The sequence below is a fragment of the Streptomyces sp. NPDC086080 genome (genome assembly GCF_044540255.1).
Taxonomy (GTDB): domain Bacteria; phylum Actinomycetota; class Actinomycetes; order Streptomycetales; family Streptomycetaceae; genus Streptomyces.
On the sequence record NZ_JBITRU010000031.1, the window covers coordinates 1 to 50583 of the forward strand.

Genomic DNA, 50583 nt, shown 5'->3' on the forward strand with positions numbered 1-50583 from the left:
CCGCGACCTCCACCGCCACAACGATGCCTTCGCCGCCTACGGCATCTGACCGACCGGCACGAAAGCGGACATCACGGCACTACGCCGGGGCCGTGGGAGTGCACAGGGATCCGAACACCTACACCATGGAGCGTGGTTTCGGGATCGGTATCCCGAGGCTCCTACGGAATATGTGAGATCAGCCGACCCTGATGACGCGCAGGCTGTCGTGGCGAAGGAAGGGCCAATGCTCGATTGGATCAGCGAACTTGTGGAACGTCGCATGCGCGAGTACGCGATGGACACCGACCCGGCAATGTCCCCCGCACCCAAGCTGCATCCTCCGGCCACAGGGGAGGAGATCCACGCGCTGGAGATTCATTCGGGGCACCAGCTCACTCCTGAGTACCGCGGTTTCCTGTTGCAGAGTGACGGCATGGAGAACTTCTGCTTCCACATGCCGATCCTCGGCTGCCGGGACTGGAGGGAGGCCACGGGTGAGTTCCGACGGGCTCAGGAATTCTGTGAACTGATCGAGGACATGGAAACGGCTGCCGACGTCGGACTACCGGACAGTGTCAGGTTGATGCCTGTCTCGGTCGATGTGGATGTCACGCAGGGCATCTTCATGATCGACACGAAAGGTGCCGTACCGGAACGCTTCTGGTGGGTGGGCAACGGCTCCAGCGATCTTTTCCATGAACTGTCCGACATCTTCAAGTACGCCATGAATCCGGGACTCTACGTGCAGGGGCAAGCGTGACACGATGCCTGGCCTCGGGCTCCTGACAGGATGAGATTCCCCCGCTGCGCGGGATGGCGCGGCGGGACCCGGGCCCGTGGATCCCGGCGCACCCGAGGCGTCACGCGCCGGCACCGCGTGTCCTGCGCGGGACGGCGGGGCAGGGAGGACCGGGCGGGAAAGGGTTCGGCCCGCCGGCGGGGAACCGTCGACGGGCCGTGGTCGTGGGTCAGGCCAGAGTGAGGAACAACTTCTCGAGTTGCTGCTCGGTCATGGGAGGTGCGCCTTCCTCCCGTTCGGAGAGGCACTGGCGCATTCCGCTGGCCACGATCTTGAAGCCGGCCCGGTCGAGGGCGCGGGAGACGGCGGCGAGCTGGGTGACGACGTCCTCGCAGTCACGGCCGGCCTCGATCATGGCGATGACGCCCGCGAGTTGGCCCTGCGCGCGGCGCAGCCGGTTGAGGACCGCGGTCGCCGCTTCTTCTTCTACCTTCACCGGGTTCCTCCTTCGTGCCGGCTCTTGCGAACAGGATACCCCTTGGGGTATAGGGCTCAGGTGTGGACGCGTGGTTCCCGGGAGCCTACCTGGGGTGCGATGAAGGGAGGCCGTGGCCTGCGTCGCCTCCGCACGGTGGCCCAGGTCACGGCCGCTGCCGCGGTCACTCCGGCGCCGATCCAGGTCAGAGGGCTGGCCCAGACGGTGCCCGGCAGTTGCTGGCTGAGGACGAAGACGCCCATGACGACGACGAACCAGCCGAACGCCTTGCGCAGGGTGTCCTGGGGGATGCGTCCGGCGAAGCGGCTGCCGATGAGGCTGCCGACGACGGCCGCGCCGGTCACCATCAGTGCGAGGTTCCAGTCGATCGTCACGCCGGCGAGGTGGCCGGCGAGTCCGGAGAACGACTTCATGGCGATGACCAGGAGTGAGGTTCCGACGGCGACGCTCATGGGCAGTCCGCCGAGCAGGGCGAGGGCGGGGACGACGAGGAATCCACCGCCGGAGCCGACCAGACCGGTGACCGCGCCGACGACGAGTCCCTCGGCGACGACGAGCTTGACGGGGAGCTCGGTGTGGGCGGGCTTGACCGGCTTCGGCTTGCGGGACTTGCGGAGCATGGCCGCGGCGGTGGCGAGCATCATGAGCGCGAAGGCGATGAGGAGGACGGTGCCGGGTACGTACTCGGCGAGGCGTCCGCCGCCGTAGGCGCCGACCATGCTGACCGCGCCGAAGATCAGACCGGTGCGCCACCGTACCCGTCCCGCACGGGCGTGCGGGACGAGCCCGACCAGGCTGGTGACGCCGACGACGAACAGCGAGGTGGCGATGGCCTCTTTGCTGTCCATTCCGGCCAGGTAGACCAGGATCGGCACGGTGAGGATGGATCCGCCGCCGCCCAGGATGCCCAGGCTGACACCGATCAGGACGGACGCCGCGAGGACGAGGGTGATCACGAGCGGTCCCGCAGGGAGGCGATGACGGTACGGATGTCGGTGCGCGGGCCGCGGTTGTAGGGCAGCTTGGCCAGCATCATGCCCATCGCGCAGGTGTTGCTGAGTGCGGCGAAGGTCAGCCCGGCGCCGACCGCGGTGCCGACCAGGTGCGCTCCGGGCACGAACACGCCCACGACGCCGGTGATGAGCACGATCGAACCGGCGATCAGACGGACCTGGCGCTCCAGCTCCCAGCGGGCCTCGCCCCGGTTGACGGGAGCCCCGGAGGCCTCCCAGGCCATCATGCCGCCGTCCAGGACCCGCAGGTTGGGCAGGCCGGCCTCGGCGAGGGCCTGTTCGGCCTGAGCGGCGCGGGCGCCGGAGCGACAGACAAGGACGACGTTCTCGTCGAGGTGGGTGAGGAGTTCGGTGCGGTGTTCGCGCAGGGTGTCCAGCGGAACGTTGTAGGAGCCGGGTATATGGGCGGTCCGGAACTCGCCCGGGGTCCGCACGTCGAGCACGCGCGGACCGCGGTCGTCCTTGATCAGGTGCTGGAGGGCGGCGGGGGTGAGGCCGGCGGTGCGGGAGGCGTCGGTCGTCATGAGAACTCCGTCGTGGTGAGGCGACCCCGCACGCACATGCGGGGGAGGTGTGGATATCGGGGCAGGGAGGGACCAGCGCGCCCGTGCGGGGCCCGTCGAGGCATCGAGGGCCCCGATGCGGACGCGCTGGCGGCCTTCGTCAGCCGGATCAGACCGTGGCGGGGGTGTTCGCCAGGGCCCAGGCGGTGTAGCCGCCGAGGATGTCGGAGACATCCGTGAAGCCGTGGTGGCGCAGCAGGCTCGCGGCGATCGAGGAGCGGTGGCCACCCGCGCAGTGCAGGACCAGGGGCCGGTCGCGGGGGATCTCGTCCAGGCGGCGCGGCAGCTCGCCGAGTGCGATGTGCAGCGCTCCGTCGATGAAGCCGTGCTCGCCGCGCTCGCCGCAGTTGCGGACGTCGACGATGACCGGCGGGTTGTCGCCCGCCAGGGCGTCACGGACCTGGGCGGCGGTCAGACGGCTGGCCGGGGTGACCTCGTCGGCCAGGGCGGTCAGGGCGTCACCGGGGGAGCGCAGGTATCCGGCCACGCGGTCGAAGCCGATCCGGGCCAGGCGGGTGACGATCTCCTCCTCGCGGTTCTCGGGCGCGATGACCAGGAGGTCGGCGTCGGTGGGCAGGACGGTGCCGGCCTGCTCGGCGAACCGGCCGTCGGCCGGGACGTTCACCGCGCCGCGCAGGTGTCCGGCGGCGAACTCCTGCGGGTCGCGGGCGTCCACGACCACCGCACCGGCCGCACGCAGGCTGCCGAAGTCCCCGACGTTCAGGGGCCGGATGGTGGCAGCCGGGTCGTACAGCGGGCGCTCGCTGCGGTTGAGGATCGCGTCGTAGACGAAGTAGCCGGGGGCGGCGGACTGGCCGGCGGTCACGATCGCCACGAAGTCCTCCTGCGTCATGGGCGCGCAGGCGTAGTTGGTCGTCCGCTGCTGGCCGATGGTGGACTGCTTCTCCGTCGAGAGGTTCTTGCCGCAGGCGGACCCGGCGCCGTGCGCGGGGAAGACCCGGACCTCGTCCGGCAGGCCCATCAGCTTGTTCTGGACGCTGTCGTAGAGCATGGCGCCGAGCTCGTCGGCGGTCACGCCGATGGAGGCGAGCAGGTCCGGGCGGCCGACGTCTCCGATGAAGAGGGCGTCGCCGGTGAGTACGCCGTACGGGACGGTGTCCTCGCCCCGCTCGTAGACCAGCACGCTGATCGACTCCGGGGTGTGACCGGGCGTCTCCATGATCTCCAGGGTCACGTCGCCGAGGCTGATGATCTCCCCGTCGGCCAGCTTGCGGATCGGGTACTCCGTCTCGGCACGGCGGCCGTAGCCGATCCAGGCGCCGGTGTGGGCGGCCATCTCCAGGTGGCCGGCGATGAAGTCCGCGTGGAAGTGCGTGTTGATCACGCCGACGATGGTGAAACCGCGGGCCTCGGCCTCGGCGACGTACTCGGATATGTCCCGACGGGGGTCCACGACCACGGCCTGACCGGTGGTCTCGTCGGCGATCATGTAGGACGCCTGGGAGAGGCAGTCGAGGTAGTACTGGCTGAAGAACATCGAAGAGCCTCCATAACGTGACTTGGATACCGGTGGGGGTATTCAAGAGGTCGAAAGATGCCCCTATGGGGCGGGCGGATGCGAGGGGAGGGTCAGGCCGACCCGGAGGTGGGCCCGGTCGCGACCGGGCGGCCGGCGCCGGCCCGGCCCCGGGTGTCGCCGGTGACGGAAAGGGCGTCCAGTCCGGCTTCGGTGAGCCGGTCCGCGGCCCGCCGGCGGAGTTTGCCGCGAGCGCGGATCACTTCCCGCCTCTTCGGCAGGTGCGGCGGCGCCGCGGCCGGTGGAGCGGGCCGTGCACCGGGCACGTGCCCGGCCCCGTACTCCTCCGGCTCCCGCCGTGTCGACCGCCGGGTGGCGATGCTGCGGGCGGCGGCGAAGAACTCAAGGCCCACTTCGCGAGCCATCGGTGAATCCACCTCCAGATACCCCCGTGGGTATTACGCCGTCGACGGTAAGAGGCGGGTGCGCCCCTTGTCAAATACCCCGAGGGGTATACGGCCGGAGGTGTCGTGCGGCGGCTCACCGGTAGGGCGGCATGCGGTGCCGGGGGAGGTCCGCGGTCGGCCTGTGATCCACGCGCCCCTCGCTCGGGTGCCGCCTGCCGCGAAGCCGGCGTCCATTCCCTGGGGGCGCGTCCGGCGGGTGGGGCCCGGTCGCGTGCCCGTCGGGACGGAGCGAGCGCGCTGGAATCCCCCGCCGGGTGCGTGATCCGCGCGGTACGCGCGTGCGGTCGGGCGCACCCGCCTCTCAATACCCCGGTGGGTATATTGGTGAGGAAGGTAGAGCGCCCTGAGCTCGGCTGTCAAATACCCCTACGGGTATATCCTCGGCCGGGTGCCGGTCGCGTCGGCGGCCTCGTGAAGCGCAGGACGTGCGGGAACCAAGGAGCCCTCGCCGCTGTTCCTATACCCGTAGGGGTATTGTCGATTCCTGGAGATGAGCATGGCCACAGTGGAACTGACCCGCGACACCTTCGACGCGACCATCCGGGACGGCGGCATCGTGCTGCTCGACTTCTGGGCTGAGTGGTGCGGCCCGTGCCGGATGTTCGGCCCGGTCTTCGAGCGGGTCTCCGAGCGTCACCCGGACATCGTGTTCGGCAAGGTGGACACGCAGGCCGAGGAGGAACTGGCGGCCGCGTTCGCGATCTCCTCGATCCCCACCCTGATGGCGGTGCGCGACGGCGTCGTCCTGCATGCCCGGGCGGGCGCTCTCCCCGAGGCGGCGCTGGAGGAGCTGATCACGAAGGTCCGTGAGACGGACATGGGCGAGGTGCGCCGGCAGCTCGCCGAGCGCACGCGGTGACCGGGGCGCCCGGGTGACCGGGGCTTCCCGCGCGGCCCGCGGATCGGCCGCCGCGCGACGCGGCCGCCATGGGATCCCCGCGCTTCCGCCCTGTGCGGCGAGGTCCAGCCCTTGATTTCAGCGCACCCTCGCGTGGCGTGGTCGACCGTCGTACGGATCCGCTCCCGGGCGTGATGTTCCGCCGGAGATCCGAGCGCCACGGTTTGAACGTCGCCGGGGCCCGCGCCTCGCCACGGCGCACCTCCGCCGCCCCCGCGGATACCGGGGCACTGCACACACGACACGCACTCACAGCACGCAGCGCACAACAGGCAACAGACAGGAGAACCACGACATGTTCCTCTTCCGCCGCGGCCCCGCCCGCATCACCGCCGCCGAAGCCCACCGCCGTGTCAGCGCGGGCGAGGCCGTACTCATAGACGTGCGGGAGAGGCCCGAGTGGGACGCGGGGCACGCCGGTGACGCCGTGCATCTCCCGCTCTCCCGGCTCACGCCGGACACACCACTGCCCCGGAAGGCGGCCGGCCGCCCGCTCATCACCATCTGCCGCTCCGGGAACCGCTCCCGCCGCGCCGCGAAGGTCCTCGCCGCACGGGGTGCCGATGTCGTCGATGTCAGGGGCGGCATGACGGCCTGGGCCGCCGCCGGGCTGCCCCAGCGCGGTCGGCACCGCACCACCGGACGAGGCAGGTGACCTCACCCCTGAAGCCCGTGGACGGACGCTGACGGGCCCCGGGCGCGAGCCCTTCTCGCAACGGCAGCCGCGCCCGGGCCCGGACGGAGCCCGGGCAGGCCGCGAGCAACCATCCGAACGCATCGATCAGAACCAGCGACGCGACGAGCGCCGCCGGGGAGGGGAGTCCGGGTGGGGTCAGTCATGCGAGAAGGTGATGTTCGGCAGGACGCGGCGCAGCCATGCCGGCGTGTACCAGGCGGCGTGTCCGGACAGGCGCAGCAGCACCGGGAGCAGGACGAGGCGGACCAGGGCGGCGTCCAGGAGGACGGCGACGCCGAGGACGATACCCATCTCCTTGGGCGGCAGCGGGCCGGACAGGGCGAAGGTGAAGAACACGGCGACCATGACGCCGGCCGCGGCGAAGATCACCCGGCCGGAGTGGGCGAGGGCGCCGGTCATGGCTTCCCTGGGGTCGCCGCTTCGTTCGTAGTGCTCCTTGGCGGAGGCCAGCAGGAAGACGGTGTAGTCCATGGCGATGGCGAAGATCATCGCGAAGAAGAACACCGGGGCCCAGCCGTCGAGGAACCCCTGCGAGGTGAAGCCGAGCAGGTCCGCGCCATGGCCGTCCTGGAAGATCAGGCGGGCCACGCCGAAGGCGGCGCCGGTGGACAACAGGCTGGCGACGGTGCCGAGGAGGGAGATCAGCGGGGCCTGCAGGGCGATGAGCAGCAGGACGAATCCGAGGGCCAGGACCACGCCGATGACCAGCGGGGTCTTGTCGCTGAGGAGGTGCTGCAGGTCGAGGTTCTCCACGGCCGCACCGCCGACGAAGGTGTCGTCGGGCAGTTCGGCGCGCAGCGCGTCCACGGTGGTGCCCAGGTCGGGATCGGAGGGGCCGACCGTGGGTACGGCCTGGATCATCGACCAGCCGGAGCCGTCGGCGGCCTGTTGGGCCGGCATCACCCCGGCGATGCCGTCGGTGGCCTTGACCTGTTCGGTGACGGTGGCGGCGCTGTCGGTCGCGGTGATGATCTGCAGGGTCCCGGGGGCGCCGTCGCCGAAGGCGTCCTGGACGACGGTGTAGCCGGCGCGGGCGCTGGCGTCGGAGGGGAGGACGGTGATCGAGGGCATGGCGGTCCGCAGCCCGATGACCGGCGCCGCCAGGGCCAGCAGGGCCACCAGTGCGAGCGCCCCGTACCTGAAGGGGTGCTTCCACAGGCGTTCGCCCCAGGCGGCGAAACGCGGGGAGCGGTGCTCACCGGAGTGCGCCCAGGGCAGGCCGAGAGCGTCGATCCGGTGGCCGAGCTTGCCGAGGACGGCCGGCAGCAGGGTGAGGGTGGCGGCCAGGATGAACGCGACGGCGAGCATGATGCCGCCGGCCATGGAGCGGAACGCCGGGGACGGCACGAGCATGACGGCGGAGAGGCTGACCAGGACCGTCGCACCGGAGAGCAGGACGGCCTTGCCGGCGGTGTCCATGGTCTCGGCGACCGCCTCGCGCATGCTCAGGGAGCGCCCGACGCGGGCGCCGCGGAAGCGGACCACGAGGAACAGGGCGTAGTCGATGCCGAGGGCGAGCGCGAACATCATCGCGAAGTTCATGGCCCAGATCGACACCGGGACCAGATGGCTGATCAGCACCAGGGACCCGGCCGACGCGGCCAGCCCGGCGAGGGTGAGGAGGAGCGGCAGTCCGGCGGCCACGAGGGAGCCGAAGGCGAGGACGAGGATGGCCAGGGTGACCGGCCAGGACAGCAGCTCCGACTTCAGCATCGCGTCGTGGTTGGCCTTGTTGAAGTCGCTCCACAGCACCGACGCGCCGGTCGCGTTCACCTCGATTCCGTCGCCCGACAGCTCATGAAGCGGTTCCTTGAGGTCGTCGGCGGCCCGCACCATCTCGTTCGGATCCGCGCCCGCCCCGGCCAGGACGATGGCGGTGCGGCCGTCCGCGCTGATCGTGGCGCCCGGCTGTGGCGGAATCACCGTGGAGATCCGTGAGTCCGCCGCCGCCAGGTCGCTCGCCCGGTCGATGACGACTCGGACGTCCGGGTCGGTGACGGGCTGGTCGGCGCTGATCACGATCTGCAGCGCGGAGGAGGCGTTGCCATCGAAGTGCTCCTCGGCGATCTCGCGGACCTTGACCGAGTCCGAGCCGTCGGCCTGCCATCCGGCCCCCGACAGGGCGCTGTTGACCTGCGGGGCGAAGGCGCCCAGCACACCGACGATCACCAGCCACCCGACCAGCACGGTCTTGAAGTGCCGTACCGACCAGACGCCGAGGCGCCCGAGCGGTCCCGGCCTCGCGGTACCGGCTGAAACGGAGGAGGTTCCGGGCGTGGTGGTCTTGCGGAGGAACTTCACAGTGGTGCTCCTGGGGGGACCCCGCCCTTCGCATGCAGCCAATGGGGGTATGCGTCGGGGTGGTGCGGGTGCGGGTGCGGGTGCGGGTACGGGTGCGAGTGCAGGTGAATGGGTGAGGGTGCGGCGGTTCACGCCCGGTACCGGCTTCCGGTGTCAGTTCCTCATCGTGGCCCGCGCATCGATCCCCGTCAGGACGCCGAAGCCCTGCCCGGCCGGCGCCTCGCGCACCCGCTCCACCGTTTCCGTGAACGAGGCGTCGAGCGTCACGGTGATCCCGAATTTCATGTCCGTACTCCAGGTCGAACGATCGTGAGCGAGCATCGAGGGCGTGAAGCCGGGCCCGCGGCAGTTGTTTCAACCTCGCACGTCCGGACCTGCCCCGCCACGTGGCAGCATCACGCGTCTCGGGTCGCAGTGCGTGCGGACCTGGATGCCCGCAGGTGTCGGGTCCATCTGCCGGGCGTCACTCGAGAAGAGACGGCCGTACGCTTGGTGGCGGATGCCCCGTGCTGCTCGCTGACGCCGCGGGCGGCGGGTCGACCAGGCCCCGAGGGCGGTGGAGGTGGTGGCCGACATCGGCCCCGGTGCCCGCTTGCCGCGAGCGCTTCGGGCTGCGTGGCCCCCGGGGGCGCCGGCCCACGCCCTGCGGCAGCGCGAGGCGCGCAGCCCGCCCCCCGCCGACGACTTCAGGGCCTCGGCGACCGCGCGATCACCGGCTCCGGGGCGGTCGCGCGCCGGCCAGCGCCGTGAGGAACCCCTCGGACAGGCGCGTGGCCGGGTTCCCGGCGGCCGGTGCGTGCGGCCCGGCCTGTTCACAGGCACGGACCACCGCCCGTACGTGGGAACCGGGGAAGGTGTCCGCGTAGGCCCCGGGGTCGTCGGCGGCGTACGCGAGCGCCAGCGCGTCGCTCAGGGCCAGCGCGTGCGCCTCGGCGAAGGCGCGCGCGTTGGCGGTGCAGCTCAGCTCGGCGTACTCGTGGCCGTAGGCGTCGGCCTCGGCCGGGGACCGGCCCTGGGACAGCGCATGGTCGCAGGCCCCCGCGTGGCCCTCCGCGTAGACGGCCGTCCGGTCGTACGCGGCGGCGTGGAGGTGGAGCAGGACCGGATGCAGCGCGGTCCGCCACATGTCCGGGGCGGCCGGACGCCCCGCGGCCGCCCCGGTATGCAGACGGGCGAGTGCGGAGAACGGCACCGCCTCCGCGCCGGGCACCGTCTCGGCGACGAGGGGCAGGACCGTGTGGCGGTGCCAGTCGTGGACCACCGACAGGCCGGAGCCCACGGACGGACCGGAGACGGTGTCCTCCTCGTACCGCTCCTTGAGCAGCGCGTAGAGACGAAGGGCCCAGCCGTCGCGGGCGTCGGCCGGCAACTCGTCGTGGAGGGCGGTCGCCACAGGCCACAGCCCTACGGGAGGTGCCGGGCCGGACCCGGACCCGGACCCGGACCCGGACCCGGACCCGGACCCGGACCCGGACCCGGACCCGGACCCGGACCCGGACCCGGACCCGGACCTGGGCTCGGCGTCCGGTGACCTCAGCGCGGTCAGGAACTCCGCCGCGCCGTCGGTCGTGGAAGTCATGCGGTACCGCCCTCCTGTCCCCAGGGGATCGTTGATGTGCGCGGAACGGATCAGCGGTGCAGGGGGTGCCCTCGACGGCGATGCGGCGGCCGAGCCGCGTGAGGGGGAAGTAGTCCCACACGGCGTGGTGCTGCACGCTGCGGTTGTCCCAGACCACCAGGGTGCGCGGCTGCCACCGCACGCGGCACTGCAGCAGCGGGGTGCGGGCCACGGTGCAGTCCCCCGCGTTCGTCAAGCATGAGGAGGTGATGCGGCAGGGCCTTTCCATGATCCTGAGCATCATCTACGCGCTGACCGAGGGCACCACTCCGCGATGGGGCGAGGTCCAGGTCGGCTCCAACGACGTGGACGAGCCCGCCGCGTCCGCGTATCTGGCGGAGCTCCGCACGCGGGACACCGCGGCGGCTGTCCTGACCGGCGTCAACCTCACCAGCGAGGTGGCCCGGCTGACGGGTCACGCCTTCCTGCCCGGCGCCGCCGCCCCGGAGGAGTCCGGGAACGACGGGCCGCGCGAGACCAAGCAGCTCGTCCTGGTGCGCGACGGTGAGGCCTGGGTGGCAGACGCCGACACCGTGCCGGTGGACCAGCTCTACCTCAAGTACTTCGAGAAGCACTTCGTCTCCTACGCGGACGGCGGCTTCGCCTGCGACGCGAAGGAACTGTTCGACTCCCTGCCCGAAGGGGTGTACGACGCGTTCGCCCGGGTGACGAGCGACAGCGAGGACATCGACCGGAGGTCCCCCTCGTCACCTTCAACGCGATCGACCGCCGAGGCGCCTCCGATGGCTTCGAGGTCGTCCTCAAGGGCGACAAGAAGCGCGTCCCGGTGATCAAGCGCAGCCTCGTGGACGGTGGTCCCGGCGGCTCCATCTTCTCGGTGAAGCGGTTCGTCATGAACGATCACCATCTGCGGGTGTACGGCGTCTTCTTCCTCCCCGGCCGTAACGCGGACACCAAGAACCACGCCAAGTACTACCTGACACTGCAGGGCCCGGACGGCGCTCACACCTTCGACCTGCAGCCCGTACAGCGGACCGAGAAGGTGCGCCCTCACGTGAGCCCGGGCGACTTCGGCTCGTACGGATACGGGTTCTTCACCTCACTGGAGCCGACGGGCGTCGACCTCTCCGAGGTCCCGGCGGGCACCTACACGGTCCATGTCGCGATGAGCGTCGGCGGCAGCCTGTTCTCCCATCCGGCGGGCCGGGTCGAGCTTGGCCGGGCCGGGACCAAGGCGTTCCCGCACCCGCAGGCCGGCCAGGACGACGCCGGGACCGGCGGCCGCCGGAGCTGCCGGCGGCCCCCTGCCGCGCTCAGGTGCCGAGCGTGGTGCGCAGGCCCGGCTGGAGCTGTTCGGCGTGGGCCAGGACCATCTCGTCGCACAGTTGCCAGATCTGCTCGACGCGCAGGGTGGACGACATCGCCGGATCGACCATGGCGGCATGGCGGATGTGCCGTGGCTCGTCCTCCAGGGCCGCCCGTACCACCAGCTCGTCCATCGAAAGCCGGGCGCGGCGTCGGGGGCGCACGGTGACGGACGTGGCGAGCCCGCGCCCGGTGCCCGGCCGGCCGCGGTGCTCCGGCGGCGGTCCGCGGACAGCGGCGTCATGCTCCGGCTGCCTTCACCGGGCGGAACCCGCCGCCGCGCCGCGCCAGCCGCAGGCCGACCCCGCCGAGCGGCAGGGCCACCGCCCTCCTGGCCTGCGGAGAACTCGCTTGTGGTCCCACCATGCGGACCAGCGGCGACCACTGACTGAACACCGTGCGCGGTGGCATCCCGCCGGCCTCCCGGATATTTATCTACGCAGAGTAATGTTCTGGCCGGAGTGATGAGGGTGCCGACGGCGGCCAGGGAGGCCTCGGCCCGTCGGCCCCCGGCGGCGGGGCGGCGGGTCGGCGTGGGGGTGTGCCGCGGGTCCGCTCGTCCTCGCGGACTCGTCATGACCACTTGTGACCAGCATCGATCGTCCACTGTTCATTCCCGACCCGTTGTGCTGAACGGTTATCGGTCTGTCGTACGACGCGTCATACCAGAGCGCGATGCTGCCCGCACGAGTTTGTCAACTGCCCACCGCACATGATGCGGTGGCGACTACGGTGAGTGTCGGTCGAGAGGCGTGACGGCTCACACCGCAGGGCGCGTTCATGTCGAGAGGCCGCGTCGACGAGTCGGGATCAGGGAGCGGGGACCGGTACGTGCAGCCACAAGGCGGACGAGGGAGTCGACGGGGCGAGGGACACCCGCACCCGGGCCCGGCAGCCGGCGTCCCGGGCCCGGCCGGCGCGCCGGAGCCGGATGGAGGGCGCGGGACCGTCCACCCACCGGTGCCCCTCGGCGGCACGCTCGTGGCCCGCGGCGGCCAGAACCGGGGCGGCCAGAACCGGGGCGACCAGAACCGGGGCGACCAGAACCGGGGCGACCAGAACCGGGGCGACCAGAACCGGGGCGATCAGAACCGGGGCGATCAGAACCGGCGCGACCATAAGCGCGGCGACCAGGACCGTGGGGCCCCGGGCCCCGGAAGTTCCCGGGCCCGCAGGACCGGTCCGGCCGCCCGGCCGGACCGGCGCGAGGGCGGACGGCACGGCCGGCCCCCCGTGCGGTCCGCTCCCGCGCTGCCCGAGACGCACATACGGCACCAGTTGCTGCGCCTCGCGGTGCTGCCGCCGGTCGCGGTGGCGCTCAGCGCCTGCGCCGCCGTGCTCTTCACCGTCCGCTCCACCGGAGTCCGGCCGGGCACCACCCTGTGGGCCGTGCTCGGCGGCGCCACCTCGGTGACCTGCGCCGGCATCGTCATCGCCGCCGTGGCCGCCGACCGCGCCGCCCGCACCGTGGCCGACCGGATCGGTACCCTGCGCCGTGCCACCGCCCGGCGCGAGGCCGATCTGCGCGCCCTCGTCGAGGCGCTGCGCCACGGCGAGGCCCCGCCCCCACCGGCCCGTCGTGCGCAGCCACCCGAGGACACCGACGAGTTCGACCTCCTCGCCGCCGACCTCACCCGTGCGCACGACGGAGCCGTCACCGCCGTCGTGCAGGCGTCCCGGCTCTCCAGCCAGGCGGGCAGCGAACAGAAGCTCGAGGTGTTCGTCAACCTCGCGCGGCGTCTGCAGTCCCTGGTGCACCGCGAGATCTCCATCCTCGACGAGCTGGAGAACGAGATGGAGGACCCCGATCTGCTCAAGGGCCTCTTCCACGTCGACCACCTCGCCACCCGCATCCGCCGCCACGCCGAGAACCTCGCCGTGCTCGGCGGGGCCGTGTCCCGGCGGCAGTGGAGCCGTCCGGTCTCCATGACGGAGGTGCTGCGTTCGGCGATCGCCGAGGTCGAGCAGTACTCGCGGGTGAAGCTGGTCCCCCCGATCGACGGCACACTGCGGGGGCACGCCGTCGCCGACGTCATCCACCTGCTCGCCGAACTCGTCGAGAACGCCACGCTGTTCTCCGCCCCGCACACCCAGGTGCTGCTGCGGGCCAGTCTCGTCACCTCGGGGCTCGCCGTCGAGGTCGAGGACCGCGGGCTCGGGATGCCCGGCACCGAACAGGACCGGATGAACGCGCTGCTCACCGACCCCGACCAGGTGCATGTCGCCAGTCTGCTGGCCGACGGCCGCATCGGACTGTTCGTGGTCTCCCAGCTCGCCAAGCGCCACGGCATCCATGTGCGGCTCCAGGCCAACATCTACGGCGGGGTCCAGGCCGTACTCGTCGTGCCCCAGGCACTGCTCGGCACCGAGCCCGGTGCCCTGGCCGGGGGACAGGACGCGGGCGCGGCAGCGACAGCGCGGCCGGGGGACGGCGGCACCGGTCCCGTCCCGACGGCCCGTCACATGGCCGCCGTGCCCGCCCCCGTGGAGGAGACGGCCCCGGCCACCCCGTACGACGACGGCGCCGGGCGGCCCGCCGCGGAGCCGTTCGCCCCGGCCGCGCTCCAGCCCGGCCCCCGTACCCCGGCCCCTTCCGACGGTGCCGGCACGGTCGCCCCGCCGCTGCCCCTGCGCGGTGCCCGTGCGGCGCGCCCCACCCCGGCAGCGGCCGTCCCCGGCGCCCACCTCGGCGACCGGGACGCACTCACCGACCACGGGACCGCCCCCCTCACCCCCCGGGGCACCACGGTGCGCGGCACCATGGGCAGACCCCATCTGCCCCGCCGGCGCGCCCAGGAGCACATCGCCCCCCAGCTCCGCGACGGCCCCGCACCCCGCCAGGACACCGAGGACGTCGCCGCCCACGACCCCGGCCTGATGGCGGCCTTCCGGCGCGGTATCGGTCTCGCGGAGTCCCAGCAGGAACCGCCCGCCGGCCGGCGGACGCCCGTGGCCGCACCCCGCACCGACCACACCGCCCGGCAGGACGGGAGCGCGCCCGCCGGATGACCGCCCCCCAGCCCACCCCCAGCGCTCCCGCAGATCTTCGTACCCCAAGGAGTCGATCCACCATGGCGAGCGACGCGCCGACCGCCCAGGTATCCGACCTCGACTGGCTGATGAGCGGCCTCGTGCAACGCGTACCGCATACGCACAGTGCCGTACTGCTGTCCTGTGACGGACTGGTGAAGTCCGTGCACGGACTCGACCCGGACAGCGCCGACCACATGGCCGCCCTGGCCTCCGGCCTGTACTCCCTCGGCCGCAGTGCCGGTGTCCGCTTCGGTGACGGCGGGGACGTCCGCCAGGTCGTCGTCGAGCTCGACTCGACGCTGCTGTTCGTCACCACCGCCGGCTCCGGCACCTGCCTCGCCGTGATGGCCGGCCGGGAGGCCGACGCGGCGGTGCTCGGCTACGAGATGGCGATGCTGGTCAAATCCGTCCGGCCGTATCTGATGACCGCACCCCGGCAGCCGGGCGGCCAACCCCCGGCGATGAGGCCTTGAGCGTGACGGCGGCCGGTGACGGGCCGTGGCTCGACGACGCGGCCGGCCGGCTGGTGCGCCCCTTCACGGTCAGCAACGGCCGTACCCGCCCCACCGTCGCGCTCGATCTGCTGTCGCAGGTGAGAGCCACCGGCGCCACCCCTCTCGGCTACCTCGGCCCCGAGCACGCGCTGGCCCTCGACCTGTGCCGGGCGCCGGTCCCGGTCGCCGAGGTCTCCGCCCATCTCAGGCTGCCGGTGGCCGTCACCAAGGTGCTGCTGGCGGACCTCGTCGACTGCGGGGCGCTGACCGACAAACCACCCGAGTTCCACCACAACCTGACGGACCGGGCCCTTCTGGAGGCAGTGCTCGATGGACTACGACGACAGCTCTGACCGGTTCGGCGGCGCGGACCGCGGTGAAGAACCGTTCCCCACCGCGCTCAAGATCCTGGTGGCGGGCGGCTTCGGTGTGGGCAAGACGACCTTCGTCGGCGCGGTCAGCGAGATCGCACCGCTCAGCACCGAGGAACTGCTCACCACGGTCAGCGCCGCCACCGACAACCTCGACGGCATCGAGAACAAGGTCGAGACGACCGTCGCCATGGACTTCGGCCGCATCACCCTCGACGCGGAGCATGTGCTGTACCTCTTCGGCACGCCCGGCCAGGAACGGTTCTGGTTCATGTGGGACGAACTCTGCGAGGGCGCGCTCGGCGCGGTCGTCCTCGCGGACACCCGGCGCCTGGAGGAGTGCTTCGCGGCGGTCGACTTCTTCGAGCAGCGCGGCCTCGGATTCATCGTCGCCGTCAACGAGTTCGACGGAGGCTTCCGCTACGACCCCGGAGAGGTGCGTGCCGCACTCGACCTCCCCGCGGAGGTCCCCGTGGTGTGCTGCGACGCCCGGATCTCCTCCTCCGGTGTCCAGACCCTGCTGACCCTCGTCCGCCACCTCCTCGTCCACGCCCCGGCCGCCGCGACGGAGTACGGCGCCCACATGTGATCCCCGCACACCTCGGAGCCCGTTCATGATCTTCGCCCACCATCCGGGAGCCCGCCCATGAGCTACGACCCGCCCCGTCCGGCCGGTCGTCTGCTGCTCACCCCCGAGGACAAGGAGGCCCCGGCGCGCGTCCGCAGGCTGCGCGCACTGGGGCTGGGCGACCATCCCGAGCCCGCGCTGGACGTGTTCGCGTACGGTCTCGCGGAGCTCACCGGCGCGCCGTACGCCATGGTCAACTTCCTCGGTGAGGCCGGGCAGTTCTTCGCGGGACTGCACACCCCGGCCGTCGCGCCGGCGGTCCGCGGCGACGGCAGCGGCGCCCTGCTGGGCCGGGTGCTGCCCCGCGATCACGGCTTCTGCCCGCATGTGGTGGCCCGGCGCAGGGCGCTGGTCCTGGAGGACGTGGGCGACTATCCGAGGTTCGCGGGCAACCCGGTGGTCGACGAGTTCGGCATCCGCTCCTACCTGGGCGCGCCGCTCGTCGACCGCACCGGCATGGTGCTGGGCACCGTCTCGGTGACCGACGTCCGGCCGCGGGCCTGGGGCCGGCCGGGGCTCGCCGCCATCAAGGCACAGGCCGCGGAGCTCGTCCTGCGCCTCGAGCGCCGGGAGGACGACGGGCTGCCGCTGTGAGGGCCGCGGACCGCCGCCGGGGCGGGGCGGGAGGGCTTCCGTGCCGCCGATGGGGTGACGGCGTGAAGCAAAGCTGTGGCCGGGCTTAAGAAATCCTCGATGGACCGGTGAGGGTGTTGTACGGCAGATTGCAGTGCATTCCACCCCTCTTCCCGGACCCGGGCCTGTTCGGCATGCCCCGGATCCGGGACTCACCCTCAGGAGCCGTAGCGTTGAAGGCGCTGGTCAAGGAGAAGGCGGAACCCGGGCTGTGGCTCGCGGACGTGCCGGAGCCCGCCGTCGGACCCGGCGACGTGCTGATCAGGGTGCTGCGCACCGGTATCTGCGGCACCGACCTGCACATCCGGTCCTGGGACGGCTGGGCCCGGCAGACGATCAGCACCCCGCTGGTCCTCGGGCACGAGTTCGTGGGCGAGGTCGTGGAGACCGGCCCGGACGTCACCGACATCAAGAGCGGTGACCGGGTCAGCGGTGAGGGCCACCTGGTGTGCGGCAAGTGCCGCAACTGTCTGGCCGGACGCCGCCACCTGTGCCGGGCCACGGTCGGCCTCGGCGTCGGACGCGACGGCGCCTTCGCCGAGTACGTCGTGCTCCCCGCCACGAACGTCTGGGTGCACCGGGTCCCCGTCGACCTCGACGTCGCCGCGATCTTCGATCCGTTCGGCAACGCCGTGCACACCGCCCTGTCCTTCCCGCTGGTCGGCGAGGACGTCCTGATCACCGGAGCCGGCCCGATCGGGCTGATGGCCGCCGCCGTGGCACGGCACGCCGGCGCGCGCAACGTCGTGATCACCGATGTCAGCGAGGAGCGCCTGGAACTCGCCCGCAAGATCGGCGCGACCCTGGCGCTGAACGTGGCGGAGTCGACCATCGCCGAAGGGCAGCACACCCTCGGACTGCGCGAGGGATTCGACATCGGCCTGGAGATGTCCGGCCGCCCCGAAGCCATGCGCGACATGATCGACAACATGACGCACGGGGGCCGGATCGCCATGCTCGGCCTGCCGGCCGAGGAGTTCCCGGTCGACTGGTCGAGGATCGTCACCTCGATGATCACCATCAAGGGCATCTACGGCCGTGAGATGTTCGAGACCTGGTACGCCATGTCCGTCCTGCTGGAGGGCGGTCTGGACCTCGCCCCGGTGATCACCGGCCGCTACTCCTACCGCGACTTCGAGACCGCCTTCGAGGAGGCGGCCGCGGGCAAGGGCGGCAAGGTCATCCTCGACTGGACCGCGTAAGTCATCTGCCTCTCTAGGAGCTTCCCGATGTTCGACTCCGTGCGCGACGACCTGCGCACCACCCTCGACGAGATCCGCGCCGCCGGACTGCACAAGCCCGAGCGCGTCATCGGCACCCCGCAGTCCGCCACCGTGAACGTCACCGCCGGCGGCCGCCCCGGCGAGGTGCTCAACTTCTGCGCCAACAACTACCTCGGTCTCGCCGACCACCCCGAAGTGATCACGGCCGCCCACGAGGCCCTCGACCGCTGGGGCTACGGCATGGCGTCCGTCCGCTTCATCTGCGGCACCCAGGAAGTGCACAAGGAGCTGGAGGCGCGTCTCTCGGCGTTCCTCGGCCAGGAGGACACGATCCTCTACTCCTCCTGCTTCGACGCCAACGGCGGTGTCTTCGAGACGCTGCTCGGCCCCGAGGACGCGGTGATCTCCGACGCGCTGAACCACGCGTCGATCATCGACGGCATCCGGCTGTCCAAGGCCCGCCGCTTCCGCTACGCCAACCGCGACATGGCCGACCTGGAGCGGCAGCTCAAGGAGGCCGCCGAGGGCGGCGCCCGCCGCACGCTGGTCGTCACCGACGGCGTCTTCTCCATGGACGGCTACGTGGCCCCGCTGGACGAGATCTGCGACCTCGCCGACCGGCACGGCGCCATGGTCATGGTCGACGACTCGCACGCCGTCGGGTTCGTCGGTCCCGGCGGACGCGGTACGCCCGAGTTGCACGACGTCATGGACCGTGTCGACATCATCACCGGCACCCTCGGCAAGGCCCTCGGCGGCGCCTCCGGCGGGTATGTCGCCGCCCGTGCGGAGATCGTCGCCCTGCTCCGGCAGCGCTCCCGCCCCTATCTGTTCTCCAACACCCTCGCCCCGGTGATCGCGGCGGCCTCCCTGAAGGTCCTGGACCTGCTGGAGTCGGCCGACGACCTGCGCGTCCGGCTCGCGGAGAACACCGCCCTGTTCCGCCGCCGGATGACCGAGGAGGGATTCGACATCCTCCCCGGCGACCACGCCATCGCCCCGGTGATGATCGGCGACGCGTCCCGCGCGGGACGCATGGCGGAGCTGCTGCTGGAGCGCGGGGTGTACGTGATCGGCTTCTCCTACCCGGTCGTCCCGCAGGGACAGGCCCGCATCCGCGTCCAGCTGTCCGCGGCGCACTCCACCGACGACGTCAACCGCGCGGTGGACGCCTTCGTGGCGGCACGGGCGGAGCTCGGCGGCTGAGCGGAGCACACCGAACGATTTGAGACAATCGCCTGCATGATCGAGGCGCGGCGGCTCCACATCCTCCGTGCGGTGGCGGACCACCGCACGGTCACGGCGGCGGCCGCCGCGCTGTACCTGACCCCCTCGGCGGTCTCCCAGCAACTCGCCGCCCTGGAGCAGGAGACCGGCCACCGCCTCGTCGAGCGCGGCGCCAAGGGCGTACGGCTCACCCCCGCCGGCGAGATCCTGCTCGGCCACACCAACGCCGTACTCGCCCAGCTGGAACGGGCCGAGGCCGAGCTGGCCGCCTACGGCTCGGGGGAGGCGGGCACCGTCACGGTCGCCGCCTTCGCCACCGGCATCGCCCAGGTCGTCGCGCCCGCCGTGGCCCTGCTCGCCGGTTCGGCGCCGGGTATCCGCCTCCGGGTCCAGGACGCCGAGGGCGACGCCAGTCTGCCGATGGTCCTCGACCGGCAGGTCGACGTCGCGGTGGCGGTCGAGTACCGCGGTGCGCCGCCCGCCGACGACCCGCGACTGGCTCACGTACCGCTGTACGCCGAACCCTTCGACGCGGTCGTCCCGGTCACCCACCGCCTGGCCGGCACCACCGAGGTGCCGCTCGCCGAGCTGGCCAAGGACCCCTGGATCGGCCCGTACCCCGGCAATCCGTGCCACGACGTGGTCGTCCTCGCCTGCGAGGGCGCCGGGTTCCAGCCCCGCCTCGAACACTCCTCGGACGACTTCCGCGCGGTGGTCGCCCTCGCCTCGGCGGACGTGGGCGTCGCCCTGGTGCCCCGGTCGGCGCTGCGCGGCGTGGATCTCACGGGCGTGGTCGTCCGCCCGGTCGACGGCGTGGCGCCGACCCGCCGGGTCTTCGCCGCCGTGCGCCGGGGCGCCGAGGAGCACCCGCTGATCCGTCCCGTCCTGGACGCGCTCCGCGCGGCGGCCGGGGAAGCGGAGGACGACCCCTCCCCGGACGTCCCGGATCCGGGATATCGTCCCGGATATGAAACAGGATGAGGCCGTACCGTCCCCGGACCCCGTCGACGTCCGGCTCGGCTCGCGACTGGTGGAGCTCCGGACCGCACACGGCTGGTCCCTCGGAGAGCTGGCGGAACGCACCGGTATCAGCCGGTCCACCCTCTCCCGCGCGGAACGGGCCGAGACCAGCCCCACCGCCTCCCTGCTGAACCGCCTCTGCGCGGTCTACGGCCGCACCATGTCCCAACTGCTCAGCGAGATCGAGGCGGAACCGGCGCCGGTGGTGCGCGCGGCCGACCAGACGGTGTGGCAGGACCGGGCCTCCGGGTTCGTCCGCCGGTCCGTCTCGCCGCCGCACGGCGGGCTGCGCGGTGAACTCGTCGAGGGGCGGCTCACCGCCGGCGCGGACCTCGCCTACGACCGGCCGCCCGTGCCCGGCCTGGAACAGCACATCTGGGTCCTGGACGGGGCGCTCCGGGTGACCGCCGGGGACACCGAGCACCACCTCGGCGACGGCGACTGCCTCCGCCTGCGCGTCTGGGGCCCGACCCGGTTCCGCTGCCCCGGCCCCGGGGACGTCCGCTACGTACTGGCGGTGGTGCGACCGTGAACATCGTCCCCCTGGACGCCGCTCGACTGCTGCGCCTCGCCGAGGAGTTGGCCGAGCTCCTGACCGACACCGTGGACGGGGGCGCCTCCGTCGGCTTCCTCGGCCCGCTCGACCACGCGGAGGCGGCCGCCTGGTGGCGGGACCGGTCCGCCGCCGTGGCCGCCGGACGGCTCACGACGTGGGTGGCGTACGAGGAGCCCGGACGGGTCCTCGGCACCGTGAGCCTCGCCCTGCCCGACAAGCCCAACAGCACACACCGTGCGGAACTGGTGAAGCTGATGGTGCACCGCACGGCCCGCGGCCGGGGCCTCGGCCGGGCGCTGCTGGCCGTCGCGGAGGAGGCGGCCGGCGCGCGGGGCATCACCCTGCTGCACCTGGACACCGAGACCGGCAGCCCCGCGGAGCACCTCTACCGTTCCTCCGGCTGGACCCCCGTCGGCGCCATCCCGGACTACGCGAGGGACCCGGCCGGGGTGCCGCGGCCGACGACGATCTACTACAAACGCCTCGCGGCGGCCGCGGTGCCGCCCGCCGGGTGATCGATGTCAGTGCCGAACGCTACGGTGCCCCCCATGCCGGATGCCGAAGACGTACGACGGATCGCCCTGTCCCTGCCGGACACGACGGAGAAGATCGCCTGGAGCATGCCCACGTTCCGGGTCGCGGGCAAGATGTTCGCCACCCTGCCCGAGGACGAGACCTCCATCGCCGTGCGCTGTCCCAAGGAGGAGCGCGACGAACTGGCCCTCGCCGAACCGGAGAAGTTCTGGATCGCCGGCCACGAGGCACAGTTCGCCTGGGTCAGGGTCCGCCTCGCCGCCCTGGAGGACGACGGCGAGCTGCGCGACATCCTCGCGGACTCCTGGCGCCAGGCGGCCCCGTCACAGCTCCTGGAGGCCCACCCCCGGCTGGGACTGCCGTCCGCGGACTGAGGACCGCTCGGGCACAGTACCCCGTGGTGTGATCCCGCCCCGCGCGTGGCCGCCGGGGCCAAAGAGGGCCCGGGGGCCGCGACGGTGCGCGGGACCGGCGGAAGGGCCGGCCGGAGGCGATCACGGGGAGCGGATCCCGGCCGGCCGAGGCAGTTCGCGCTGTTCCGTGAAGCCCGTGTGGTGGCCTGAGCCGCACGGCGGTGCGCGACCTGGTCCGCACGCAGGCACAGCCTGCCGCCTACGACTACGGCGCCCTACCCGGGGACGCGCGCCCGGGAGGATCCGGTCCGCCGCGTCAGGCGCCCGCCGGCACCGCCCCGCCCGCACCGGTGAAGCCCGCGATCCGGGCCCGAAGCGACCCCGCGTCCAGTCCGTGCGCCGCGATGTGCTCGTCGATCCGCCCGTACCGCCGCAGCTCGGCCCGGCCCACGCCCAGCCCCAGCACCCGGTGCGGCACATCGGCGAGCGCGTCGTTCGCCGCCGCCGTCGACGTGCCCGCCAGATACGGCTCCACGAGCACGACGTCCGTCCCGGCCGCCCCGGTGGCGTGGCGCAGGCCGGCCGCGTCGAAGGGCCGGACGGTCGTGGCGTACAGCACGGTGACGTCCAGGCCCTCCGTCGCGTCGAGCACGGCGTCCAGCATCGGTCCGACGGCGACCACCACCCCGGAGCGTCCTTCGCGCACGGTACGCAGCCGCTCCCCGCCCACGGGCAGCCCCTGCGCGTTGGACTGCAACGACAGCCGTACGTACACCTTGTCGTCGCCCGCGGCGACCGCGCGCCGCAGCAGTGTCTCGGCCTCGTCCGGATGCCCCGGCACATGCACGGTCCAGCCGTCCAGGGTGTCCAGCAGCGCCACATCGCCCGGGGCCATGTGCGTGTATCCGCCGGCCGGCCAGTCGAAGGAGGCAGCGGCGCTCACCAGCACCGCCCCCACGTCCTGGTGTCCCAGGTCCAGCTTGACCTGCTCGAACGGCCGCTCGACGAGAAAGCTCGCGAAGGTGTGCACGACGGGCCGCAGCCCGGTCAGCGCCATCCCGGCCGCCGCACCGACCAGCAGCTGTTCCCGGATGCCCACATTGACGACCCGGTCCGGATGCCGGCGCAGTGCCTCGCCGAAACCGTCCGCACCGATCTCGGCGAGAACCACCGCGACCCGCGGGTCCTCGTCGAGCAGCCGGGTCACGACGGGGGCTAAACGCTCACGCATGGTGTCCACGGAGATCTGTCCTTTCCTTGAGAACGAATGACGGCAACGAGGCGGGGTTCACGGGTTCTTCGGCTCGACCCGGGCCACCACCGCGTGCGGCCGGCCCGGGTGCGGCGCGGTGAACGCCGCGTACAGCGCCTCGTGGTCACGGCCGTCGACCGTGAGCGCGGACCAGCCCGCGGCCTCGAAGCGCGCGGTGATCCCGCCCGGCCGGGCGTACGACGCGGAGGAGTTGTCGATGACGACGGTGTGCAGCCGCTCCAGACCGGCCGGCCCGGCGAAGGCGATCGCCTCGTGGTTGCTGCCTTCGTCCAGCTCGGCGTCGCCGACCAGCGTCCACACCCGCGGCTCGTCGAGTCCCTGGGCGCGCAGGCCCAGCGCCGTCCCGACGGCGATCGGCAGCCCGTGGCCCAGCGAACCGCTGCCGATCTCCGCCCCGGGGACCAGTACACGGTCCGGGTGGTGGCCGAGCGGAGAGTCGTACGAGCCGAACCCCGGCAGCCAGTCGGGCGGCAGGAAGCCCTTGGCGGCCAGCACGGCGTAGTACGCCATGGGCCCGTGCCCCTTGGACAGCAGGAAGCGGTCCCGCCCGGGGTCGTCCATCCGCTCCGGCCCGACCCGTAGCACCCGGTCGTACAGCACCCACAGCGCGTCCAGCGTCGATGTCGCGGCGGGACCGTGCTTCTCGTCACCGGTCATCAGCCCCATCAGGGCCGGCAGATCCGTGAACCCGTACGCGCCCGCGCGTTCCTCGGTGATCGTCATACGGCCATCGTTCAACCTCAACCGAACTTCAGGTCAAGCGCCAGGTGCCGGTAAACGGATGCGCGATCACCGCCCCGAGTGCGGTATGGTTTCCATGCGCGATCGGCCGGGGGAATCCCCAGGTCAGACGGGCAACGGGACGTGGCGCAGCTTGGTAGCGCACTTGACTGGGGGTCAAGGGGTCGCAGGTTCAAATCCTGTCGTCCCGACTTGCCGAGTGGCAGGTCAGGGTCGTTTCAGAGACATCTGAAGCGGCCCTTTCGTCATTCCCGGCGGGGTTCGCGCCGCCGTGCCGGTCCGACGGCGCCTCCTCCCTTCCCGGACACCGAGTGCACATGGGTGATATCCCCTGAATGTCCTTGATGTCGTCCTGAGTGCTGCCTAACGTTCGCCGAAGGCTCCGCCGCGGGACCCGACACCCGCGCCGTGAAACCGGAAGCGAGGTGTGGAGGGCGTGCACGCGAGGCGAGGGCGTACCGGAGGACCGCGACGGACGCGGGCGCTGGTCGCGCTGACCCTGCTGGCATCGGCGCTCGCCGCCTGCGGAGGCGACGAGGGCACCTCCCGGCCCACCCTCAACTGGTACAACTTCCCGGACGACTCCGGCGCCCTGCAGCAGGCCGCCGACCGGTGCAGCCGGGCGTCCGGCGGCCGCTACCGGATCAGTTACCACAAGCTGCCCCGGGCCGCCGACGGTCAGCGCCAGCAGATGGTGCGCAGGCTCGCCGCCGAGGACGACTCGCTCGACATCCTGGGCCTGGACGTCACCTGGGCCGCCGAGTTCGCCGAGGCGCGCTGGATCCGGGAGTGGACCGGGGAGAACAAACGCCGGGCCACCGAGGGCACCCTCCGCGTCCCCCTGCGGACGGCCACCTGGAAGGACAAGCTGTACGCCGTCCCGTACAACACCAACGTCCAGCTCCTGTGGTACCGCAGGGACCTGGTGCCCACCCCGCCGAAGACCTGGTCCGAGATGCTGGAGATGTCCCGCGACCTCGCCCGGCGGGGCGAACCGCACTACGTGGAGATCCAGGGCGCCCAGTACGAGGGCCTCACCGTCTGGTTCAACTCCCTGGTCAACAGCGCCGGCGGCACCATCCTCAACCCGAGCGCCACCGAGCCCTCGCTCGGCCCGCCCGCCGTGCGGGCCGCGTCGATCATGCGCGACCTCGCGAACTCCCCGGCCGCCGACCCCTCCCTGCCCAATCAGATGGAGGACCAGAACCGCCTGGCCATGGAGTCGGGCGTGGCGGCCTTCGAGATCAACTACCCCTTCGTCTATCCGTCGATGAGGTCGAACAACCCGCAGCTGTTCAAGGACTTCCGCTGGGCGCCCTACCCCCGCGTCGACGCCGACCGGCCCGCCCGGCCCACCATCGGCGGCATCGACCTCGCCGTCAGCGCCTACTCCCGCCACCCCGACCTGGCCTTCGAGGCCGCCCTGTGCCTGCGCGACCGGGAGAACCAGCTCACTGCCGCACTCGAGGGCGGACTCCCGCCCACCCTGCGCGCCCTGTACGACGACCCGCAGTTCATGAAGGAGTACCCCTTCTCCAAGGAGGTGCTGAGCTCCCTGGAGTCGGCGAGCGTGCGGCCGGTCACTCCCGCCTACCAGAACGTGTCGATCACCGTCTCCCACACCCTGTCCCCGCCGTCCGGGATCAAGCCCGAGAGCGCGGTGGACACCATCGGGGACCAGATCGACCAGGCCCTGCGATCCGAGGGTGTGATCCCGTGAGCACCATGGCAGAGCCGGCGAAGGACAGGACGAGGACGAGGAAGACCCCCTCGGCCGGCGCCAGACAGGAGCGCCGGCTCGGCTGGCTGCTGTGCGCACCGGCCGTCCTGGTCATGACCGCCGTGACCGCCTATCCCATCGGCTACGCGGTCTACCTGTCGCTCCAGCGCTACGACCTGCGCTTCCCCGCGCGGGCCGAGTTCGTGGGGCTGAGCAACTACGGGTCGGTGCTGTCCTCGCCGTACTGGTGGGACGCCTTCTGGGTCACGCTGTTCCTCACCGTCGTGTCGGTGGCCATCGAACTCGTCCTCGGCATGGGCCTCGCCCTGGTGATGCACCGCACGCTCTTCGCGCGCGGCACGGTGCGCACGGCGGTGCTCATCCCGTACGGCATCGTCACCGTCGTCGCCGCCTTCTCCTGGCAGTACGCCTGGACGCCCGAACTCGGCTACCTCGCCGAGCTGTTGCCCAGCGGCGAGGCCCCGCTCACCGAACAGTGGCCCGCGCTGTGGCTGATCGTCCTCGCGGAGGTGTGGAAGACCACCCCGTTCATGGCGCTGCTCCTGCTGGCGGGCCTCGCCCTGGTCCCGGAGGAGACCCTGAAGGCCGCCATGGTCGACGGCGCCACCCCCTGGCAGCGGTTCACCAAGGTCATGCTGCCGCTGATGAAACCGGCCATCCTGGTCGCCCTGCTCTTCCGCACCCTGGACGCCTTCCGGATCTTCGACAACATCTACGTCCTGACCTCGGGCGCCCACGGCACCGGATCCCTCTCCATCCTCGGCTACGACAACCTGTTCACCGCGCTGAACCTGGGCATCGGGTCGGCGATCTCGGTCCTGATCTTCCTCTGCGTCGGGATCATCGCCTTCACCTTCGTCAAGCTGTTCGGCGCCGCCGCACCCGGCGCGGAGGTGAAGCGCTGATGGCCGCCGCGGGCAGGACACACGCGACCCGGTGGGCCGTCGTCAACGTCGTCGTGGTGCTGTACGCCCTGTTCCCGGTGTGGTGGATCGCCGCACTGTCGTTCAAGGACCCGGGCACCCTCACCGACGGCGACTACATCCCCCGGGACTGGACCTTCGAGAACTACCGGGGCATCTTCGCGACCTCCGAGTTCACCCGGGCGCTGATCAACTCGATCGGTATCGCCCTGATCGCCACCCTGATCGCGGTGGCCCTCGGCACCATGGCCGCCTACGCGGTGGCCCGGCTGCGGTTCCCCGGCAAGCAGGTCCTCATCGGCATGTCGCTGCTCATCGCCATGTTCCCGCCGATCTCCCTGGTGTCCCCGCTGTTCGAGATCGAGCGGATCATCGGGATCTTCGACACCTGGCTCGGGCTGATCATCCCGTACATGACCTTCTCGCTGCCGCTGGCGATCTACACCCTGTCGGCGTTCTTCCGGGAGATCCCCTGGGACCTGGAGAAGGCGGCCAAGGTGGACGGGGCCACTCCCGCGCAGGCCTTCCGGCTGGTCATCGTGCCGCTGGCCGCTCCGGGCGTGTTCACCACGGCCATCCTCGTGTTCATCTTCTGCTGGAACGACTTCCTCTTCGCGATCTCGCTGACCTCCACCGAGTCCGCGCGCACGGTGCCCGCCGCGATCGCGTTCTTCACCGGCAGCTCACAGTTCCAGCAGCCCACCGGGTCGATCGCCGCCGCAGCCGTGGTGATCACCGTCCCGATCATCATCTTCGTCCTGCTCTTCCAGCGGCGGATCGTCGCCGGACTCACCTCCGGCGCGGTCAAGGGATGAGTACGAAGGCAAGGAGAGACCAGCCATGGCCGAGATCGTCCTCGAGGGAGTCACCAAGCGCTTTCCCGATGGCTCCGTCGCCGTGCGGGACGTGGACCTGGACATCGCCGACGGGGAGTTCGTGATCCTGGTCGGCCCCTCGGGATGTGGCAAGTCGACCACCCTGAACATGATCGCCGGCCTCGAGGACATCACCGAGGGCACGCTGCGCATCGGCGGACGGGTCGTCAACGACCTCGCCCCCAAGGAGCGCGACGTCGCCATGGTGTTCCAGAGCTACGCCCTCTACCCGCACATGAGCGTCCGGGAGAACATGGGCTTCCCGCTGAAGCTGGCGAAGGTGGACAAGGCCACCATCGACAGCAAGGTCGAGGAGGCCGCCCGGGTGCTCGACCTGAGCGAGTTCCTGGACCGCAAACCCGCCAACCTCTCCGGCGGCCAGCGCCAGCGGGTGGCCATGGGACGGGCGATCGTCCGCGACCCCAAGGCCTTCCTCATGGACGAGCCGCTGTCCAACCTGGACGCCAAGCTCCGGGTGCAGATGCGCACGCAGATCTCCCGGCTGCAACGCCGCCTGGGCACCACCACCGTGTACGTCACCCACGACCAGACCGAGGCGATGACCCTCGGCGACCGGGTCGTCGTCATGCGCCAGGGCCTGGTCCAGCAGATCGGCACCCCGGCCGAGCTCTACGACACGCCGCGCAACCTGTTCGTCGCCGGTTTCATCGGCTCCCCGGCGATGAACTTCCTCAACGCCTCCCTGTCCGGGGCCGGCCTGCGCACCCCGTTGGGCGACCTGCCGCTCGACGACCGCGCGCGCCAGGGGCTGGAGCAGCGCAAGGCCCCCCGTGAGGTCATCCTGGGCCTGCGCCCCGAGGCCTTCGAGGACGCGAGCCTGGCCCGCGACACGGGAGGGCCCCTCGTCACCGCCACCGTGGACGTACTGGAGTCCCTGGGCTCCGACGCGTACGTCTACTTCAGCGCCGAGGGCGGACCGGTGACCACCGCCGAGCTGGAGGAACTGGCCATGGACTCGGGCCTGCGCGACACCGGCGCCGGGACGGCCCAGCAGATCGTGGCCCGGCTGGACGCCGCCACCCGCGCCCGTGAGGGCGCAGCCGTCGAACTCCGGGTCGACATGGGCAGGGCCCATGTCTTCGACCCGTCGACGGGCAGCAACCTCACCCACCCACAGCGCTGACGCCGTCCGTCAGATCGCGCAGCCCGCGTGCGCCAGCGCCTGCTTCAGCAGCACCCCGTGCCCGCCCGGCATCTCGCTCTGCACCGCCGGCGACACGGCTTCCCGCGGGCTGAACCACACCAGATCCAGCGCGTCCTGCCGGGGCCGGCAGTCACCCGTCACCGGCACGATGTACGCCAGCGACACCGCGTGCTGACGAGGATCGTGGAACGCGGTGACGCCCTGGGTGGGGAAGTACTCGGCGACCGTGAACGGCTGGAGCGACGCCGGCACGCGCGGCAGCGCGACCGGACCGAGATCCTTCTCCAGATGGCGCAGCAGGGCGTCCCGGACGCGTTCGTGATGGAGCACCCGGCCGGAGACCAGGGTCCGGCTGACCGTTCCGTCGGGCCCGATGCGCAGCAGCAGGCCGACGCTGGTGACTTCACCACTGTCGTCGACACGCACGGGGACGGCCTCGACGTACAGGATCGGCATCCGGGCCCGCGCCATCTCCAGATCGTCGGAGGTCAGCCAGCCCGGCGTGGTTTCGGTCGTGTCAGACATTGCTTGATCATACTTTCAGCGGTCAGGGCTTCAGGGCCACCGCGCCGTACTGCGGCACCACACGGTTGGAACCGGACGCGGCACGTTCGTCGAGGGACTCGCGTGCGATGCCGGCGGCACCGCGGGCGGTGTTCGGGGGAGTGGCGTTCGCGTTCCAGGACTCCGGCGCCGCCGCCATGATCCGGCGCTCGATGTCCCGGGCCTGGCCGGCGCTCCACACCCGCGCGTGGTGCGCCACACCGGTGTTCGGCCGTGCCGACCCGCTCGGCGGGGTGCGGCTCTCGTTCACGTCGTCTCCCTCTCCCCTGCCCGTACGGCGCTGTCGGACCACCGTCATTGTGCCCCGAGGTGATCACGTTGTCCCGTGAACGGGGGAGAGGGCAGGGACGGTTGCCGGGCCGTCAGGACGCGGCCCGGCTCCGCACCTCCCCGGCCACCTCCTTGTCGGTCGCGGCACGCACCAACGCGGCCGCGAGCACGGCGGGTTCGGTGCGCCCCGCCAGGCCGGCCAGGCGCTCCGGGTCCTGCGGCAGGTCCAGCCGTCGCGCGCCCTGGAGGGCCTTCGCGTCCAGGTACGGGGCTGTCTCCGGCCAGACGCGCTGGGCCTCGCGCAGGAAGATGTCCGCACCGGTGGGACCGATTCCCGGGAACTCCCGCAGCAGACGGCGCAGTGCGCCCACATCGCCGTCCGCCTCCTCGCGGAGCCTGCGCAGATCACCGCCCCAGCGCTCGGTCAACAACTCGGCGGCCTCGCCCAGTTGGGTGGCGGTGCGCTCGTCGTAGCGCCGGTAGCCGCCGCGGCCGAGCGCGTCCACCCGTTCCTGCCAGTCGGCCCCGGCCATGCGACGGGGGTCGCGCAGCCCCGCCTCGTGCAGCGCACGGGCGGAGGCCACGGCGATCGACCCCTTGATGCGGGCACTGAGCAGATGGGCCAGCACCAGCAGCCGGTACAGCGGCTGCGGCGCGTCGCGCAGCCGGATGCCGGCCTCTTCCGCGTACGTCTCGCCGTGCGTGTCGACGAGGGTCCGCACCACGGTCCGCTCCTCGTCCCGGCCGGTCATGGTCAGGCCTTGAGCGGGTCGTGGCCGAGGGTCATCAACCGGTGCCGGAGGCCGGTGTCCTCGGCCACGGGCTCGTTCTCCGGGTCCGTCCGCTCGGTGACGGCGTCCACGACCTCCTCCATCACCCGCAGATCGTTCTCGGTGAGGTCGGTGCGGCGCTTCTGCAGGATGGCGAGGACATGTTGCCCGGTCCCGGAACCCGCCCGGTCGGGCAGCGGTTCGCTCGTCTCGCCGGCGTCGCTCACCCGCAGCCAGGCCGCCAGTTCCGCCGAGGTCATGTTCACCACGCGGTGGAAGTCCTCCCACAGCGCGTCCCTTTCGAGGGCGTCGCTCATGATGTGCCCCTTGCCTGCGTGTACTTCGGTGCCGGGGCGGTCGGTCAGGACCCGCCGGGGGCGTTCTCCGCCTCGAACATCCAGCGCTGCTTCTCCAGTTCCGCGGTGATCGAGATCAGCAGGTCCTGCGTGACCGGGTCCGCCTTCTCGGTGACGTCGATGCGCTCGCGCAGGCGCGTGATCGCCGCGCCCAGCGCCTCCGTCATCACCTGCACCGCCTCCGAGTCGCGCAGCCAGCCCTCCTTCGGGGCGGGCAGCGAGAAGACCTTGGCGATGGTCTCCGGGCGGCCGTCCGGCGGCACGCCCAGCGCGGCGGCCCGCTCGGCCACCGTGTCGGCCTGGGTGCGCGTGGCGGACACCACCTCGTCCAGCTGGAGGTGGACGGAACGGAACCGCGGACCCACGACGTTCCAGTGCGCCTGCTTTCCGATCAGTGACAGCCCGAGCAGGTCCACCAGGGTGTCCTGGAGCGCCTCGCAGGATATCCGGCGGGCCTCGTCGGGCAGGGTGCTCCTTACGACGGTCATGAAGTGCCGCTCCTCCTTCTCGTTTCGTCCGTGGTCCCGCCGAGCCGGGCCCCGCGCTGGTTCTCGCCGCCGCCGTCCCGGTCACCACGCCCGGGGCCGGTCCGCTGTCGGGAGTTCCGGGCCCTCGCCCGCGCGGGCCGCGCTCCGCGACCACTCCGTGAACGCGCGGGTGCCCGCGGCCCTCCGGCGCAAACCCGGGGGCCGGCGCGGCGGGGATCTTCCCAGCGAGCCGGCCGCCGGTCTATAGTCCGAAAACTAGCAGTGCTCATCACGAGGAGACCCGCCGGTCAAGGCACCATCGGTCACCGCCGGTCACGGCACCATGACCGGCGCGGGGTCAGGAGACCTGTCGTGCGTCCCGTCCACTTCGCCGTCGCCCGCCGCACCCCCATCGGCAAGCTGCGCGGCGCCCTTTCCACGGTCCGGCCCGACGACCTCGCCGCCGCCGTGATCCGCGCCCTGGTCGCCGACGTGCCCGCGCTGGACCCGGCCCGAGTCGACGACGTCTACTGGGGCGCCGCCAACCAGGCCGGCGAGGACAACCGCAACGTCGCCCGCATGGCCGCCCTGCTCGCAGGGCTTCCCGAGTCCGTCCCCGGTGCCACGGTCAACCGGCTGTGCGCCTCCGGGCTCGAGGCGGTCACCGCCGCCGCCCGCACCATCGCGGCCGGCGAGGCCGACATCGTGATCGCGGGTGGCTCCGAGTCGATGAGCCGCGCCCCGTTCGTCCTGCCCCGCCCCGACGAGGCCCTCCCGCACCGCATGGAGACCGCCGACACCCGTCTGGGCTGGCGGCTGGTCAACCCCGCGATGAAGGAGCTGCACGGACTGCTGGCCATGGGGGAGACGGCCGAGGAGGTCGCCGTCCGGTACGGCATCGCGCGGGAGCGCCAGGACGAGTTCGCCCTGCGCAGTCACCGGCGCGCCGCCGACGCCCAAAAGAACGGCCACTTCGACGACGAACTCCTCCCCGTGACCCGGCCGGACGGGGTGGTCGTCGACACCGACGAGTGCGTCCGTGAGGACACCTCGGCCGAGAAGCTGGCCCGGCTGAAGCCCGTCTTCCGGGCCGGCGGTTCGGTGACCGCGGGCAACGCGTCCCCAATGAACGACGGCGCGGCGGGCCTGATCCTGGTCAGCGAGGAGGCCCTGAACGAACTGGGCCTTGAGTCCCTCGGCCGCTACACCGCCGGTGCCTCCGCGGGCGTCCACCCGGACGTCATGGGCATCGGCCCGGTCCCCGCCACGCGCAAGGCGCTCGCCCGCGTCGGCTGGACCATCGGCGACCTCCAGGAGGCCGAGTTCAACGAGGCGTTCGCCGCCCAGGCCCTTGCCTGCGTGGACCAGCTCGGCATCGACCCCGAACTGGTCAACCCCAGCGGCGGCGCGATCGCGCTGGGCCACCCGCTGGGCTGCTCCGGCGCCCGCATCCTCACCACCCTCCTCCACCGGATGCGCCGCACCGGCGCCGAACGCGGCCTGGCGACGATGTGCGTGGGTGTGGGGCAGGGGAGCGCGGTGCTGGTCGAGCGGCACTGACCCGCTGGTCGAGCGGCACTGACCGCGCATCCTCCGGGAGTCGTCAGGCGAGACGGTCCTTACACGGGCCCGGTGCCCCGGCATAACATCGGTTCCCGCAATGAACACCATGACCCACTGGCACCTGGGCGGCTGGGAATTCGCCGCGCTCGCCTTCGCCGCCCTGCTCGTCGGTTTCTCCAAGACCGCCGTCAGCGGGGCCAACACGGTCAGCCTGGCGATCTTCGCCGCGGTCCTGCCCGCCCGCGCCTCCACCGGCGTCCTGCTGCCCATCCTGATCGCCGGGGACGTACTCGCCGTCCTCGTCTACCGCCGGCACGCCCACTGGCCCACGCTGTGGCGGCTGTTCCCGGCGGTCGGGGCGGGCGTCGTCGTCGGCACCGTGTTCCTGATGTGGGCGGACGACGGGAGCGTACGGACCTCGATCGGAGCGATCCTGCTGCTGATGGCCGGGGTGACGGTGTGGCGGCGGCGCACGGCCGACGCCGGGGAGGAACCGGACGGGGTCACCACGAGGGCCGGCCGTGCGAAGGCCCGCTCCTACGGCGTCCTCGGGGGCTTCACCACCATGGTCGCCAACGCGGGCGGCCCGGTGATGTCGCTGTACCTGCTGTCCGCCGGCTTCCGGAAGCTGGGCTTCCTGGGGACCTCGGCGTTCTTCTTCCTCATCGTCAACACCTCCAAGCTGCCGTTCAGCGCCGGGCTCGGTCTCATCGACGCCGACTCGCTGCTGCTCGACGCCGTGCTCGTGCTGTTCGTCGTGCCGGGCGCGTTGCTCGGCAGATGGGCCGTGCACCGGATCAACCAGCGGCTCTTCGAGCAGCTGGTGATCGCGGCGACCGTGGTGGGCGGCGTGCAGCTACTGGTGGGCTGAGGAGGACCCCGCCGACTCGTGCCGCTCACCCGGACCCGGGTCCCCGTGCGGCCGGTCCGGCGCGGCGGCGTGGGGCCGGTGGAGCCGGCCCGGCGCCGCGGTACGGCCGACCGTCGCCGCCAGCTTGCGCAGGCGCCGCCAGTCCATCCGGGGCGGGGCCGGGGCGACGCCGGGCCGCTTGCGCGGGACCCGCACCCGGAGCGCACCCGGTGCGATACGGCAGCGCACGGGGGCGGGCAGCACCATCGCCTCCCCGTCCACGCCGGCCTCGATCTCCTCCCGGTCGGCCTCGATGAGGACCTCGGGGGCGGTCAGGACGGTGAGCCCGCTCGGGTCCGGGTTCAGCAACAGGGCGGCGGCACCGACGGCGCCCTCCAGCTTGACCCCGAGCACGCCGAGCGCGGCGGAGTCGAGCCGCTCGCGCCGGCCCAGCCCGAAGGGGTCACCGGTGCGGTACGGATTGTTGCTGACCAGCACGGCCTGCGGAGCGGTGAGCGTCGTGTCCCCCGCGCGCGCCACCAGCCGGGGCCCCTGCTGCCCGGTGAGGAGCTCCGGCAGCATCTCCAGGCTGGTGCCGATCTTGTCGTCCCGGTACGCGGGGCTCTGCACGATCGCCGCGTACGCGCCGAAGGAGGCGTTGTTCACGAAGGGCTGCTCACCGGCGAACCCCAGGTCGACACGGATCTCCACCCCGTCGGTGAGCGCGTCGAGACAAGCGGCCGGGTTCCCCCGGTCGAGACCGAGATCCAGGGCGAAGTGGTTACGGGTCCCGGCGCTGATGACCAGGAACGGGATGTCGTGCTCGGCGGCCACGGCCGCCACCAGCGCCTGCGTGCCGTCGCCGCCGGCGGCGCCCAGCAGATCGGCGCCGTCCGCGACGGCGGCCCGGGCCAGCTCGGTCACATCGTGCTGCTTGCCCGGTTCGAGGAGCACCACGCGTGCGCCCAGCCGCTCGGCCTTCTCCCGCAGCCGGAACCGGCCCACCTTGCCGCCGCCCGACCGGGGATTCATGATCAGCACCGGCTTCCGGGGCGGCGGCAGCCGCCGCTCCCGTACGTGGGCGTGGGCGTGGCCGTGGCCCGCGCCGCGCAGCGCGAATCTGCCGCTCCACACCGCCAGACCCCACAGGGCCAGGGACACCAGCAGCGCCCAGAACAGCGTCACGGCGAACAGGGCGAGCAGAGCGGCGGGCACACACACGGCGATCAGTGCCGACAGCCACCGCAGCGGTCCCCGCCGGGTCAGCGTCCACCACACGGCGGCGGCGCTGAGCGCAAGACCCGCGACCCCGCACACCAGCAGCAGCAGGCCGCGCAGCCCGCCGTAGACCAAGGGGGTCGCCACCGCGAGCGCGGCGGCGGTCAACGCCCCCCGCGCCGCCCAACGCTGGGCGTGATAGCCCCGCTCGCTCCAGTCCACGGCCATGACTCCTCCAGTCGCCCGGCGTCATCGTAGGGCGTGTACGTACATGCGTGCGGCCGGATGACGATCACCGACGGACGGTCCGGGGCCGGGCCTCGTACCCTCGTCCCCATGCTCCCGCATGTCCTGGTCCTCGGCGGCACCACCGAGGCACGCGAACTGGCCGCCGCCCTGGCCGGCCGCCCCGGCACCAGGGTGACCACGTCCCTCGCCGGACGGGTGCGGCGGCCGGGCGAGGTCGCCGGCGACCTGCGCGTGGGGGGATTCGGCGGGGCGGAGGGACTGGCCGCCTGGCTGCGCGAGCGACGCGTGGACGCCGTGGCCGACGCGACGCATCCGTTCGCCGAAACGATCACGGCGAACGCGGCACGGGCCGCGGCCGCCACCGGAGTGCCGCTGGTGGTGCTGCGCCGCCCGGGCTGGCGACCGGGCCCGGGGGACCGCTGGCACCCGGTCCCCTCCCTGGCGGCGGCGGCCGACCTGCTGCCCCGGCTCGGACGCCGGGTGTTCCTCACGACCGGCAGGCTGGGCCTCGCGGCCTTCGCCCATCTGACGGAACCGCACTTCGTCATCCGCTCGGTGGAACCCCCCGAGCCGCCCCTGCCGGCGCACACGCACATCCTGCTGGCCCGCGGCCCCTTCACCGTGGCCGACGAGACCGCCCTGCTGCGTGACCACCGCATCGACGTACTGGTGACGAAGGACAGCGGCGGAGCGGCGACCTCCGCCAAACTCACCGCGGCCCGCGACCTCGCCCTCCCGGTCGTCGTCGTACAACGCCCGCCCCTCCCGGCCGGCGTCACCCCGGCCACCGACGTACCGTCGGCCCTCCACGCCCTGGACGCCCTCACCCGCCCCTGACCCGGACGGCTCCGCGCTCTCTCCGTCCGGTCGTGCGGGGCGGGTTGTCGGGCATCCGGAGGGCTGATGCTCCGTGCGTCCTGCACGGCGCGCCGCTGCCGGAGGGTGTCACCCCCGGTGGGCGACGTACCGGCGATCCCGCGCCGGCTGCACGTCCCTGCCCGCCTCCGACCTGGGCGGCTCGTTCCCTGTCCGGCCCCGCGCCTTCCTCGGCCGGTCGTGCGGGGCGGAGGTCATGCCTTGTGCTGTCCCGCACGACGGGTTGTCGCCGGCCTGCGTCACCCCGGTCGGCGACGTACCCGTGGCTGCGCGCCGACAGGACGTCCTCGCCCGCGCTGACCTGGGCGGCTCGCTCCTCTCCGGCCCCGCGCTCTCTCCGTCCGGCCGTGCGGGATGTGGCGGGTTGCCGGGCTCCAGGGGCTCCGCGCCTCGTGCCGCCGTGCGACGCCCGGCCGTTGGCGGACGGTACCAGCGTCGTCGGCCCGGCGTGGCGGGTCTGGACGGTGGGAACCGCCCGGCGCGGGTGCGCAGGCGGGCGTGACCCGGGCCGGGCCCGACCCGCCGGGTGTCCGCGGCCGACCGTGCCGTGCCCGGCGGCCCCGGCGTCCGTCCGGTTCCCGGACCGGCCGCTCAGCCCTTGGCCGGTCCGCGGCGCAGCAGATACGTGTCCATGATCCAGCCCTTGCGCGCACGGGCCTCCGCGCGCAGCCGCTCGATACGCGGAGCGGCCTCGGCGAGCGGACCGGAGACGAGGATCTCGTCCGGGGTGCCGACATAGGCGCCCCAGTAGATGTCCACGTCCTGGTCGGCGTACGCACGGAAGGCCTGGTGGGCGTCCAGCATCACCACCACGTCGTCCACCTCCTCCGGGAAGCCCTCGGCGAGTCGCCGGCCCGTGGTGATCTGGACCGGGCGGGCGACGCGGTTGAGCCCCGTGCGGTGCCGGGCCACGAGCGCCGAGACGCTGCTGATGCCCGGTACGACGTCGTAGGTGAAGGACACGGCGCCCCGCTCCAGGACCTCCTCGAGAATCCCGAGCGTGCTGTCGTACAACGACGGGTCGCCCCACACCAGGAACGCGCCGGTCTCGTCCTCGCCCAGTTCCTCGGTGATCAGCCGCTCGTAGATGTCCGCGCGGGCGCTGCGCCAGTCCCCGACGGCGGGGGAGTAGGCGGGCCCGCCCGCCTCCCGGTCCCGCGCCGGGTCGCGCGCCTCGACGACACGGTAGGCACCCCCTGGTATGTGCGCGTCGAGCATGTCCCGGCGCAGCCCGGTCAGGTCCGCCTTCTCCTCCCCCTTGTCCAGGATGAAGAACACGTCCGTTTCCCGCATCGCCCTGACCGCCTGCAGGGTCAGCTGCTCCGGGTCGCCCGCGCCGATACCGATGACATGAATCTCTCGCACGCCCCGAGTCTGCCGTACGGCACTGACAGCGCGTGCACCGCACCCGACCGCTCCGTCAGGAAGCCACCCGCAGCCGGGGCGCCCGCGCCGACGCGTCCACGGGGCCACCGCCCCGCTCCACCTCCGACGCCAGCTCCCGGGCCCAGGCCGTCACCCCGGCGAGATCGATCCCGTGCGGCCGGTGACCCGCCCCGGCGGCCCACTCCTCCACCGCGCCGGCCCCGCGCCGCAGCAGCCGCGCCCCGCCGGTCACATTCCCGCGCGCCGCGTGGGTGAGCCCCACCGCGAGCTGGGCGAGCCCCCGCCACAGCTCCCGCTCCTCCTCCGGCCCCGACTTCCAGGCGTCCTCGAACACCTCGTGCGCGTGGAACGGCTTCCCCTCGTCCAGCAGCCGCTGCGCCTGAGCCACGCTCTCCTCGGGCCGCCGCACCACCCCCTCCGGCTGCCGGGGCACGCCCTTTGTGCCGTACGGCAGGGGCCGCCCGAGTCCGTCGCGGGGCCGCGCGTTGCGCGCCCGCCCCTCGCTGTCCCGGTCCCGCGCGGCGGGTGTCCGGCCAAGAGAAGTGCTGTCCATGCTGCCCATACGCCGATTGTCCCAAGCCGGGCCCGTTTTCGGCCCGGCCCGGGGTGTGGGGTAAAGTGCGGAACGCGCGATCGCGCGGTTCACCGCGCGTGAGGGCACCGGGACGTGGCGCAGCTTGGTAGCGCACTTGACTGGGGGTCAAGGGGTCGCAGGTTCAAATCCTGTCGTCCCGACTTGCGGCACAGCAGGTCGTCGGGCCGTATCGGAACGCTCCGATACGGCCTTTCACCTTTCTCCACCTCCCGGTCGCCGCTTCCCGGCGTTCGGCACCGGCCGTGATAGAAGCGGGCATGACCACAGCGCACCCGCCCTTCCGGCCCACGGCCCGCCGATGACCGCCGGCATCGACACCCCCGACCGCCGGGGCCGCACCGGACTCGACCGGACCGGCCGTGACCTCACCGGCAACCCGCGCGTGCGGGTCCGGGACGTGACCCTGCTCTCCAGCCACTGGTACATCGAACGCACCACGACCTTCGACCTCCAGCACGCCGACGGGACCTGGAGCACCCACGAACGCGAGACCCACGACCGCGGCAACGGTGCCACCATGCTCCTCTACGACACCGAGCGCGAAACCGTGCTGCTCACCCGCCAGTTCCGTTTCCCCGTCTACGTCAACGGCCATCCCGACGGCCTGCTGATCGAGACACCGGGCGGTCTGCTCGACGACGAGGACGAGCACCCGGAGGCCGCGGTGCGGCGCGAGGTGGTGGAGGAGACCGGCCACACCATCGGCCCCGTCCAGCATGTCTTCGACGTCTACATGAGCCCCGGCTCGGTCACCGAACGCGTCAGCTTCTACGCCGCCGCCTACGGACCCTCGACCCGCACCCACGAGGGTGGGGGCCTCGACGAGGAGGGCGAGCACATCGAGATCATCGAACTGCCCTTCCGCGAGGCCCTGCGGATGATCCGCACCGGCGGGATCAACGACGCGAAGACCATCATGCTCCTCCAATGGGCGGCCCTGGAGGGCCCGTTCGCCCGCGTCAGCGCGGAGTGACACCGGCCGCCACCGGCAGATGGTCGCTGCCGGTGGCGGGCAGGGCACGGATGTGGTCGACGGTCGCCGAGCGGGCCATGACCTGGTCGATCCGGGCCAGCGGCAGGGCAGCGGGAAAGCTGAAGGCGAGCCCCCGCCGTGCCACGCCCATCCGCGAGGTCAGCGGGGCCAGCCCGCGGTCGTCGACCGTACCGTTGAGGTCGCCCAGCAGGATCACCGTGTCCTGCCGCTCGGCGGCCAGGGCCCGGCCCAGCAGGGCGGCGCTCTCGTCGCGCCGGGAGGACGCCAGGCCGCCCGCTCCCACCCGGATGGAGGGCAGGTGCGCGACGTACGCCGCGATCTCGCCGTACGGCGTGTGCACCACGGTGCGCAGCGCACGGCTCCAGGGCTCCGTGATGTCCCGGGGCTTGATGTCCGGCGTCCGGACACCGCTGAGCGGATGCTTCGACCACAGTCCGACGGTGCCCCGGACCACGTGGTACGGATACTCCGCGGCGAGCGTCCGCCGGTAGACCGGCAGTGCCGGGGGCACCAACTCCTGCAACGCGATGAGGTCGGGCCCCGCCGCCGCCAGAGCCCGGGCCGTGCCCGCCGGGTCGGTGTTGTCGTCACTGACGTTGTGCTGCACCACGACCAGGTCGCTCGGCGCGGACGCCGCCGAGGGCAGCAGCAGCCCGCCGAAGAGATGCGTCCACGCCGCCGCGGGCAGCAGCAGGGCCAGCAGGGCGAGGGCCGAGCGGCGCAGCAGGGACAGGCCGAACAGTGCGACGATCACCAGGCCGAGCCACGGCAGGAACGCTTCCAGCAGACTGCCCAGCCGGCCCGGGGTGTTGGGCACGGCCCCGTGGAACACCAGCAGCCCGGCCGTCAGCGCGGCGAGCACGGCGAGCACCCGCCCCCGCGTCCACACCGCGCGCCCCCCCGGCACCGCCACCCTCCCCGTCGGCGTCACGCCGTCGTCCTCCCGCTCCATCCGTCTCCCCGTCCTCCCGGCTCGTCGTACGGGACGAAGAACGCAGGGGAGACGGTTTCCCCGGGGGCGCGCGAAATCGGCGCGTCCGGCGCCTACGCCCTCCCGGCCCCCCGCCTCACGGTCTGACCAGCAGCTGGAAGTCGAACGAGTACCGGGACGCACGGTAGATGTGGGTGCCGTACTCCACCGGCCGGCCGGTGTCGTCGTAGGCCGTGCGCTGCATGGTGAGCAGGGCGGCGCCCTCCTTCTCGTCCAGCCGCTCGGCCTCCGGCGCGGTGGCCGAGCGGGCGCCGACGGTCTGGCGGGCGCTGTGCAGGGTGATGCCCGCGGTGCGCATCATCCGGTACAGGCCGGTCGCCTCCAGGCGGGCGCCGTCCAGGTCCAGCAGGCCCGGGGGGAGGTAGTTGCGGAGCAGGGCGACCGGCCGGCCGTGGGTGAGGCGCAGGCGTTCCAGCAGGGCCACCTCGCCGCCCTCGGCCAGCCCCAGGGCGGCCGCCACGTCGGCGGGCGCCGGAGCCGTCTCGTTGCGGACCACCTGCGTGGTCGGGCCTTGTCCTGCCGCCTCCATGTCGTCGTAGAGACTGCTCAGTTCCAGGGGGCGCCTGACGTGGCTGTGCACCACCTGCGTGCCCACCCCGCGCCGCCGGACGAGCAGCCCCTTGTCGACGAGGGACTGGATGGCCTGACGGACGGTGGGGCGGGACAGTCCCAACCGCACGGACAGATCCACCTCGTTGCCCAGCAGATTGCCGGGGGCGAGCACCCCCTGCTCGATCGCCGCCTCCAACTGCTGCGCCAGCTGGTAGTACAGCGGTACCGGACTGCCCCGGTCCAGCGCGAAGTCCAGGGTGTTCAGCGCGGGTCCGGACGCGGCAGGTGCGCGGTCACCGGTCTTCGCCATGGAACGTGTCTCCCTCGTGGGAACGTGGATGGTGCGGGCGGGCTCAGAGGTGGCGGCGGCGTGCGGCGACCTCGGAGTCGTACCGCTCGCGGGCGCCGACCGCGGCCTCGCGCGACGCCACCTCGGCCACCGGCACGTCCCACCAGGCCTCGGCCGGGGGAGCGGTCGGCGTCGGGTCGGTCTCGACGTACACGCACGTCGGACGATCGGATGCGCGGGCCTTCGCCAGCGCGTCGCGCACCTCCCGCACGGTCCTGGCCCGCAGGACGTCCATGCCGAGGCTGGCCGCGTTCGCCGCGAGGTCCACCGGCAGCGGGGCGCCGGTGAAGGTGCCGTCGGCGGCCCGGTGACGGTAGGCGGTGCCGAAGCGTTCGGCGCCCACCGACTCCGACAGGCCGCCGATGGAGGCGTAGCCGTGGTTCTGGATCAGGACCAGCTTGACCGGGAGGTTCTCCTGGACGGCGGTGACGATCTCGGTCGGGTTCATCAGATAGGTGCCGTCGCCGACCAGCGCCCAGACGGGGATGCCGGGGGCGGCCTGCTGGACCCCCAGCGCGGCCGGGATCTCGTAGCCCATGCAGGAGTAGCCGTACTCCAGGTGGTACTGGCGGGGACTGCGCGCGCGCCACAGCTTGTGCAGGTCGCCGGGGAGCGAACCGGCCGCGTTGATCACCACGTCCTCGTCGCCGACGACCGCGTCCAGCGCGCCGACCACCTGCGTCTGCGTCGGTACGGCCGTGTCGTCGTCCGCGTGGAAGGCGGTCTCGACGACCCGCTCCCATCGCTCCTTGCCGGCCCGGTACCCGTCCTCGTACGACTCCTCGACATGGTGCCCGGTCAGCGCCTCGGTGAGCCGCTCCAGACCGGTCCGCGCGTCGCAGACCAGCGTGCGTGCCGCCAGCTTGTGCGCGTCGAACCCGGTGATGTTGAGGTTGAGGAAACGCACCCCCGGGTGCTGGAAGAGGGTGCCGGAGGCGGTGGTGAAGTCGGTGTAGCGGGTGCCGACACCGATCACCAGGTCGGCGGTGCGGGCGAGTTCGTCGCTCACCGCCGTCCCGGTGTGGCCGATGCCGCCGAGGTCGGCGGGGTGGTCGTGGCGCAGGGAGCCCTTGCCGGCCTGGGTGGAGGCGACCGGGATGCCGGTGGCCTCCACCAGCGCCCGCAGCGCCTCCTCGGCCTCGCTGTGGTGGACCCCGCCGCCCGCGACGATCAGCGGCCGCCGTGCCGCCCGTACAACCGCCACGGCCGCCGTCAGCTCCACCGGGTCCGGGGCGGGGCGGCGTACGGACCAGACGCGCTCGGCGAAGAACTCCTCCGGCCAGTCGTACGCCTCCGCCTGCACGTCCTGGGGGAGGGCCAGGGTCACCGCACCCGTCTCGGCCGGGTCGGCGAGCACCCGCATCGCGTGCAGCGCGGACGGGATCAGCGCCTCGGGGCGGGTGACGCGGTCGAAGTACCGTGACACCGGGCGCAGTGTGTCGTTGACCGACACATCGGCCTCCACCGGGTGTTCCAGCTGCTGGAGCAGCGGATCGGCGGCCCGTGAGGCGAAGTAGTCGCCGGGGAGCAGGAGTACCGGCAGCCGGTTGACGGTGGCGAGGGCGGCGCCGGTGACCAGGTTGGTCGCGCCGGGGCCGATGGACGTCGTCACGGCCTGCGCCGAGAGCCGGTTCAGCTGGCGGGCGTACCCGACCGCCGCGTGCACCATCGCCTGCTCGTTGCGGCCCTGGTGGTACGGCATGACGTCGGCGTACTCGACCAGCGCCTGCCCGACGCCGGCCACGTTGCCGTGGCCGAAGACGCCCCAGGTGCCCGCGATCAGCCGGCGGTGCACGCCGTCCCGCTCGGTGTACTGGGCGGACAGGAACCGCACCAGCGCCTGGGCGGTCGTCAGTCGGCGGGTGGTGGCGCTCATGCGGACCTCTCCGGTGCGGTGTAGAGGGGGAGTCGGGGGTCGACGGCCTGGTCCTGCCAGGTGTCGCGGATCCAGGCGTGGTCGGGGTGGTCGCGGATCAGCCAGGCGCGTTCGTCCTCCGGTCCCGCCATGACGTTGAGGTAGTACATGTGGTGGCCGGGCACGGCCATGGACGGGCCGTGCCAGCCGTCCGGGATGAGGACGACGTCGCCGCCCCGCACCTCGGCCAGCACGTCCGTGTCGCGGCCCGGCCCGGAGGGGGAGACCCGCTGGTAGCCGAGCCCGGGGGTGCCGTCGTGGGCGGTGAATTCGAAGTAGTAGATCTCCTCCAGGACGGATTCCTCGCCCGGCCGGTGCTCGTCGTGCTTGTGCGGCGGGAACGACGACCAGTTGCCGCCCGGGGTGAGCACCTCGACGGCGATGAGCCGGTCGCACTCGAACGTGCCCGCCGCGCCGAAGTTGTTGACCTGCCGTGAGCAGTTCCCGGTGCCGCGCAGTTCGACGGGCACGTCGGAGGCGGGCCCGTAACGGGCGGGCAGCCGGCGGGTGCACCGGGCGCCGGTGAGCGCGAACCGCCCACCGCCGGCCGAGGACACGCGTGCGCGGGCGTCGCGCGGGACGTAGGCGAAGTCGGTCACGCCGTCGAACACGCCCGTGCGGCCGGTGAGTTCGAAGGTGTCATGGCCGGACTCGCCGTCCACGGCGACCGTGCAGCCACCGCTCAGCGGCAGCACGATCCACTCGCTGTCGCCCGCGTCGAATGTGTGCGCGCCGCCCGGCGGCACCTGAAGGACGCGCAGGCTGGAGTAACCCCAGCCCGCCGTCCCGGGGGTCACGTCGACGGCGTAGGGGCCGGCCACGGCCCGGCCCGCGGGAAGGTGGTACGTCATGCGGTGCCTCTCGTCCTCGTACGGGCGTCTCACAACAGGCCGACGGCCGTGTCGACCGCCGTCTCCACACTGCCGCCGGCCGGATAGAGCAGCGAGCGGCCGACGACCATCCCCTGCACGGTGGGCAGCCGCAGCGCCTTGCCCCACCGCTCGTACGCCGCCTCCTGGTCGCCGACCTCCCCGCCGAGCAGCACCACGGGCAGTGTCGAGGTCCGCAGCACCTCGGCCATGTCGTCGACGTCGTCGGTGACCGGGAGCTTCAGCCAGGTGTAGGCGGACGTGCCGCCCAGTCCGGAGGCGATGGCGATGGAGCGGGTGACGGCCTCCGCGGACAGGTCGTTGCGCACCCGGCCGTCCACCCGGCGGGAGATGAACGGCTCCACGAACACCGGCAGCCGGTGTCCGGCCATGGCGTCGACGGCGCGGGCGGACGACTCCAGGGTGGCCAGCGACCCGGGGTCGTCGTAGTCGATCCGGACCAGCAGCTTGCCGGCGTCGAAGCCCAGCCGGGCGATGTCCTCGGCGCGGTGGCCGGTGAAGCGGTCGTCCATCTCGAAGGACGCGCCCGCCAGGCCGCCGCGGTTCATCGAACCCATGACGACCTTGTTCTCCAGCGCACCGAGCAGCAGCAGATCCTCCAGGATGTCGGCGGTGGCCAGCACCCCGTCCACGCCCGGCCGGGACAGCGCGACGCAGAGACGTTCCAGCAGGTCGGCCCGGTCCGCCATGGCCAGGCGCCGGTCGCCGATGCCGAGCGCGCCCCGGGCGGGGTGGTCGGCGGCCACGATCATCAGCCGGCCGCTGTCGCCGATCAGCGGGCGGCGGGCCCGGCGGGCGGCCGCCGCGGCGACGGCCTCCGGATTCCGGGCACGGACCGCGGTGAGGTCGGGGATGCTGACATTCAAGGAAGGGCTCCGTTCAGGACTGGCCGGGCCGGCCCGCCGCGTCCGGCGACGCGGCCCGCGCGAGGAGGTCCGTCACCTCCGACGGGGTCGGCATGGCGGACGAGCAGGCGAGGCGCGAGGCGACGAGGGCACCGGCGGCGTTGGCGTGGCGCATGGTCCGCTCCAGGTCCCAGCCGGACAGCAGGCCGTGGCAGAGCGAGCCGCCGAAGGCGTCGCCCGCGCCGAGACCGTTGACCACCTCGACCGGCACCGGCGGCACCTCGGCCCGCGTGCCGTCGCGGTGCACGGCGAGCACGCCCCTCGGACCCTGCTTGACCACCGCCAGCTCCACACCGGCCGCCAGCAGCGCCTCGGCGCAGGCCTCCGGCTCACGCACACCGGTGGCGACCTCGCACTCGTCGAGGTTGCCGACCGCGACCGTGGCGTGGCGCAGCGCCTCCCGGTAGTACGGACGTGCCTGGTCCGGATCCCGCCAGAACATGGGGCGCCAGTCCAGGTCGAAGACGGTGGTGCCCGCCTTGTCCCGGGCCGCGAGGGCGTCGAGCGTGGCCGAGCGGCTCGGCTCCTCGCTCAGGCCCGTGCCGGTGATCCAGAAGATCCCCGCCTCGTGTACGGCGGGCAGATCCAGTTCGTGGGTGTGGATCTCCAGGTCGGGGGCCTTGGGGCGACGGTAGAAGTAGAGGGGGAAGTCGTCCGGAGGGAAGATCTCGCAGAACGTGACGGGGGTGGGGTACTCGGCCACCGGGGTGACCCAGCGGTCGTCGACGCCGAACTCCTTCAGCGCCTCGTGCAGATACGTGCCGAAGGGGTCCGCGCCCGTACGGGTGATCACGGCCGTGGAATGGCCCAGCCGGGCGGCCGCGACCGCGACGTTCGCGGCCGAACCACCCAGGAACTTCCCGAAGGTCTCCACGCGCGACAGCGGGACACCGGTCTGCAGGGGATAAAGATCGACCCCGATGCGACCCATGGTGATCAGGTCGAAATACTGTGGTGAGTCGGCCATGAAGCGATGCTCCTGTAGCGCTTGAGGATGCGGGTCCCAGGGCGCCCTGCCACGGTGGGGTCGTGCATTCCGGGGACCTGCCGCCCTTCAGGTGTAGGTCTCGGAAGGCGGCGGTGTCAATAGTTTGTACTTACATTCGGACGAGCGCGTGAAATGATGTCTTAACAAAGTATTGACAGTAGCCGTATCTGGGGATTGGATCGCCTCCCAGCACGACCAGCCGTGTGCCACGGCACACACCCGGACTCCCGGGGGTCCCGGCCACCCGCCCCCCAGGGGTCCCGCCCTTTCCCCGCGTAGCACAGTGAGGTGCAGGACAGATGGACCGCTCTTCTCTCACCCGCTCCCGCAGAATCGCGCCGTTCGTCGCGGTCGCGGCGGCAGCCGCCCTGACCCTCGCCGGCTGTTCCAGCGGTTCGGGCGGCAAGAAGTCCGAGGAGGGCGCGGGCGACGCCTCGGCGGGCAAGGCCTCGACGCCCCGTATGACGGTCGCCCTCGTCACCCACCAGTCCCCGGGTGACACCTTCTGGGACATCGTCCGCAAGGGAGCCCAGGCCGCCGCGGACAAGGACAACGTCAAGCTCGTCTACTCCGCCGACCCCAACGCGGGCAACCAGGCCAGCCTGGTGCAGAACGCAATCGACCAGAAGGTCGACGGCATAGCCGTCACCCTCGCCAAGCCGGACGCGCTCAAGGGTGTCATAGCCAAGGCCGAGGCGGCCGGCATCCCGGTCGTCGGCCTCAACTCCGGAGTGAGCGACTGGCAGGACCTCGGCCTGCTGGAGTTCTTCGGCCAGGACGAGTCCGTCGCGGGCGAGGCCTTCGGCAAGAAGCTCAACGAGGTCGGCGCCAAGAGCGCCGTCTGTGTCGTCCAGGAGCAGGGCAACATCGGCCTGACCCAGCGCTGCGACGGCATGAAGAAGACCTTCGAGGGCAAGACCCAGGTCCTCAACGTCAACGGTACGGACATGCCCTCCGTGAAGTCGACGATCACCGCCAAGCTCAAGCAGGACTCCGCCATCGACTACGTCGTCACCCTCGGCGCGCCCTTCGCGCTGACCGCGGTGCAGTCGGTCGACGAGTCCGGCAGCAAGGCCAGGATCGCCACCTTCGACCTCAACAAGGAACTGACCAAGGCGATCCAGGACGGTTCCATCGAGTTCGCCGTCGACCAGCAGCCCTACCTCCAGGGCTACCTCGCCGTCGACGGCCTGTGGCTCCACAAGAACAACGGCAACTACAGCGGCGGCGGTGAGCAGCCGGTCCTGACCGGCCCCGCGTTCGTCGACAAGTCCAATGTCGACGCGGTCTCCGAGTTCGCCGCGAAGGGCACTCGGTGATGAGTATGGCGCGGCAGGCTGAGCCGGCGGTGACCCCACCGCCGGCTCCCGGCCCCCACCAGAGCGACGGCCGCACGGTGCGGCGCCCGCCGGCGCTGCGCCTGCTGGCCCGGCCCGAGGTCGGTGTGTTCCTCGGCGCCGTGGCCGTGCTGGTGTTCTTCCTGTTCGCCGCCCCGCCGGTGCGCGACGGCAGCTCGATGGCGAACATCCTGTACCAGTCGTCCACCATCGGCATCATGGCGCTGCCCGTGGCCCTGCTGATGATCGGCGGCGAGTTCGACCTCTCGGCCGGTGTCGCCGTCGTGACGTCGGCGCTGACCGCGAGCATGCTCAGCTACCAGCTCACCATGAACGTGTGGGTGGGCGTGATCGCCGCCCTGGTGGTGTCCCTCGCGGTCGGCATGTTCAACGGCTGGATGCTGGTCAAGACGGGGCTGCCCAGCTTCCTGGTCACCCTCGGCACCTTCCTGATCCTCCAGGGCGTCAATCTCGCCGTGACCAAGCTGGTCACCGGCAACGTCGCCACCGACAGCATCAGCGACATGGACGGCTTCGACCAGGCCAAGGCCGTCTTCGCCTCCACCTTCGAGGTCGGCGGCGTCGAGGTGAAGATCACCGTCGTGTGGTGGCTGGTCTTCGCCGCCCTGGCCACCTGGGTCCTGCTGCGCACCAAGTACGGCAACTGGGTCTTCGCGGTCGGCGGCAGCAAGGACAGCGCCCGCGCCGTCGGCGTCCCCGTCACCTTCACCAAGATCTCGCTGTTCATGCTGGTCGGCTTCGGTGCCTGGTTCGTCGGCATGCACAACCTCTTCTCCTTCAACACCGTGCAGTCCGGCGAGGGCGTGGGCCAGGAACTCATCTACATCGCCGCGGCGGTGATCGGCGGCTGTCTGCTGACCGGTGGCTACGGCTCCGCGATCGGCCCGGTCTTCGGTGCCTTCATGTTCGGCATGGTGCAGCAGGGCATCGTCTACGCCGGCTGGAACCCCGACTGGTTCAAGGCATTCCTCGGCGTGATGCTGCTCGGCGCCGTCCTCATCAATCTGTGGGTCCAGCGCACGGCGACCCGGAGGTGACCGCAATGACCGACAAGACGACCTCCGCCCACGGTGCCACCCTCGAGGACACCCCGCCGGACGGCGACCGCCCCCTCGTGGAACTACGGGGCGCGGGCAAGGCCTACGGCAACATCCGCGCCCTGCACGGCGTCGACCTCACCGTCCACCCCGGCAAGGTGACCTGCGTCCTCGGGGACAACGGGGCCGGCAAGTCCACCCTCATCAAGATCATCTCCGGTCTGCACCAGCACACCGAGGGCGAGTTCCTCGTCGACGGCACCCCCGTACGGTTCGCCGGCCCGCGCGAGGCGCTCGACAAGGGCATCGCCACCGTCTACCAGGATCTCGCGGTCGTCCCGCTGATGCCGGTGTGGCGGAACTTCTTCCTCGGCTCCGAGATGACCAAGGGCCCCTGGCCCGTCCGGCGCCTCGACATCGCCCGGATGAAGAAGACGGCCGACGAGGAACTGCGCAACATGGGCATCGTCCTGGACGACCTGGAGCAGCCCATCGGCACCCTCTCCGGTGGCCAGCGCCAGTGCGTCGCCATCGCCCGCGCCGTCTACTTCGGCGCCCGCGTCCTCATCCTCGACGAGCCGACCGCCGCCCTCGGCGTGAAGCAGTCCGGTGTGGTGCTCAAGTACATCGCGATGGCCCGCGACCGCGGTCTCGGCGTCATCTTCATCACCCACAACCCGCACCACGCCTACATGGTCGGCGACCACTTCAGCGTGCTGCGCCTGGGCACCATGGAACTCAGCGCCGACCGCAGCGAGGTCGGCCTCGAGGAACTGACCAACCACATGGCCGGCGGCGCCGAACTGGCCGCGCTGAAGCACGAGCTGTCGCAGGTCCGCGGCGTCGACACCGAGGAGCTTCCCGAGGAGGACGCCCTCCAGGCCCCCGCAGCACATCCGGAAGGAAAGTCCTGACATGGCAGTCGCGCTCGACCGCATCCGGGTCGGTTCCGCCCCCGACTCCTGGGGCGTCTGGTTCCCCGACGACCCCCAGCAGGTCCCCTGGCAGCGCTTCCTCGACGAGGTCGCCGAGGCCGGCTACTCCTGGATCGAACTCGGCCCCTACGGCTACCTCCCGACCGACCCGGCCCGCCTCACCGACGAGGTGAGCCGGCGCGGCCTCAGGGTCTCCGCCGGCACCATCTTCTGCGGACTGCACCGCGGCCCCTCCGCATGGGACGCCACCTGGGAACAGGTCAGCCGTGTCGCCGCCCTCACCCGGGACATGGACGCGAAGCACCTGGTCGTCATCCCGTCCTTCTGGCGCGACGACAAGACCGCCGAGATCCTGGAACCCCCGGAGCTCACCACCGAGCAGTGGGGTCACCTCAGCAAGGGCATGGAACGCCTCGGCCGCGAGGTGAAGGACACATACGGGCTCGACATCGTCGTCCACCCGCACGCCGACACCCACATCGACACCGAGGAGCACGTCGAGCGCTTCCTCGACTCGACCGACCCGGCCCTGGTCAACCTGTGCCTGGACACCGGCCACTACGCCTACTGCGGCGGCGACAGCGTCAAACTCATCGAGACCTACGGCGAACGCATCGGCTACCTGCACCTCAAGCAGGTCGACCCCGAGATCCTCGCCGACGTGGTCAGGAACCAGATCCCGTTCGGTCCCGCCGTCCAGCGCGGAGTGATGTGCGAACCGCCCGCAGGCGTCCCCGAACTGGGCCCGGTCCTCACCGCCGCCCAGAAACTGGACGTGGACCTGTTCGCCATCGTCGAGCAGGACATGTACCCGTGCGAGCCGGACAAGCCGCTGCCGATCGCCGTACGCACCCGCGCGTTCCTCCGCTCCTGCGGCGCCTGACGACCCCGAAGGGGAGGTGAGAGACATGAACCGGCGCGAGCCCCTCGGCATCGCCGTCATCGGCACCGGACGCATGGGCGCCGACCATGCGCGCCGGATCGACCGGGTCATCAGCGGCGCCCGGGTCACCGCCGTCGTGGACCTCGACGCCGAACGGGCGAAGGCCGTCGCCGCGGACATCGACGGCTGCACCGCCCACACCGACCCGGCCGCCGCGATGGCGGCGGCCGACGTCGACGCCGTTCTGATCGCCTCCCCTGGGCCCGCCCACGAGGCCGCCCTGCTCACCGCGTTCGAGCACGATCTGCCCGTCCTCTGCGAGAAGCCGCTCACCCCCGACGCGGCCTCCGCCCTGCGCGTCATGGAAGCCGAACAGGCCCTCGGCCACCGCCGGGTACAGGTCGGCTTCATGCGCCGCTACGACACCGAGTACGTCCGTCTGAAAGCGCTGCTGGAGACCGGACAGCTGGGCCGCCCCCTGATGCTGCACAACCGGCACCGCAACGTGGCCGCCCCGCCCTTCTTCACCAGTGCCATGCTCATCAGCGACTCCGTGGCCCACGAGGTGGACGCCACCCGCTGGCTGCTCGGCCACGAGATCAGCGCCGTCACGGTGCTGCGCCCCACGCCGTCCGCCGGCGCCCCCGAGGGACTCGCCGACCCGCAGTTCGTCGTCCTGGAGACCGACGGCGGCGTGATCTCCGACGTGGAGATCTTCGTCAACTGCGGCTTCGGCTACCAGGTACAGGCCGAGGTGGTCTGCGAACGCGGCACCGCCCGCATCGGCGACGGCCATGCCCTGGTCACCCACACGGCCGGCCGCTGGGGCGGCACCATCGCCCAGGACTGGACCGACCGCTTCGCCCAGGCCTACGACGACGAGATCCAGACCTGGGTCGACACCACCCGCCGCGGCGGGATCACCGGACCGGGCACCTGGGACGGCTACGCGGCGGCGGCCGTCTGCGAGGCGGGGGTGCGGGCGCTGGAGGACGGCGGCCGGGTGGCGGTCGACCTGGTGGAGAAACCGGCCCTGTACCGGTGACGGCGCGACCGCGACCGCGGCCACCCGCCCGCGGGCGGCCGCGGTCGCGCCCTCAGCCGAGCGTGGTCCAGGGACGCGCCCTCAGCCGAGCGTGGTCCGGGGACGCGCCGTCAGTCGAGCGTGGTCCGGGGACGCGCCGTCAGTCGAGCGTGGTCCGGGGACGCGCCGTCAGTCGAGCGTGGTCCGGGGACGCGCCGTCAGTCGAGCGTG

At 72.1% G+C, this 50583-nt stretch carries 53 protein-coding genes, 2 tRNA genes and 2 pseudogenes; 30 read left to right on the plus strand and 27 right to left on the minus strand.

Translation table 11 applies throughout. The features are described from left to right. The first annotated feature begins 226 nt into the window (after positions 1-226). Positions 227-742 carry a hypothetical protein gene (locus tag ACIF9R_RS29445; protein WP_399985425.1) on the plus strand — a complete coding sequence of 172 codons (516 nt, stop codon included), beginning with the start codon at positions 227-229 and terminating at the stop codon, positions 740-742. A gap of 208 nt (positions 743-950) precedes the next feature. Here the strand turns inward: ACIF9R_RS29445 and ACIF9R_RS29450 are convergent, their stop codons facing one another. From ACIF9R_RS29450 to ACIF9R_RS29470, 5 genes are all read right to left on the minus strand, one after another. After that, a complete protein-coding gene (locus ACIF9R_RS29450) occupies positions 951-1217 on the minus strand; it encodes a metal-sensitive transcriptional regulator (protein ID WP_399985426.1) in 267 nt (88 codons plus the stop codon). 56 nt (positions 1218-1273) lie between these two features. Continuing rightward, positions 1274-2173: a sulfite exporter TauE/SafE family protein gene (locus ACIF9R_RS29455; protein WP_399985427.1), complete on the minus strand. Its 900-nt coding sequence runs from the start codon at positions 2171-2173 to the stop codon at positions 1274-1276. Then, positions 2170-2754, minus strand: a complete 585-nt coding sequence (locus tag ACIF9R_RS29460) for a rhodanese-like domain-containing protein (protein ID WP_399985428.1) — start codon at positions 2752-2754, stop codon at positions 2170-2172. Before ACIF9R_RS29460 ends, ACIF9R_RS29455 begins: the two co-directional genes overlap by 4 nt. Before the next feature lie 148 nt (positions 2755-2902). Then, entirely contained in the window at positions 2903-4291 is a 1389-nt protein-coding gene (locus ACIF9R_RS29465; RefSeq protein WP_399985429.1) for a rhodanese-like domain-containing protein, read from the minus strand. A 92-nt stretch (positions 4292-4383) separates the two neighbouring features. Next, positions 4384-4695, minus strand: coding sequence for a rhodanese-like domain-containing protein (locus ACIF9R_RS29470; protein ID WP_399985430.1), 312 nt, complete (start codon positions 4693-4695; stop codon positions 4384-4386). A gap of 538 nt (positions 4696-5233) precedes the next feature. Here ACIF9R_RS29470 and trxA point away from each other — a divergent pair. Together trxA and ACIF9R_RS29480 are read left to right on the plus strand one after the other, a co-directional pair. Then, complete coding sequence (gene trxA, locus ACIF9R_RS29475; RefSeq protein WP_399985431.1) at positions 5234-5596, plus strand: thioredoxin; 363 nt, start codon at positions 5234-5236, stop codon at positions 5594-5596. 334 nt (positions 5597-5930) lie between these two features. Further along, positions 5931-6290: a rhodanese-like domain-containing protein gene (locus tag ACIF9R_RS29480; protein ID WP_399985432.1), complete on the plus strand. Its 360-nt coding sequence runs from the start codon at positions 5931-5933 to the stop codon at positions 6288-6290. A 177-nt stretch (positions 6291-6467) separates the two neighbouring features. Here the strand turns inward: ACIF9R_RS29480 and ACIF9R_RS29485 are convergent, their stop codons facing one another. From ACIF9R_RS29485 to ACIF9R_RS29500, 4 genes and pseudogenes are all read right to left on the minus strand, one after another. Next, positions 6468-8633: an MMPL family transporter gene (locus tag ACIF9R_RS29485; RefSeq protein ID WP_399985433.1), complete on the minus strand. Its 2166-nt coding sequence runs from the start codon at positions 8631-8633 to the stop codon at positions 6468-6470. 153 nt (positions 8634-8786) lie between these two features. Beyond that, a complete protein-coding gene (locus tag ACIF9R_RS29490; protein ID WP_399985434.1) occupies positions 8787-8918 on the minus strand; it encodes a hypothetical protein in 132 nt (43 codons plus the stop codon). A 424-nt stretch (positions 8919-9342) separates the two neighbouring features. Beyond that, on the minus strand, positions 9343-10026 hold the full coding sequence (locus ACIF9R_RS29495) for a hypothetical protein (protein ID WP_399985435.1): 684 nt from the start codon (positions 10024-10026) through the stop codon (positions 9343-9345). 250 nt (positions 10027-10276) lie between these two features. After that, a pseudogene (locus ACIF9R_RS29500) lies at positions 10277-10423 on the minus strand (TauD/TfdA family dioxygenase); the annotation flags it as partial. Between ACIF9R_RS29500 and ACIF9R_RS29505 the strand changes: the two are divergent. Next, on the plus strand, positions 10356-11042 hold the full coding sequence (locus tag ACIF9R_RS29505) for a hypothetical protein (RefSeq protein WP_399985436.1): 687 nt from the start codon (positions 10356-10358) through the stop codon (positions 11040-11042). The pseudogene ACIF9R_RS29500 and the gene ACIF9R_RS29505 sit on opposite strands and share 68 nt — an antisense overlap. Positions 11043-11525: 483 nt before the next feature. On the opposite strand, the pseudogene ACIF9R_RS29510 reads toward ACIF9R_RS29505, so the two are convergent. Both ACIF9R_RS29510 and ACIF9R_RS29515 read right to left on the minus strand, forming a co-directional pair. After that, positions 11526-11726: pseudogene (locus tag ACIF9R_RS29510) on the minus strand (alpha-glucosidase/alpha-galactosidase); the annotation flags it as partial. 661 nt (positions 11727-12387) lie between these two features. After that, positions 12388-12696, minus strand: a complete 309-nt coding sequence (locus ACIF9R_RS29515; RefSeq protein WP_399985437.1) for a hypothetical protein — start codon at positions 12694-12696, stop codon at positions 12388-12390. 114 nt (positions 12697-12810) lie between these two features. Between ACIF9R_RS29515 and ACIF9R_RS29520 the strand changes: the two genes are divergently transcribed. From ACIF9R_RS29520 to ACIF9R_RS29570, 11 genes are all read left to right on the plus strand, one after another. Further along, the gene (locus ACIF9R_RS29520; protein WP_399985438.1) at positions 12811-14586 is read left to right on the plus strand and encodes a sensor histidine kinase; all 1776 of its coding nucleotides are present in this window, start codon (positions 12811-12813) and stop codon (positions 14584-14586) included. 62 nt (positions 14587-14648) lie between these two features. Next, positions 14649-15083, plus strand: a complete 435-nt coding sequence (locus ACIF9R_RS29525; RefSeq protein WP_399985439.1) for a roadblock/LC7 domain-containing protein — start codon at positions 14649-14651, stop codon at positions 15081-15083. 2 nt (positions 15084-15085) lie between these two features. Further along, positions 15086-15457, plus strand: coding sequence for a DUF742 domain-containing protein (locus ACIF9R_RS29530; protein WP_399985528.1), 372 nt, complete (start codon positions 15086-15088; stop codon positions 15455-15457). After that, a complete protein-coding gene (locus ACIF9R_RS29535; protein ID WP_399985440.1) occupies positions 15435-16064 on the plus strand; it encodes a GTP-binding protein in 630 nt (209 codons plus the stop codon). The genes ACIF9R_RS29530 and ACIF9R_RS29535 overlap by 23 nt, the downstream gene beginning before the upstream one ends. A 57-nt stretch (positions 16065-16121) precedes the next feature. Next, on the plus strand, positions 16122-16697 hold the full coding sequence (locus ACIF9R_RS29540; RefSeq protein WP_399985441.1) for a GAF domain-containing protein: 576 nt from the start codon (positions 16122-16124) through the stop codon (positions 16695-16697). 212 nt (positions 16698-16909) lie between these two features. Beyond that, the gene (gene tdh, locus ACIF9R_RS29545; protein ID WP_399985442.1) at positions 16910-17938 is read left to right on the plus strand and encodes an L-threonine 3-dehydrogenase; all 1029 of its coding nucleotides are present in this window, start codon (positions 16910-16912) and stop codon (positions 17936-17938) included. 27 nt (positions 17939-17965) lie between these two features. After that, the gene (locus tag ACIF9R_RS29550; RefSeq protein ID WP_399985443.1) at positions 17966-19165 is read left to right on the plus strand and encodes a glycine C-acetyltransferase; all 1200 of its coding nucleotides are present in this window, start codon (positions 17966-17968) and stop codon (positions 19163-19165) included. Positions 19166-19201: 36 nt separating this feature from the next. Continuing rightward, positions 19202-20167, plus strand: a complete 966-nt coding sequence (locus tag ACIF9R_RS29555; protein WP_399985444.1) for a LysR family transcriptional regulator — start codon at positions 19202-19204, stop codon at positions 20165-20167. Next, positions 20154-20738: a helix-turn-helix domain-containing protein gene (locus tag ACIF9R_RS29560; protein ID WP_399985445.1), complete on the plus strand. Its 585-nt coding sequence runs from the start codon at positions 20154-20156 to the stop codon at positions 20736-20738. Before ACIF9R_RS29555 ends, ACIF9R_RS29560 begins: the two co-directional genes overlap by 14 nt. Continuing rightward, positions 20735-21277 carry a GNAT family N-acetyltransferase gene (locus ACIF9R_RS29565; protein WP_399985446.1) on the plus strand — a complete coding sequence of 181 codons (543 nt, stop codon included), beginning with the start codon at positions 20735-20737 and terminating at the stop codon, positions 21275-21277. Before ACIF9R_RS29560 ends, ACIF9R_RS29565 begins: the two co-directional genes overlap by 4 nt. A 33-nt stretch (positions 21278-21310) precedes the next feature. Further along, entirely contained in the window at positions 21311-21670 is a 360-nt protein-coding gene (locus ACIF9R_RS29570) for an MmcQ/YjbR family DNA-binding protein (RefSeq protein WP_399985447.1), read from the plus strand. A gap of 295 nt (positions 21671-21965) precedes the next feature. Here the strand turns inward: ACIF9R_RS29570 and ACIF9R_RS29575 are convergent, their stop codons facing one another. Together ACIF9R_RS29575 and ACIF9R_RS29580 are read right to left on the minus strand one after the other, a co-directional pair. Continuing rightward, entirely contained in the window at positions 21966-22889 is a 924-nt protein-coding gene (locus ACIF9R_RS29575) for a transketolase family protein (protein ID WP_399985448.1), read from the minus strand. Positions 22890-22937: 48 nt separating this feature from the next. Then, positions 22938-23645: a transketolase gene (locus ACIF9R_RS29580; RefSeq protein WP_399985449.1), complete on the minus strand. Its 708-nt coding sequence runs from the start codon at positions 23643-23645 to the stop codon at positions 22938-22940. Positions 23646-23780: 135 nt separating this feature from the next. Between ACIF9R_RS29580 and ACIF9R_RS29585 the strand changes: the two genes are divergently transcribed. From ACIF9R_RS29585 to ACIF9R_RS29605, 5 genes are all read left to right on the plus strand, one after another. Continuing rightward, positions 23781-23854: transfer RNA gene (locus ACIF9R_RS29585), tRNA-Pro, on the plus strand. Positions 23855-24099: 245 nt separating this feature from the next. After that, a complete protein-coding gene (locus tag ACIF9R_RS29590) occupies positions 24100-25383 on the plus strand; it encodes an ABC transporter substrate-binding protein (protein ID WP_399985450.1) in 1284 nt (427 codons plus the stop codon). Between the two features lie 5 nt (positions 25384-25388). Continuing rightward, entirely contained in the window at positions 25389-26309 is a 921-nt protein-coding gene (locus ACIF9R_RS29595; RefSeq protein WP_399985529.1) for a carbohydrate ABC transporter permease, read from the plus strand. Then, positions 26309-27142: a carbohydrate ABC transporter permease gene (locus ACIF9R_RS29600; RefSeq protein WP_399985451.1), complete on the plus strand. Its 834-nt coding sequence runs from the start codon at positions 26309-26311 to the stop codon at positions 27140-27142. Before ACIF9R_RS29595 ends, ACIF9R_RS29600 begins: the two co-directional genes overlap by 1 nt. A gap of 25 nt (positions 27143-27167) precedes the next feature. Further along, positions 27168-28346 (plus strand): ABC transporter ATP-binding protein, encoded by a 1179-nt coding sequence (locus ACIF9R_RS29605; RefSeq protein WP_399985452.1) that lies wholly within the window; start codon positions 27168-27170, stop codon positions 28344-28346. Positions 28347-28355: 9 nt separating this feature from the next. On the opposite strand, the gene ACIF9R_RS29610 is transcribed toward ACIF9R_RS29605, so the two are convergent. The 5 genes from ACIF9R_RS29610 to ACIF9R_RS29630 all read right to left on the minus strand — a co-directional run bounded on the left by ACIF9R_RS29610 (position 28356) and on the right by ACIF9R_RS29630 (position 30815). Beyond that, a complete protein-coding gene (locus tag ACIF9R_RS29610; protein WP_399985453.1) occupies positions 28356-28892 on the minus strand; it encodes an NUDIX hydrolase family protein in 537 nt (178 codons plus the stop codon). A 22-nt stretch (positions 28893-28914) separates the two neighbouring features. Further along, positions 28915-29181, minus strand: a complete 267-nt coding sequence (locus tag ACIF9R_RS29615) for a hypothetical protein (RefSeq protein WP_399985454.1) — start codon at positions 29179-29181, stop codon at positions 28915-28917. Between the two features lie 112 nt (positions 29182-29293). Continuing rightward, positions 29294-29953, minus strand: a complete 660-nt coding sequence (locus ACIF9R_RS29620; protein WP_399985455.1) for an endonuclease — start codon at positions 29951-29953, stop codon at positions 29294-29296. Positions 29954-29955: 2 nt separating this feature from the next. Beyond that, positions 29956-30288 carry a DUF3140 domain-containing protein gene (locus ACIF9R_RS29625; protein WP_399985456.1) on the minus strand — a complete coding sequence of 111 codons (333 nt, stop codon included), beginning with the start codon at positions 30286-30288 and terminating at the stop codon, positions 29956-29958. A gap of 44 nt (positions 30289-30332) precedes the next feature. Next, positions 30333-30815 (minus strand): Dps family protein, encoded by a 483-nt coding sequence (locus ACIF9R_RS29630; protein ID WP_399985457.1) that lies wholly within the window; start codon positions 30813-30815, stop codon positions 30333-30335. A 351-nt stretch (positions 30816-31166) separates the two neighbouring features. On the opposite strand from ACIF9R_RS29630, the gene ACIF9R_RS29635 reads away from it, so the two are divergent. Together ACIF9R_RS29635 and ACIF9R_RS29640 are read left to right on the plus strand one after the other, a co-directional pair. Beyond that, a complete protein-coding gene (locus tag ACIF9R_RS29635) occupies positions 31167-32354 on the plus strand; it encodes a thiolase family protein (protein WP_399985458.1) in 1188 nt (395 codons plus the stop codon). 100 nt (positions 32355-32454) lie between these two features. Continuing rightward, the gene (locus ACIF9R_RS29640; protein ID WP_399985459.1) at positions 32455-33228 is read left to right on the plus strand and encodes a sulfite exporter TauE/SafE family protein; all 774 of its coding nucleotides are present in this window, start codon (positions 32455-32457) and stop codon (positions 33226-33228) included. Here the strand turns inward: ACIF9R_RS29640 and ACIF9R_RS29645 are convergent. After that, entirely contained in the window at positions 33214-34653 is a 1440-nt protein-coding gene (locus ACIF9R_RS29645) for a diacylglycerol/lipid kinase family protein (protein ID WP_399985460.1), read from the minus strand. The two genes, ACIF9R_RS29640 and ACIF9R_RS29645, sit on opposite strands and share 15 nt — an antisense overlap. 108 nt (positions 34654-34761) lie before the next feature. Between ACIF9R_RS29645 and ACIF9R_RS29650 the strand changes: the two genes are divergently transcribed. After that, positions 34762-35511, plus strand: a complete 750-nt coding sequence (locus tag ACIF9R_RS29650) for a cobalt-precorrin-6A reductase (protein WP_399985461.1) — start codon at positions 34762-34764, stop codon at positions 35509-35511. A gap of 630 nt (positions 35512-36141) precedes the next feature. On the opposite strand, the gene cobF is transcribed toward ACIF9R_RS29650, so the two are convergent. Then, positions 36142-36915, minus strand: a complete 774-nt coding sequence (gene cobF, locus ACIF9R_RS29655) for a precorrin-6A synthase (deacetylating) (protein ID WP_399985462.1) — start codon at positions 36913-36915, stop codon at positions 36142-36144. Between the two features lie 55 nt (positions 36916-36970). Further along, positions 36971-37498 carry a DUF309 domain-containing protein gene (locus ACIF9R_RS29660; RefSeq protein ID WP_399985463.1) on the minus strand — a complete coding sequence of 176 codons (528 nt, stop codon included), beginning with the start codon at positions 37496-37498 and terminating at the stop codon, positions 36971-36973. 99 nt (positions 37499-37597) lie between these two features. On the opposite strand from ACIF9R_RS29660, the gene ACIF9R_RS29665 reads away from it, so the two are divergent. Both ACIF9R_RS29665 and ACIF9R_RS29670 read left to right on the plus strand, forming a co-directional pair. Next, a tRNA-Pro gene (locus ACIF9R_RS29665) sits at positions 37598-37671 on the plus strand. 158 nt (positions 37672-37829) lie between these two features. Then, complete coding sequence (locus ACIF9R_RS29670; protein WP_399985464.1) at positions 37830-38504, plus strand: NUDIX domain-containing protein; 675 nt, start codon at positions 37830-37832, stop codon at positions 38502-38504. Here ACIF9R_RS29670 and ACIF9R_RS29675 read toward each other — a convergent pair. The 6 genes from ACIF9R_RS29675 to iolC form a co-directional block, all read right to left on the minus strand. Further along, positions 38491-39396: an endonuclease/exonuclease/phosphatase family protein gene (locus ACIF9R_RS29675; protein ID WP_399985530.1), complete on the minus strand. Its 906-nt coding sequence runs from the start codon at positions 39394-39396 to the stop codon at positions 38491-38493. The two genes, ACIF9R_RS29670 and ACIF9R_RS29675, sit on opposite strands and share 14 nt — an antisense overlap. 196 nt (positions 39397-39592) lie before the next feature. Continuing rightward, positions 39593-40378, minus strand: a complete 786-nt coding sequence (locus ACIF9R_RS29680; protein WP_399985465.1) for a GntR family transcriptional regulator — start codon at positions 40376-40378, stop codon at positions 39593-39595. Positions 40379-40421: 43 nt separating this feature from the next. Then, entirely contained in the window at positions 40422-42293 is a 1872-nt protein-coding gene (gene iolD, locus ACIF9R_RS29685; protein WP_399985466.1) for a 3D-(3,5/4)-trihydroxycyclohexane-1,2-dione acylhydrolase (decyclizing), read from the minus strand. Continuing rightward, positions 42290-43183 (minus strand): 5-deoxy-glucuronate isomerase, encoded by an 894-nt coding sequence (iolB, locus tag ACIF9R_RS29690; protein ID WP_399985467.1) that lies wholly within the window; start codon positions 43181-43183, stop codon positions 42290-42292. The genes iolD and iolB overlap by 4 nt, the downstream gene beginning before the upstream one ends. A gap of 29 nt (positions 43184-43212) precedes the next feature. Then, positions 43213-44088, minus strand: a complete 876-nt coding sequence (locus tag ACIF9R_RS29695; protein ID WP_399985468.1) for a deoxyribose-phosphate aldolase — start codon at positions 44086-44088, stop codon at positions 43213-43215. A gap of 13 nt (positions 44089-44101) precedes the next feature. Next, complete coding sequence (iolC, locus tag ACIF9R_RS29700) at positions 44102-45094, minus strand: 5-dehydro-2-deoxygluconokinase (protein WP_399985469.1); 993 nt, start codon at positions 45092-45094, stop codon at positions 44102-44104. 320 nt (positions 45095-45414) lie between these two features. Between iolC and ACIF9R_RS29705 the strand changes: the two genes are divergently transcribed. Genes ACIF9R_RS29705 through ACIF9R_RS29725 form a run of 5 tightly spaced genes read left to right on the plus strand, consistent with a single transcriptional unit; the run spans position 45415 to position 50373 of the window. Continuing rightward, entirely contained in the window at positions 45415-46434 is a 1020-nt protein-coding gene (locus tag ACIF9R_RS29705) for a sugar ABC transporter substrate-binding protein (RefSeq protein ID WP_399985470.1), read from the plus strand. Then, on the plus strand, positions 46434-47510 hold the full coding sequence (locus tag ACIF9R_RS29710; protein WP_399985471.1) for an ABC transporter permease: 1077 nt from the start codon (positions 46434-46436) through the stop codon (positions 47508-47510). The genes ACIF9R_RS29705 and ACIF9R_RS29710 overlap by 1 nt, the downstream gene beginning before the upstream one ends. 5 nt (positions 47511-47515) lie before the next feature. Then, positions 47516-48424: an ATP-binding cassette domain-containing protein gene (locus tag ACIF9R_RS29715; protein WP_399985472.1), complete on the plus strand. Its 909-nt coding sequence runs from the start codon at positions 47516-47518 to the stop codon at positions 48422-48424. 1 nt (position 48425) lies between these two features. Continuing rightward, positions 48426-49328 carry a sugar phosphate isomerase/epimerase family protein gene (locus ACIF9R_RS29720; RefSeq protein WP_399985473.1) on the plus strand — a complete coding sequence of 301 codons (903 nt, stop codon included), beginning with the start codon at positions 48426-48428 and terminating at the stop codon, positions 49326-49328. 25 nt (positions 49329-49353) lie between these two features. Further along, positions 49354-50373, plus strand: a complete 1020-nt coding sequence (locus ACIF9R_RS29725) for a Gfo/Idh/MocA family protein (RefSeq protein ID WP_399985474.1) — start codon at positions 49354-49356, stop codon at positions 50371-50373. Positions 50374-50583 lie beyond the last annotated feature (210 nt).

Bases quoted from the DNA above. Each gene is read 5' to 3' on its own strand.
- ACIF9R_RS29445 (WP_399985425.1), top strand. From the start codon at position 227: ATGCTCGATTGGATCAGCGAACTTGTGGAACGTCGCATGCGCGAGTAC.
- ACIF9R_RS29460 (WP_399985428.1), bottom strand. From the start codon at position 2,754: ATGACGACCGACGCCTCCCGCACCGCCGGCCTCACCCCCGCCGCCCTC.
- ACIF9R_RS29465 (WP_399985429.1), bottom strand. From the start codon at position 4,291: ATGTTCTTCAGCCAGTACTACCTCGACTGCCTCTCCCAGGCGTCCTAC.
- ACIF9R_RS29470 (WP_399985430.1), bottom strand. From the start codon at position 4,695: ATGGCTCGCGAAGTGGGCCTTGAGTTCTTCGCCGCCGCCCGCAGCATC.
- trxA (WP_399985431.1), top strand. From the start codon at position 5,234: ATGGCCACAGTGGAACTGACCCGCGACACCTTCGACGCGACCATCCGG.
- ACIF9R_RS29480 (WP_399985432.1), top strand. From the start codon at position 5,931: ATGTTCCTCTTCCGCCGCGGCCCCGCCCGCATCACCGCCGCCGAAGCC.
- ACIF9R_RS29490 (WP_399985434.1), bottom strand. From the start codon at position 8,918: ATGAAATTCGGGATCACCGTGACGCTCGACGCCTCGTTCACGGAAACG.
- ACIF9R_RS29515 (WP_399985437.1), bottom strand. From the start codon at position 12,696: ATGGTCGCGCCGGTTCTGATCGCCCCGGTTCTGATCGCCCCGGTTCTG.
- ACIF9R_RS29525 (WP_399985439.1), top strand. From the start codon at position 14,649: ATGGCGAGCGACGCGCCGACCGCCCAGGTATCCGACCTCGACTGGCTG.
- ACIF9R_RS29535 (WP_399985440.1), top strand. From the start codon at position 15,435: ATGGACTACGACGACAGCTCTGACCGGTTCGGCGGCGCGGACCGCGGT.
- ACIF9R_RS29540 (WP_399985441.1), top strand. From the start codon at position 16,122: ATGAGCTACGACCCGCCCCGTCCGGCCGGTCGTCTGCTGCTCACCCCC.
- ACIF9R_RS29550 (WP_399985443.1), top strand. From the start codon at position 17,966: ATGTTCGACTCCGTGCGCGACGACCTGCGCACCACCCTCGACGAGATC.
- ACIF9R_RS29555 (WP_399985444.1), top strand. From the start codon at position 19,202: ATGATCGAGGCGCGGCGGCTCCACATCCTCCGTGCGGTGGCGGACCAC.
- ACIF9R_RS29560 (WP_399985445.1), top strand. From the start codon at position 20,154: ATGAAACAGGATGAGGCCGTACCGTCCCCGGACCCCGTCGACGTCCGG.
- ACIF9R_RS29570 (WP_399985447.1), top strand. From the start codon at position 21,311: ATGCCGGATGCCGAAGACGTACGACGGATCGCCCTGTCCCTGCCGGAC.
- ACIF9R_RS29580 (WP_399985449.1), bottom strand. From the start codon at position 23,645: ATGACGATCACCGAGGAACGCGCGGGCGCGTACGGGTTCACGGATCTG.
- ACIF9R_RS29595 (WP_399985529.1), top strand. From the start codon at position 25,389: ATGGCAGAGCCGGCGAAGGACAGGACGAGGACGAGGAAGACCCCCTCG.
- ACIF9R_RS29600 (WP_399985451.1), top strand. From the start codon at position 26,309: ATGGCCGCCGCGGGCAGGACACACGCGACCCGGTGGGCCGTCGTCAAC.
- ACIF9R_RS29605 (WP_399985452.1), top strand. From the start codon at position 27,168: ATGGCCGAGATCGTCCTCGAGGGAGTCACCAAGCGCTTTCCCGATGGC.
- ACIF9R_RS29610 (WP_399985453.1), bottom strand. From the start codon at position 28,892: ATGTCTGACACGACCGAAACCACGCCGGGCTGGCTGACCTCCGACGAT.
- ACIF9R_RS29620 (WP_399985455.1), bottom strand. From the start codon at position 29,953: ATGACCGGCCGGGACGAGGAGCGGACCGTGGTGCGGACCCTCGTCGAC.
- ACIF9R_RS29625 (WP_399985456.1), bottom strand. From the start codon at position 30,288: ATGAGCGACGCCCTCGAAAGGGACGCGCTGTGGGAGGACTTCCACCGC.
- ACIF9R_RS29630 (WP_399985457.1), bottom strand. From the start codon at position 30,815: ATGACCGTCGTAAGGAGCACCCTGCCCGACGAGGCCCGCCGGATATCC.
- ACIF9R_RS29640 (WP_399985459.1), top strand. From the start codon at position 32,455: ATGAACACCATGACCCACTGGCACCTGGGCGGCTGGGAATTCGCCGCG.
- ACIF9R_RS29645 (WP_399985460.1), bottom strand. From the start codon at position 34,653: ATGGCCGTGGACTGGAGCGAGCGGGGCTATCACGCCCAGCGTTGGGCG.
- ACIF9R_RS29650 (WP_399985461.1), top strand. From the start codon at position 34,762: ATGCTCCCGCATGTCCTGGTCCTCGGCGGCACCACCGAGGCACGCGAA.
- ACIF9R_RS29660 (WP_399985463.1), bottom strand. From the start codon at position 37,498: ATGGGCAGCATGGACAGCACTTCTCTTGGCCGGACACCCGCCGCGCGG.
- ACIF9R_RS29670 (WP_399985464.1), top strand. From the start codon at position 37,830: ATGACCGCCGGCATCGACACCCCCGACCGCCGGGGCCGCACCGGACTC.
- ACIF9R_RS29680 (WP_399985465.1), bottom strand. From the start codon at position 40,378: ATGGCGAAGACCGGTGACCGCGCACCTGCCGCGTCCGGACCCGCGCTG.
- iolD (WP_399985466.1), bottom strand. From the start codon at position 42,293: ATGAGCGCCACCACCCGCCGACTGACGACCGCCCAGGCGCTGGTGCGG.
- iolB (WP_399985467.1), bottom strand. From the start codon at position 43,183: ATGACGTACCACCTTCCCGCGGGCCGGGCCGTGGCCGGCCCCTACGCC.
- iolC (WP_399985469.1), bottom strand. From the start codon at position 45,094: ATGGCCGACTCACCACAGTATTTCGACCTGATCACCATGGGTCGCATC.
- ACIF9R_RS29705 (WP_399985470.1), top strand. From the start codon at position 45,415: ATGGACCGCTCTTCTCTCACCCGCTCCCGCAGAATCGCGCCGTTCGTC.
- ACIF9R_RS29710 (WP_399985471.1), top strand. From the start codon at position 46,434: ATGAGTATGGCGCGGCAGGCTGAGCCGGCGGTGACCCCACCGCCGGCT.
- ACIF9R_RS29715 (WP_399985472.1), top strand. From the start codon at position 47,516: ATGACCGACAAGACGACCTCCGCCCACGGTGCCACCCTCGAGGACACC.
- ACIF9R_RS29720 (WP_399985473.1), top strand. From the start codon at position 48,426: ATGGCAGTCGCGCTCGACCGCATCCGGGTCGGTTCCGCCCCCGACTCC.
- ACIF9R_RS29725 (WP_399985474.1), top strand. From the start codon at position 49,354: ATGAACCGGCGCGAGCCCCTCGGCATCGCCGTCATCGGCACCGGACGC.